The 57,671-nt window shown below is 41.3% G+C and carries 47 protein-coding genes, 6 tRNA genes, 1 pseudogene and 1 riboswitch (1 of these 55 running past the window's edge); of the genes and pseudogenes, 23 read left to right on the forward strand and 31 right to left on the reverse strand.

Annotation, left to right across the window (positions count from 1 at the left end; genetic code table 11):
* The first annotated feature begins 560 nt into the window (after positions 1-560).
* The 3 genes from FTU79_RS10440 to FTU79_RS10450 are packed head-to-tail and all read left to right on the forward strand — an operon-like array spanning position 561 to position 2,763.
* Complete coding sequence (locus FTU79_RS10440; protein ID WP_180049915.1) at positions 561-1,061, forward strand: YfiR family protein; 501 nt, start codon at positions 561-563, stop codon at positions 1,059-1,061.
* Positions 1,058-2,275, forward strand: a complete 1,218-nt coding sequence (locus FTU79_RS10445) for a diguanylate cyclase domain-containing protein (protein ID WP_180049927.1) — start codon at positions 1,058-1,060, stop codon at positions 2,273-2,275. Before FTU79_RS10440 ends, FTU79_RS10445 begins: the two co-directional genes overlap by 4 nt.
* An 8-nt stretch (positions 2,276-2,283) precedes the next feature.
* Positions 2,284-2,763 carry an OmpA family protein gene (locus FTU79_RS10450; protein WP_078191210.1) on the forward strand — a complete coding sequence of 160 codons (480 nt, stop codon included), beginning with the start codon at positions 2,284-2,286 and terminating at the stop codon, positions 2,761-2,763.
* Positions 2,764-2,880: 117 nt separating this feature from the next.
* On the opposite strand, the gene FTU79_RS10455 is transcribed toward FTU79_RS10450, so the two are convergent.
* The 10 genes from FTU79_RS10455 to secA form a co-directional block, all read right to left on the reverse strand.
* Positions 2,881-2,957 (reverse strand) — tRNA-Pro (locus FTU79_RS10455).
* A gap of 17 nt (positions 2,958-2,974) precedes the next feature.
* A tRNA-His gene (locus FTU79_RS10460) sits at positions 2,975-3,050 on the reverse strand.
* A gap of 105 nt (positions 3,051-3,155) precedes the next feature.
* A tRNA-Pro gene (locus FTU79_RS10465) sits at positions 3,156-3,232 on the reverse strand.
* Between the two features lie 3 nt (positions 3,233-3,235).
* A tRNA-His gene (locus FTU79_RS10470) sits at positions 3,236-3,311 on the reverse strand.
* Between the two features lie 44 nt (positions 3,312-3,355).
* Positions 3,356-3,432, reverse strand: a tRNA-Arg gene (locus FTU79_RS10475).
* 45 nt (positions 3,433-3,477) lie between these two features.
* A tRNA-Pro gene (locus tag FTU79_RS10480) sits at positions 3,478-3,554 on the reverse strand.
* A 154-nt stretch (positions 3,555-3,708) separates the two neighbouring features.
* Entirely contained in the window at positions 3,709-4,776 is a 1,068-nt protein-coding gene (gene nadA, locus FTU79_RS10485; protein ID WP_180049929.1) for a quinolinate synthase NadA, read from the reverse strand.
* Between the two features lie 153 nt (positions 4,777-4,929).
* Positions 4,930-6,150, reverse strand: a complete 1,221-nt coding sequence (argJ, locus tag FTU79_RS10490) for a bifunctional glutamate N-acetyltransferase/amino-acid acetyltransferase ArgJ (protein WP_180049931.1) — start codon at positions 6,148-6,150, stop codon at positions 4,930-4,932.
* Between the two features lie 160 nt (positions 6,151-6,310).
* Positions 6,311-6,667: a hypothetical protein gene (locus FTU79_RS10495; RefSeq protein WP_078194125.1), complete on the reverse strand. Its 357-nt coding sequence runs from the start codon at positions 6,665-6,667 to the stop codon at positions 6,311-6,313.
* A gap of 144 nt (positions 6,668-6,811) precedes the next feature.
* Positions 6,812-9,535 carry a preprotein translocase subunit SecA gene (secA, locus tag FTU79_RS10500; RefSeq protein WP_180049942.1) on the reverse strand — a complete coding sequence of 908 codons (2,724 nt, stop codon included), beginning with the start codon at positions 9,533-9,535 and terminating at the stop codon, positions 6,812-6,814.
* A gap of 337 nt (positions 9,536-9,872) precedes the next feature.
* Here secA and FTU79_RS10505 point away from each other — a divergent pair, with 337 nt between their 5' ends.
* From FTU79_RS10505 to FTU79_RS10515, 3 genes are all read left to right on the forward strand, one after another.
* Positions 9,873-10,508, forward strand: a complete 636-nt coding sequence (locus FTU79_RS10505; RefSeq protein ID WP_111885391.1) for a peroxiredoxin — start codon at positions 9,873-9,875, stop codon at positions 10,506-10,508.
* 293 nt (positions 10,509-10,801) lie between these two features.
* Positions 10,802-11,629 carry an MBL fold metallo-hydrolase gene (locus FTU79_RS10510; protein ID WP_180049944.1) on the forward strand — a complete coding sequence of 276 codons (828 nt, stop codon included), beginning with the start codon at positions 10,802-10,804 and terminating at the stop codon, positions 11,627-11,629.
* A gap of 49 nt (positions 11,630-11,678) precedes the next feature.
* Positions 11,679-12,218: a dual specificity protein phosphatase family protein gene (locus FTU79_RS10515; protein ID WP_373683584.1), complete on the forward strand. Its 540-nt coding sequence runs from the start codon at positions 11,679-11,681 to the stop codon at positions 12,216-12,218.
* A 20-nt stretch (positions 12,219-12,238) separates the two neighbouring features.
* Here FTU79_RS10515 and FTU79_RS10520 read toward each other — a convergent pair whose 3' ends face one another.
* The 4 genes from FTU79_RS10520 to trpA are packed head-to-tail and all read right to left on the reverse strand — an operon-like array spanning position 12,239 to position 16,225.
* Positions 12,239-13,258, reverse strand: a complete 1,020-nt coding sequence (locus tag FTU79_RS10520) for an SPOR domain-containing protein (RefSeq protein WP_373683938.1) — start codon at positions 13,256-13,258, stop codon at positions 12,239-12,241.
* Positions 13,249-14,532 (reverse strand): bifunctional tetrahydrofolate synthase/dihydrofolate synthase, encoded by a 1,284-nt coding sequence (gene folC, locus FTU79_RS10525; protein ID WP_180049949.1) that lies wholly within the window; start codon positions 14,530-14,532, stop codon positions 13,249-13,251. The genes FTU79_RS10520 and folC overlap by 10 nt, the downstream gene beginning before the upstream one ends.
* Positions 14,529-15,425 carry an acetyl-CoA carboxylase, carboxyltransferase subunit beta gene (accD, locus tag FTU79_RS10530; protein ID WP_111885388.1) on the reverse strand — a complete coding sequence of 299 codons (897 nt, stop codon included), beginning with the start codon at positions 15,423-15,425 and terminating at the stop codon, positions 14,529-14,531. Before accD ends, folC begins: the two co-directional genes overlap by 4 nt.
* On the reverse strand, positions 15,422-16,225 hold the full coding sequence (gene trpA / locus FTU79_RS10535; protein ID WP_078191221.1) for a tryptophan synthase subunit alpha: 804 nt from the start codon (positions 16,223-16,225) through the stop codon (positions 15,422-15,424). The genes accD and trpA overlap by 4 nt, the downstream gene beginning before the upstream one ends.
* A 363-nt stretch (positions 16,226-16,588) precedes the next feature.
* On the opposite strand from trpA, the gene FTU79_RS10540 reads away from it, so the two are divergent.
* Entirely contained in the window at positions 16,589-17,923 is a 1,335-nt protein-coding gene (locus FTU79_RS10540; RefSeq protein WP_180049951.1) for a Na+/H+ antiporter NhaC family protein, read from the forward strand.
* 84 nt (positions 17,924-18,007) lie between these two features.
* Here FTU79_RS10540 and FTU79_RS10545 read toward each other — a convergent pair whose 3' ends face one another.
* Positions 18,008-19,036: an AraC family transcriptional regulator gene (locus FTU79_RS10545; RefSeq protein ID WP_168378775.1), complete on the reverse strand. Its 1,029-nt coding sequence runs from the start codon at positions 19,034-19,036 to the stop codon at positions 18,008-18,010.
* A gap of 145 nt (positions 19,037-19,181) precedes the next feature.
* On the opposite strand from FTU79_RS10545, the gene FTU79_RS10550 reads away from it, so the two are divergent.
* Positions 19,182-20,057 (forward strand): metal-dependent hydrolase, encoded by an 876-nt coding sequence (locus FTU79_RS10550; protein WP_180009066.1) that lies wholly within the window; start codon positions 19,182-19,184, stop codon positions 20,055-20,057.
* Between the two features lie 51 nt (positions 20,058-20,108).
* On the opposite strand, the gene FTU79_RS10555 is transcribed toward FTU79_RS10550, so the two are convergent.
* The 6 genes and pseudogenes from FTU79_RS10555 to FTU79_RS10580 all read right to left on the reverse strand — a co-directional run bounded on the left by FTU79_RS10555 (position 20,109) and on the right by FTU79_RS10580 (position 26,599).
* The gene (locus FTU79_RS10555; protein WP_180049953.1) at positions 20,109-21,101 is read right to left on the reverse strand and encodes a DUF2804 domain-containing protein; all 993 of its coding nucleotides are present in this window, start codon (positions 21,099-21,101) and stop codon (positions 20,109-20,111) included.
* A gap of 145 nt (positions 21,102-21,246) precedes the next feature.
* Positions 21,247-21,765: a DUF1543 domain-containing protein gene (locus FTU79_RS10560; protein WP_078194137.1), complete on the reverse strand. Its 519-nt coding sequence runs from the start codon at positions 21,763-21,765 to the stop codon at positions 21,247-21,249.
* A gap of 21 nt (positions 21,766-21,786) precedes the next feature.
* Positions 21,787-22,514: pseudogene (locus FTU79_RS16685) on the reverse strand (CPBP family intramembrane glutamic endopeptidase).
* Positions 22,515-22,719: 205 nt separating this feature from the next.
* Positions 22,720-23,946: a tryptophan synthase subunit beta gene (gene trpB / locus FTU79_RS10570; protein ID WP_180049955.1), complete on the reverse strand. Its 1,227-nt coding sequence runs from the start codon at positions 23,944-23,946 to the stop codon at positions 22,720-22,722.
* The gene (locus tag FTU79_RS10575) at positions 23,930-24,571 is read right to left on the reverse strand and encodes a phosphoribosylanthranilate isomerase (RefSeq protein ID WP_180022408.1); all 642 of its coding nucleotides are present in this window, start codon (positions 24,569-24,571) and stop codon (positions 23,930-23,932) included. The genes trpB and FTU79_RS10575 overlap by 17 nt, the downstream gene beginning before the upstream one ends.
* Before the next feature lie 159 nt (positions 24,572-24,730).
* Complete coding sequence (locus FTU79_RS10580) at positions 24,731-26,599, reverse strand: TonB-dependent receptor domain-containing protein (RefSeq protein WP_180049957.1); 1,869 nt, start codon at positions 26,597-26,599, stop codon at positions 24,731-24,733.
* 128 nt (positions 26,600-26,727) lie between these two features.
* A riboswitch (cobalamin riboswitch) is annotated at positions 26,728-26,884 on the reverse strand.
* Between the two features lie 236 nt (positions 26,885-27,120).
* Here FTU79_RS10580 and FTU79_RS10585 point away from each other — a divergent pair.
* The 3 genes from FTU79_RS10585 (at position 27,121) to FTU79_RS10595 (ending at position 30,493) form a co-directional block, all read left to right on the forward strand.
* Positions 27,121-28,974: a TonB-dependent siderophore receptor gene (locus FTU79_RS10585; protein ID WP_180049959.1), complete on the forward strand. Its 1,854-nt coding sequence runs from the start codon at positions 27,121-27,123 to the stop codon at positions 28,972-28,974.
* A 47-nt stretch (positions 28,975-29,021) separates the two neighbouring features.
* Complete coding sequence (locus FTU79_RS10590) at positions 29,022-29,606, forward strand: cob(I)yrinic acid a,c-diamide adenosyltransferase (protein WP_180049961.1); 585 nt, start codon at positions 29,022-29,024, stop codon at positions 29,604-29,606.
* Between the two features lie 173 nt (positions 29,607-29,779).
* Positions 29,780-30,493, forward strand: coding sequence for a glycerophosphodiester phosphodiesterase (locus FTU79_RS10595; protein WP_180049963.1), 714 nt, complete (start codon positions 29,780-29,782; stop codon positions 30,491-30,493).
* A 66-nt stretch (positions 30,494-30,559) separates the two neighbouring features.
* On the opposite strand, the gene FTU79_RS10600 is transcribed toward FTU79_RS10595, so the two are convergent.
* The gene (locus tag FTU79_RS10600; protein WP_180049965.1) at positions 30,560-31,105 is read right to left on the reverse strand and encodes an META domain-containing protein; all 546 of its coding nucleotides are present in this window, start codon (positions 31,103-31,105) and stop codon (positions 30,560-30,562) included.
* Between the two features lie 190 nt (positions 31,106-31,295).
* Here FTU79_RS10600 and FTU79_RS10605 point away from each other — a divergent pair, with 190 nt between their 5' ends.
* The 5 genes from FTU79_RS10605 (at position 31,296) to FTU79_RS10625 (ending at position 37,265) form a co-directional block, all read left to right on the forward strand.
* On the forward strand, positions 31,296-32,456 hold the full coding sequence (locus FTU79_RS10605; protein WP_180049967.1) for an acyl-CoA desaturase: 1,161 nt from the start codon (positions 31,296-31,298) through the stop codon (positions 32,454-32,456).
* A gap of 121 nt (positions 32,457-32,577) precedes the next feature.
* Complete coding sequence (locus FTU79_RS10610; RefSeq protein ID WP_180049970.1) at positions 32,578-34,023, forward strand: YdiU family protein; 1,446 nt, start codon at positions 32,578-32,580, stop codon at positions 34,021-34,023.
* A gap of 112 nt (positions 34,024-34,135) precedes the next feature.
* Entirely contained in the window at positions 34,136-34,741 is a 606-nt protein-coding gene (locus FTU79_RS10615; protein WP_168378764.1) for a murein L,D-transpeptidase family protein, read from the forward strand.
* 36 nt (positions 34,742-34,777) lie between these two features.
* Complete coding sequence (locus FTU79_RS10620) at positions 34,778-35,149, forward strand: MmcQ/YjbR family DNA-binding protein (RefSeq protein ID WP_168378763.1); 372 nt, start codon at positions 34,778-34,780, stop codon at positions 35,147-35,149.
* Between the two features lie 196 nt (positions 35,150-35,345).
* Positions 35,346-37,265 carry an acyltransferase family protein gene (locus FTU79_RS10625; protein ID WP_168378762.1) on the forward strand — a complete coding sequence of 640 codons (1,920 nt, stop codon included), beginning with the start codon at positions 35,346-35,348 and terminating at the stop codon, positions 37,263-37,265.
* A 642-nt stretch (positions 37,266-37,907) separates the two neighbouring features.
* Here FTU79_RS10625 and FTU79_RS10635 read toward each other — a convergent pair.
* The 4 genes from FTU79_RS10635 to baeS form a co-directional block, all read right to left on the reverse strand.
* Positions 37,908-39,263 carry an amino acid permease gene (locus FTU79_RS10635; RefSeq protein ID WP_180049972.1) on the reverse strand — a complete coding sequence of 452 codons (1,356 nt, stop codon included), beginning with the start codon at positions 39,261-39,263 and terminating at the stop codon, positions 37,908-37,910.
* Between the two features lie 648 nt (positions 39,264-39,911).
* Complete coding sequence (locus tag FTU79_RS10640; protein ID WP_180049974.1) at positions 39,912-41,609, reverse strand: carboxypeptidase regulatory-like domain-containing protein; 1,698 nt, start codon at positions 41,607-41,609, stop codon at positions 39,912-39,914.
* A 232-nt stretch (positions 41,610-41,841) separates the two neighbouring features.
* Positions 41,842-42,528 (reverse strand): response regulator, encoded by a 687-nt coding sequence (locus FTU79_RS10645; protein ID WP_078191240.1) that lies wholly within the window; start codon positions 42,526-42,528, stop codon positions 41,842-41,844.
* 12 nt (positions 42,529-42,540) lie between these two features.
* Complete coding sequence (gene baeS / locus FTU79_RS10650; RefSeq protein WP_180049976.1) at positions 42,541-44,217, reverse strand: sensor histidine kinase efflux regulator BaeS; 1,677 nt, start codon at positions 44,215-44,217, stop codon at positions 42,541-42,543.
* A gap of 134 nt (positions 44,218-44,351) precedes the next feature.
* On the opposite strand from baeS, the gene FTU79_RS10655 reads away from it, so the two are divergent.
* From FTU79_RS10655 to FTU79_RS10665, 3 genes are all read left to right on the forward strand, one after another.
* Positions 44,352-44,960, forward strand: coding sequence for a hypothetical protein (locus FTU79_RS10655; RefSeq protein WP_180049978.1), 609 nt, complete (start codon positions 44,352-44,354; stop codon positions 44,958-44,960).
* A 318-nt stretch (positions 44,961-45,278) separates the two neighbouring features.
* Positions 45,279-47,081 (forward strand): acyl-CoA dehydrogenase C-terminal domain-containing protein, encoded by a 1,803-nt coding sequence (locus FTU79_RS10660; protein WP_078194152.1) that lies wholly within the window; start codon positions 45,279-45,281, stop codon positions 47,079-47,081.
* A gap of 193 nt (positions 47,082-47,274) precedes the next feature.
* Positions 47,275-49,056 (forward strand): acyl-CoA dehydrogenase C-terminal domain-containing protein, encoded by a 1,782-nt coding sequence (locus FTU79_RS10665; RefSeq protein ID WP_078194153.1) that lies wholly within the window; start codon positions 47,275-47,277, stop codon positions 49,054-49,056.
* A 111-nt stretch (positions 49,057-49,167) separates the two neighbouring features.
* Here FTU79_RS10665 and FTU79_RS10670 read toward each other — a convergent pair whose 3' ends face one another.
* Both FTU79_RS10670 and FTU79_RS10675 read right to left on the reverse strand, forming a co-directional pair.
* On the reverse strand, positions 49,168-49,713 hold the full coding sequence (locus tag FTU79_RS10670; RefSeq protein WP_218945452.1) for a GNAT family N-acetyltransferase: 546 nt from the start codon (positions 49,711-49,713) through the stop codon (positions 49,168-49,170).
* 14 nt (positions 49,714-49,727) lie between these two features.
* Entirely contained in the window at positions 49,728-50,360 is a 633-nt protein-coding gene (locus tag FTU79_RS10675; protein ID WP_180050050.1) for an FMN-binding negative transcriptional regulator, read from the reverse strand.
* A 170-nt stretch (positions 50,361-50,530) separates the two neighbouring features.
* Between FTU79_RS10675 and FTU79_RS10680 the strand changes: the two genes are divergently transcribed.
* Positions 50,531-51,028 (forward strand): phosphate-starvation-inducible protein PsiE, encoded by a 498-nt coding sequence (locus FTU79_RS10680; protein WP_180049982.1) that lies wholly within the window; start codon positions 50,531-50,533, stop codon positions 51,026-51,028.
* 47 nt (positions 51,029-51,075) lie between these two features.
* Here the strand turns inward: FTU79_RS10680 and FTU79_RS10685 are convergent, their stop codons facing one another.
* The gene (locus FTU79_RS10685; protein WP_078191247.1) at positions 51,076-51,540 is read right to left on the reverse strand and encodes an RcnB family protein; all 465 of its coding nucleotides are present in this window, start codon (positions 51,538-51,540) and stop codon (positions 51,076-51,078) included.
* 183 nt (positions 51,541-51,723) lie between these two features.
* Here FTU79_RS10685 and FTU79_RS10690 point away from each other — a divergent pair, with 183 nt between their 5' ends.
* Positions 51,724-52,182 (forward strand): hypothetical protein, encoded by a 459-nt coding sequence (locus FTU79_RS10690; protein ID WP_180005494.1) that lies wholly within the window; start codon positions 51,724-51,726, stop codon positions 52,180-52,182.
* An 87-nt stretch (positions 52,183-52,269) separates the two neighbouring features.
* Here FTU79_RS10690 and FTU79_RS10695 read toward each other — a convergent pair whose 3' ends face one another.
* Both FTU79_RS10695 and znuD read right to left on the reverse strand, forming a co-directional pair.
* The gene (locus tag FTU79_RS10695; RefSeq protein ID WP_180026738.1) at positions 52,270-53,736 is read right to left on the reverse strand and encodes a phospholipase D family protein; all 1,467 of its coding nucleotides are present in this window, start codon (positions 53,734-53,736) and stop codon (positions 52,270-52,272) included.
* A gap of 109 nt (positions 53,737-53,845) precedes the next feature.
* The gene (gene znuD, locus FTU79_RS10700; protein ID WP_180049984.1) at positions 53,846-55,930 is read right to left on the reverse strand and encodes a zinc piracy TonB-dependent receptor ZnuD; all 2,085 of its coding nucleotides are present in this window, start codon (positions 55,928-55,930) and stop codon (positions 53,846-53,848) included.
* Positions 55,931-56,076: 146 nt separating this feature from the next.
* On the opposite strand from znuD, the gene FTU79_RS10705 reads away from it, so the two are divergent.
* Both FTU79_RS10705 and aspS read left to right on the forward strand, forming a co-directional pair.
* Positions 56,077-56,856, forward strand: coding sequence for a DUF4184 family protein (locus FTU79_RS10705; protein WP_180049986.1), 780 nt, complete (start codon positions 56,077-56,079; stop codon positions 56,854-56,856).
* Positions 56,857-57,016: 160 nt separating this feature from the next.
* A protein-coding gene (gene aspS, locus FTU79_RS10710; RefSeq protein ID WP_180049989.1) for an aspartate--tRNA ligase crosses the window boundary here: on the forward strand, positions 57,017-57,671 show its 5' end (the start). It continues 1,130 nt past the right edge of the window; only the first 655 of its 1,785 coding nucleotides appear in the window; it begins with the start codon at positions 57,017-57,019; the stop codon falls past the right edge of the window.

Genomic DNA, 57,671 nt, shown 5'->3' on the forward strand with positions numbered 1-57,671 from the left:
AGCGTTCAATCTGAGCCATGATCAAACTCTTCAGTTTAAAATCAATAGTACCTTAAAGGGTACCAATCTTGGCTCATCAATTACTGACAAAAATTTGCTCAAATAAACTTCGAGTAATTTCTACCATTAATCAATGAAAATAATTTCGATCGATCAATCAGTAAAAATCCACACAAGTTGTTCTTCATAATCTTTTAATGATCTTCTTGTTGGTTCGTCACCAGCAAGCTAGGTCGGCTATATTACTCTTTATTTCTAAAGAGTCAACCGGTAATTCAAATTATTTTTAAACTTTTTTCTAAAACCCAACTTAATCAATTCAACCAAGTCATTGTTTTATCAGAAGTTTTAATCTTCATCACCGCCGATGGATGTGCATTCTACAGCATTTCACATTCGTTGCAACACCCTTTTTATGATTTATTTTACGCATGTCGCTTTTTTAAACACATAAACATTCTTTTGTATTATTATTGGGCTATATACGCCCTATTTCACATAATAAAACGTATATGCACCCAATTTTCATTCCATTTAATTTAAGACATTTTTGATTTCGTATGGTTGTTTTAAAAAAAACTGCCTATTTAATAATGGCGTGCTCCATTTCACCCTTATTATATGCAGCTCCCACAGCAAATATTTTCACAACCACTTTCTCTATTTTGAGTTATGCCAAGTGGGAAACCACTTCACCCAAATTTTGCGTGATTAATAATTCAAGTTTAGTCAATGATTTTAAAAAACTTGCGCCAACCCACAGCACTTATAAAATTACAGCCATCAATGTGAATGACATCAAATCCAGTCATTGCCAAGTTTTATTTTTTTCCAACCTAACAGCAAAAGAAGAACAAAACATTTTAAACAGCCATGTCAATTTCCCCGCCCTCTCTCTAAGCAGTAACAATAGTGAGTGTGAGTCCGGCAGTGCATTCTGTTTGTATAAAAAAAATCAGAGTTATTCGTTTAAAATTAATATGGAAAGTCTAACGCAGTCACAAATACATATTGATCCACGCGTTTTATTACTGGCGAAGTCATCGGAGTCAGCTGAATGAAACAACTCTATAACCCAATTACATTACACCAATTATTTACGCGTTCGCAGCTCACCATCTTTGCTTTAACATTTACGATTTGTTCTGCGATTTTTTTGGTGATTTCCACCTATACCATGCATACCTATGCAAAAAACAGCTTAACGATTTTATCAAATGCGATTAACGAACGTGTTCAACCGGCTGTGGTGTTTAATGACCAAACAACGATGCGTCAAATTTTAAATGAATACACTCAACTGTATCCCATTCGATCGATAGAAATTACCAACCTTCAAAATGCGTCGCTTGCTCATGCTGAGCAACAAGAAATTTCAACATTTTCTAGCCAAGCGATTTTAGATTATTTCTTTTTTAGCCAACCGATTCGTTTAGATATTCATCATGATCAGAAAAGTTATGGCGAACTGGTCGTATATGGAAACTCGTCAGATTTAGTTAGTTTCTTCCATAAAATTTTGCTGGGTTTATTTTTAGGTTTTATTCTTTTATTGGCTACTGTGTTTTGGTCGGTGAACTCTGTTTATCAATACTTAATGCAATCCGTTCGCTCTATTGTTGAATCAGCTCAAACCATTAGTATTAAGAAAGATTATAAAATGCGGGTTTCAAACTCTGATATTCAAGAATTACACGCACTCAGCACCGCCTTTAATGGTTTACTTAGTGAAATTGATCAGTCAAATAAAAACTTAATTTCAGAAAATGACAAGCTAATTCATCTAGCACGTCATGATGCATTAACCCAATTACCAAATCGCAATTATTTTTATGAAAAGCTGTTTGAGCTATTTGACTTACAAGCGAACGCTGCCGTGTTCTTTGTCGATATTGAAAACTTTAAACATGTGAATGACCAATATGGTCACTTAGCTGGGGATGCAGTACTGCGCGCCTCATCACATTGTTTAAAACAAGCACTGCCAGATGATGCTTTCGTTGCGCGACTCGGTGGTGATGAATTTGCAATTATTATCAATCGTTTAAATTTCCTGACAGAACTCGAAGTCTTTTGTCACAAAATACATGAATGCTATGGTTCCACATTTGTTTATGAGCAACATAATATTGCATTACAAGCTAATATTGGTGTGGCACTGATCCAAAATGCGAAATCGCCAGAAGATCTAATCGCAGATGCGGATCGCGCTATGTATGATGCTAAACTTTCGAATAATCATTGGTGCATTGCACCACAACGCCCCAACTCATAGGATTTGTTATGTTAAAGAACGCATTTAAAGTTTTATTTATACTTGCATTCACGGCCACTATGACAGCCTGCATGAGTTTAGGTAACTTAAGCTACAAACAAGCACGCATGCTTAAAAAAGAAGGTTTTGTCTTGACCAATGATGGTTGGACACTTGCCCTACCAGAACGACTTTTATTTGGCTTTGATGATTATCAAATTCAACCCCACCAACAAGGCAAGTTAAATACACTTGCCACTCAACTGATTAAATATGACCTAAACAAAATTAAGTTTATTGGTCATACGGATAATGTTGGACAAGCCAATTACAACCAACAACTGTCAGAAAAACGTGCGCAAAGCGTCGCAAACGTCTTTTTAAAGCAAGGTTATAACAGTTCAAATATTCAAATTATTGGCCGTGGGGCTGAACAGCCGATGGTCTCTAATGACACCGAAACAAATCGTGCCATAAACCGTCGTGTAAATGTCACGATCATTCCCTAAATAGTGAAATATAAAAAAGCCACCATAAGGTGGCTTTTTTATTGTGTTTATAAATTTTAGGCATAAAAAAACCGCTAAATGCGGCATCTTTTTTTACAGTATTGCTTTTGAGATAAATGGTCGGAGCAGTAGGATTCGAACCTACGACCCCCTGGTCCCAAACCAGGTGCACTACCAGGCTGTGCTATGCTCCGCTTTCAACTTTAAAAATTGGGGTGAATGATGGGATTCGAACCCACGACAACCGGAATCACAATCCGGGGCTCTACCAACTGAGCTACATCCACCATCATGTTCTTGCTTGTGAATAACCAATATAACGCATTTTAAATTACAGGCATAAAAAAACCGCTGTATGCGGTATCTTTTATCGACCGTTTTCTTTAAGAAAATGGTCGGAGCAGTAGGATTCGAACCTACGACCCCCTGGTCCCAAACCAGGTGCACTACCAGGCTGTGCTATGCTCCGAATTGGGGTGAATGATGGGATTCGAACCCACGACAACCGGAATCACAATCCGGGGCTCTACCAACTGAGCTACATCCACCATCACAACAAGTTTCAGATTCTAGTATCAGAACACCATTAAAATGGCGCGCCTGACAGGATTCGAACCTGTGACCATCCGCTTAGAAGGCGGATGCTCTATCCAACTGAGCTACAGGCGCATTACCGATGACATAGACTATCACGCGATTTTTGCCTTGAGAAATTGGTCGGAGCAGTAGGATTCGAACCTACGACCCCCTGGTCCCAAACCAGGTGCACTACCAGGCTGTGCTATGCTCCGTTTCATCTCAGCTTTCGCTGTATCGCATATCATGCGGTACGGTGTGCATTCTAGGCGTGACGTTGATTAACGTCAACACCTATCTTCAAAAAAACATAAAAAATCATTTCAAGCGATTATTTATCAAGCACTTTAATCATTTTTCAAGCAAAAATTAACGTTTTAAACTGGCACTGAAATTCAACATCCGATCTAAAGGCAATTTAGCACGCTCAGCCAATGCCGGATCTACAAAAATTTCCTGATCACCTTTTTGTAAAACTTCCAGAATGCCATCCAATTCATTCATCGCCATCCAAGGGCAATGCGCACATGAACGACATGTCGCTCCCTCACCTGCCGTCGGCGCTTCGATGAGAATTTTATTCGGTACAGCTTGCTGCATTTTATAAAAAATACCGCGATCTGTTGCCACGATTAAACGTTCGTGTGGCAAGCTTTGTGCAGCCTTGATCAATTGTGAAGTGCTACCGACGGCATCTGCAATATCCACTACAGATTCAGGTGATTCCGGATGTACCAAAACTGCTGCATCTGGATACAGCGCTTTCATATTGGCAATACCACGCGCACGGAATTCTTCATGAACAATACATGCCCCATCCCATAGCAACATGTCTGCACCAGTTTTCTTTTGAATATAACGACCGAGATGCTGATCGGGTGCCCAAATAATTTTTTCACCTAAACTATCTAAATGCTCAACAATTTCAACAGCACAGCTCGAGGTTACCACCCAATCTGCACGCGCTTTCACTGCCGCCGAGGTATTGGCATATACCACAACCGTATGGTCCGGATGTGCATCGCAAAATTTGGTAAATTCATCGACCGGACAGCCCAAATCAAGTGAGCATGTTGCTTCTAGGGTTGGCATCAGTACGGTTTTTTCAGGAGATAAAATCTTCGAGGTCTCCCCCATGAATTTCACCCCTGCAACTACCAACGTCGTTGCTTCATGATCCCGACCAAAACGTGCCATTTCAAGTGAATCCGAAACGCATCCACCGGTCAGTTCTGCTAGTTCCTGCACTTCAGGATCGCAGTAATAGTGTGCAACAAGGACAGCGTTACGCTTTTTGAGTTCCGCTTTAATTAATTCAAACTTTTCAAGCTTTGCAGCTTCCGTTAAGTGATGCTCTTTAACATCACCCAAACGATCCAAATGCGCTTGTACAATTGATTTTGCTTCATTTGCAATTAAGTTGTTTGCATTATTCATCACAACGTCTTCTCTATCCTTAATGCCTGCTACTACACAGGTGCTTCACAACTGACCCATAAATATGGCACTTGGCTATTTTTTACCGGTCATTAAAAAGTTCCACTTATAAAAAAGCCTCACAACGGAGGCTTTTCAAAAACATCAAATATCTTATGAACGGTAATCTGCGTTAATCTTGACATAGTCATACGACAGATCACAGGTATACACAGTATCTCGCGCACTGCCACGTCCTAAATCTACACGGATCGTGATCTCAGATTTCTCCATCTCTGCAGCCCCTGCTGCTTCGGTATAATCTGCTGCGGCACCACCGTCTTTACAGATTTGAACATCACCTAACCAGACCTGAATTTTTTCAACATCTAAGTTTGGCACACCTGCATAACCAATCGCTGCCAAAATACGGCCCCAGTTTGGATCTGATGCGAAGATTGCAGTTTTAACCAACGGTGAATGTGCAATGCTATAAGCAATATCACAACATTCTTGAGTATCTGCGCCGCCTTCTACCGCCACAGTAATAAACTTCGTCGCACCTTCACCATCACGGACAATGAGCTGTGCAAGACGTTTCATTACACGTGTTAACACGTCTAAAACAGCAGCATAACGTGAATCTGATTCTGAAGTAATTTCTACGCCACCAGCTTGGCCCGTTGCAATCAAAATACATGAGTCATTCGTTGAGGTATCACCATCCACCGTAATACGGTTAAACGACAGGTTAACTGTAGTTTTCAAAAGCTGTTGCACCAGCTCACGGCTAATGGGTGCATCAGTCGCCACATAACTCAACATGGTCGCCATATTTGGACGAATCATGCCTGCGCCTTTAGAAATACCTGTCATGGTATACAGGACGCCATCTAACTCAAATTGTTCAGATGCACCTTTAGGTGTGGTATCTGTGGTCATAATGCCCGTTGCCGCTTCCAACCAAGCGTCTTCTTGCAAACTGTCTAATGCCGGTTGCAAGCCTTGAACCAAACGATCAATAGGTAATTGCTCGCCAATTACACCCGTTGAAAAAGGAAGGACTTCTGTATTTTGAACACCAGCCAGTTCTGCCAGTTTCACACATGTCGCTTCAGCATTTGCCATGCCGATTTTGCCAGTACCTGCATTGGCATTTCCGGTGTTAATCACCAAATAACGTGGATTACCTGCTAATAAGTGCGCTTTCGAAATATGGACCGGTGCTGCACAAAATGCATTTTGAGTAAAAACGCCTGCAACATTAGAACCTTCAGCAAATTCAAAAATGACAAGGTCACGTCGGTTCTGATAGCGCACATATGCTTCAGCCGAACCGATTTTTACACCTTTCACCACATGCATCTGTGGCATAGATACGTCACCAACTGCCATTTTTCAACGTCCAACTATATGAGTTATAAAAAATACAGCTTAGTGCAAAATCTATAAAAAATCGAGCAGAAGCACGGTTTTGCTGTAATTTTATTGTGGATTTCTTTTGCACATAAAAAAACCAGCCTTTCGACTGGTCTTTATCGCTGTTCGTCGTAAATTAGTTACGCGCCAGCTGAGTTGCTTCATCAAGAAGCACTTGTTTCGCTTTTTGTTGACTCGCAGCTGAAAGTGCTGGGTTTTCAGCCACAATACGGTCAGCATTCGCCGCATTGGCTGCTGCAATTTTCGCAGTTTGCAATACGATCGGACGATTTGGATTGGCAAAGGTATAACGAATACCCGTACGCGGGCTTGCTACAGTCACTTGACCGTCAGTACCAACCTGTACTTGAGTTGTTGTTGGACCAACTGCTTGTTGAACTTTCTCTAAAGAAGTCGTCTGAGGAGCGTTTGCAAAGGCAAAAGTTGGCAAAGCCAAAGCAGCAATCATGAACGGTTTTAGTACTTTTTTCATTGTCTTTTCCGTCTTACGGTTATTGATAGAAACTAAATAACATTTAATCCGCTGCACTGCAAATACTATTCAGGTCAGATCAGCTGAGTAAATAAAAAATCAGAGCGCGATGGCTCTGATTTATTTGAAATTAAACAATGCTGTTTAAATTTTACCGTGACATTGTTTATATTTTAGACCTGAACCACATGGGCACGGTGAGTTACGACTTTCTGGCGGAACAATCACTTGCTCTGCAGGTGTGTATTGCGCATCGATAACATCATTACCATTGGCTTCAGCCAACAAATTATCAAAGTCGTTGTGTGACAATTGAAGATTCATTGATTCAGCTTGAGCCTGTTTTTGAGCTTCCATTTCTGCAAGTTCTTCAGCTGTAGGCACATGAATACGAGATAAATCTGTCACGACATCGGACTTAATCACAGCAAGCATGTTTACAAATAAGTTAAAGGCTTCTTTTTTGTATTCTTGCTCAGGATTTTTCTGCGCATAACCACGTAAATGAATCCCCTGACGTAAGTAATCCATTGCTGCCAAATGCTCTTTCCAATGGCGGTCCAATGAATTCAACATAAAGTGACGTTCGAGCATTGCAGCCGTTTCGTCACCCATTTGCGTACGACGTGAACGGTAGTGCTGAAGAACTTCATCAGTAATACGTTCAACCAAAGCTTCTTCATCCAAACGACGATCTTGCTCTAACCACTGCGAAATTGGCAGTTCAATCGATAGATCTTCACGTAGCGCCTTTTCAAGACCTTCTATATCCCACTGATCGTGAATAGACTCAGGTGGAATATATACTTCGATCATGCCTTTAGTCACATCGTGAATCATTGTTTCGATGTAATCTTGCAATGATGCTTCTTCAAGAATTTCATCACGTTGAGAATAAATAATCTTACGTTGCTCGTTGTTTACGTCATCGTATTTCAATAGATTTTTACGAATATCGAAGTTACGTGCTTCAACTTTACGTTGTGCATTTTCAATCGAGCGTGACACCATTTTATGTTCAATGGCTTCATCTTCTTTCAGACCCATGGCACGCATCATCGCAACCACGCGATCACCAGCAAAGATACGCATCAAGTCATCTTCAAGCGACAAGTAGAAACGTGATACACCTGGGTCACCTTGACGACCCGCACGACCACGTAACTGGTTATCAATACGACGAGATTCATGACGTTCTGAACCAATGATGTGTAAACCACCAGAGTTCAACACCATGTCATGATTTTGTTCCCACTCAGCTTTTAAACGCGCTTCATCTGCTGCCGTTGGCTCTTCAATCTTCGCCAGTAAGGCTTTCCAGTTACCACCCAACAGAATATCGGTACCACGACCGGCCATGTTGGTAGCAATCGTCACTGCACGCGGTGAACCCGCTTGCGCAATAATATCCGCTTCACGCTCATGTTGTTTCGCATTGAGCACTTCATGTTGAATGCCAGCTTCTTTCAGCTTATCTGATAAAATTTCAGAGGCTTCAATGGTTGCTGTACCAATCAGAATCGGTGCAACACCTGCTTCATGAACACGTTGAATTTCTTGAATGATGGCGTTGTATTTACCTTCACGGTTTAAATAGATTAAATCATTTTGGTCATTACGAATCATCGGGCGATGGGTTGGAATCAGTACAACATCCAAGCCATAAATTTCTTTCATTTCTGCAGCTTCAGTATCTGCAGTACCCGTCATCCCTGATAATTTCTTATAAAGACGGAAATAGTTCTGGAATGTGGTGGTTGCCAAAGTTTGGTTTTCAGGTTGAATTTCCAAACCTTCTTTTGCTTCTACTGCTTGATGCAAACCTTCAGACCAACGACGACCCGGCATGGTACGACCGGTGTTTTCATCGACAATAATCACTTCACCATCATTGATGATGTAATGCACGTTGCGTTGGTATAGGTAATGCGCACGAATGGCCGCAGAAACATGGTGTACCAAGTTCAAGTTTGCAGATGAATATAGACTTTCACCTTCAGCAAGCAAGCCCATTTGAATCAATTCAGCTTCAACGGTTTCATAACCGACTTCGGTCATTTCTACAGAACGCTGTTTTTCATCAATCCAGAAGTGACCGCCATCTGGCACCTTCTCTTCTTTTTGCGCATGAAGTTTTGGTGGGATGCTGTTAATTGCGGCATACAACTGAGAAGAGTCTTCTGATTGACCAGAAATGATCAACGGTGTACGTGCTTCATCAATCAGGATCGAATCGACCTCATCGATGATGGCATAGGTTAAGCTGCGCTGTTTTTTCTCAGCCGCAGAAAACACCATGTTGTCACGCAAGTAGTCGAAACCGAATTCGTTGTTGGTACCGTAAGTAATGTCAGCACGATACGCTTGAGCTTTTTCAGTTGGGTCTTGCATTGAGTAAATGATCCCAATGCTTAAACCTAAAAATTCGAATAATGGGCGATTTAACTCGGCATCACGCTGCGCCAGATAGTCGTTCACCGTAATCACGTGAACACCTTCACCACTAATCGCATTGAGGTAACAAGCAAGCGTTCCCATGAGGGTTTTACCTTCACCGGTACGCATCTCTGCGATCTTACCTTCATGTAAGGTAATACCACCAATCAGCTGTACGTCATAATGACGCATGCCCATGACACGCTTTGCAGCTTCACGACAAACAGCAAATGCTTCAGGTAATAATTTATCAAGGCTGTCGCCTTTGTTATAACGTTCTTTGAATTCTTCAGTTTTTGCAGATAAGTCTGCATCGCTTAGAACAGATATCGTCGGCTCGAGCGCATTTATCTTCTCTACGATTTTACGCATGCGTTTGAGTTCGCGCTCATTTTTGGTACCGAAGATTCCTCCGATCAGACTTGCCAACATGAATAGACTCTCTAAATCTTGCTTGTCAAATGAATATATTTTCTTAGTCGTTATTATGGTGCTAGAAATTCGAAGTACAAGGGTTTTGCACAAAAATCCCCTTAAATATTCTGCGCTCGGGTTCTAGCCCCGGAGACTTAAGGCAAGCTAATGTAACAAATTTTCTGCAGACAACATAGTGACTCTGTCGTGAGATATTTCGCATTTATCCCCCAATAAAACTGTTTTATATGAAATATATTCATAAAGAAATGAAAAAACACTATTTTTAATCATAAAAAAAATCCTTCATATTTATTTTCAAGTTAAACAAATTCAATAAATACGGGGACATTCCATGACGATTCGTTTAGGTGACACTGCACCAGACTTTACTCAAGACTCAAGCGAAGGCAGCATTCATTTTTATGACTTTTTAGGTGACAGTTGGGGCATTTTATTTTCGCATCCTGCCGATTACACCCCAGTTTGCACCACAGAACTTGGATTTACCGCAAAACTAAAAGATGAATTTAGCAAACGTGGTGTCAAGGCCATTGCCCTATCTGTTGATGATGTTGAATCGCATCATGGCTGGATTAACGACATTAATAATACTCAAAATACCACGGTGAACTTCCCGATCATTGCAGACAAAGACCGTAAAGTGTCTACCCTTTATGATTTCATTCACCCCAATGCCAGCGAAACATTAACTGTTCGCTCTTTGGTGATCATCGATCCAAATAAAAAAGTCCGTTTAATCATTACTTATCCTGCATCTACAGGGCGTAATTTCCATGAAATTTTACGTGTCATTGACTCTTTACAACTGACAGACAACCATAAAGTTGCAACACCGGCCAACTGGCAACAAGGTGAAGATGTGGTGATTGTGCCGTCATTAAAAGATGAAGCGGAAATCAAACAACGCTTTCCTCAAGGGTATAACGCAGTTACGCCTTACCTTCGTTTAACGCCTCAACCTAAGTGAGGATAAAACGGAGCATTGCGCTGTCCGAGCGCAAGATAAGAAGCTCTGCGGCGAGTGACTAACGAAGGTACAACTTTAACTATTTTTAAGCGCATCACCTGAGCCAACGATGGATCATAACCATAGTTAGTTTAGTTTTCCCATCAGAACGAATTACGAGCCCGTTCTGGCATTCTCCAACCTGCTCATCTTCGGATGAGCTTTTTTTTTTGATTACAAATTCCTCTCAGGGATTAGATTGGTTAAACCTATCAAATCCGTTATAACTAAGAAAAACTTGAAAATAACAAACCGTGATTCATCAAATTCATCATTTACATTGTGGTAGTTTTTGTCCAACGTGTGCCCCTTTATTTGGACAGAAAGGCTTTCGCGCACATTTGGTTTGTCATTGCCTGCTCATTGAAACTGATAAAGGGCTCGTCTTAGTCGATACAGGACTGGGCTTACAAGATTATTTGCATCCACAAAATCGTTTAGGTCGGTTTATTTCACGCACAGCGCATATCAAATTTAATCCGCAACTAAGTGCGATTCATCAAATTCAAAAATTAGGCTATAGGGCTCAAGATGTTCAACACATTTTGTTGTCACACCTAGATTTTGATCATGCTGGCGGGATATCAGATTTTCCGCAGGCGACCGTGCATGTCTTAGCCAGTGAATATAACGCCACTCAAAATCTTCACAACCTTAAATCACGACTGCGCTATCGACCACAGCAGTTCCAACAGCATCGTTATTGGAACTTTATCGAAAACATCGGGACGCAAGCATGGTTTAACTTAGAGCACACTGCCGGTCTATCTATTTTTCAAGAGGATATTTTAATGCTCCCACTTTTGGGACATACCGCGGGTCATGCCGGTATTGCGATTAAAAACAACCATCGCTGGTTGTTATATTGCGGCGATGCTTATTACTCACAGCATCAATTAAATCCAAATTTTCATTCGCGGGCCTTAAATCAGCTTGAGCGTTTATTTGCCACCGACAATACACAGCGACTGCACACACTTCATAAGATTCAGCAGTTAGCACAGCATCCGGACATCGATCTCATCTGCGCACATGACCCATTCGAACTCGCTCGCTATCAGAACACAAGCAATGACCGCTAAAATCCTGCCAATGATCCTCCTTAGTGTTAGCTTCAGCTTCACGGGTTGCATGACATCAAATCCATTACCGTTAAATGAACGTCCTAAGCATTGGGGAAAAGTCGTTCATCAACAGCATAATTTTTATCAAATCAGCCCAACAGTATTTCGCAGTGAACAACCTGATGTAGATCTCGCCCCTGTTCTACGAGAACAGCACATCGATGTGATCATAAATTTACGTTCACGGCACCATGACCCAGAACGCTTAAACAATGTCATTGATACGCAAAAGGTTAAATTTGTACATATTCCGATACACACGTGGCAAATCGATCGTGAAGATTTACTGACGGTGATGAAAACCATAAAAGAAGCTGAACAACAGCAGCAAAAAGTGTTAATCCATTGCTACCACGGCTCAGACCGTACAGGTGCGAGTGTGGCAATGTACCGAATTATTTTTCAGCATTGGTCCATTGAGGAAGCAAAGCGTGAAATGAAACAAGGTGGCTATGGCTTCCACCCTATTTGGAAAAATATTGACCGTTTATTCAGCCCTGAAAATATAAAATGGATTCAGCAACAACTACTGAATCCATCTTATTAAAGGTCATTCCTCAAATAAACTTAGCGTTTATCGAGAGGTACCCAATCAATCACCCAAGCCGATTTCATATTCAAACTTGCATCTGAATTGATCTTTTTACGTGTTGCGTCCGCAGCATCACGGTCCTTCGAAGGGCCAACCATAATACGAATGCCTTTAGATGTAGGACTCTTCGTCACTTTATAGCCTTTTGCACGTAATTTTGCAGCGACGGCATCTGCATTGGCTTCATTGGCAGCCAGTGCAACTTGTACCATCCATTGCTTATCGCCATTTTCCAACAGATCACGTGCTTTTTCAGCTTCAGCTTTTTTCTTGGCTTCGGCTTTACGCTTTTCTTCTGCCTTGTGTTTTTCTTCGGCTTTACGCTTTTCTTCTGCCTTGTGTTTTTCTTCGGCTTTACGCTTTTCTTCAGCTTGTTGCTTCGCTTCGGCTGCTTTCTTATCTGCTGCTTTTTTCTCAGCTTCAGCATGTGCTTTACGTTCAGCTTCTTTTTGAGCATCCGCTTTACGTTTTGCTTCGGCTTTTTGTTTATCTGCTGCGATACGTGCCTGATCAGCCTTTTGCTGCGCCGACTGAGTCTCTAACTTTTTTTGAGCCGCCAACTTATCCTCAGCTAAACGCTTTTGCTTGGCTTTTTCATCTTCAACCAATTCGGGAGGAATATTATCCGAACTTTGTTGAGCTGAACGATGTGCGTTTAAAGCTGCATATTCTTCTGCTGCTTTACGTGCTGCATCCGCTTCCGCTTGTTGTTGCATCGCTAAAAATTCTGCTGCACGTGCTTCTTGCTCCGCAACCGATTTTTCACGGGTACGTCGTTGTTCTTCGAGCAAACGCTTTTCAGTTTCAACATCAACAGTCAATGATGACATTTTACCCGCACCCTGACCTTGTTGCTCAACTTGAGCCATTTCAGGGGTTTGGCTTTGATTTTGATGTATTTCTTCTTTGCCTTTAAGTAAAAGTGCGGCCAGCAGTACACCACCACCTAATAAAACAACACCACCCATCCAGCGTTGTTTGTTATTCATTGACATTCTTCCAGATACTCCCATACCGCTTCTAAGGTATGAAATGAACCACATACCAGAATCAGCTGATTATTCTTTGTTTCTTCCAGCGCGGACTTAAAAGCTAATTGCACATTGTCATAATGTTCTACGACTTGATGCTGCAGTGCGCTATCCAATTGTGTGATAGATGCCGCACGTGGCACATTTAATTGTGCAATTTTCCACATTCTTACCGTATCTTTCAATAAGTTAACGACAGAATTTATGTCTTTATCAGTCAGCATGGAGAAAACGCTGATCACTTCTGTGTATTGTTTATTGTACTGGAGGAAATTTCGCAATTGCTTTAACAAAAATTCAACACCATGCGGGTTATGTCCCGCATCGAAAATCACCGTTTTACCTGCAATTTCTCTAACTTCAAAACGGCCTTGTAACTTGGCATTGATAATCCCCTGAGCGATCGACTGCTGAGAGACCACTAAACCACTGGCCAATATTGCTGCTACAGCCGTAGAGATATTTTCGAGCGCCAAAGAACCCACGGGCAGTTTTAAAGTTGTACCTGATGAAGCAAACATCCAAGATTGTCCGTCATCACTGTACTGATAAAAATAATCACGATTGAGTACATGTAAAGCAGCTTGGCAATCTTCTGCTTTTTGACGAATGGCTTCAGGCAAAACTTGCTGCCCGCCAAAAATTACGGGAATATTTGGACGAATAATTCCTGCTTTCTCAAAAGCAATTTTTTCAATGGTATCGCCCAACCAATCGGTATGGTCTAAACCAATATTGGTAATCACTGCAACATCTGGATCGACGACATTGACCACATCAAGTCGACCACCTAGGCCTACTTCAAGTACCCATACATCGCAATGTTGCTGTTTAAAAATAACAAAAGCGGCCAAAGTGGTCGCTTCAAAAAAAGATAAACTTAATTCACATTCACGACGCGCCTGATCAACGGCTACAAAAGCATCAATCAGGATTTGGTCGGCCACTTCAACACCTTGAAGCTTTACACGTTCATTGAATCGATAGATATGCGGTGATTGGTATAGCCCCACGTTATACCCTTGGGCATTTAAAATCGCAGCCAAAGTGGTCGTGGTTGAACCTTTACCGTTTGTTCCCGCGACCGTCAGCACTTTCGCATCAGGCTGGGTTACACCGAGTCGTTCCGCAACAGGAATCACCCGTTCCAGACCCAAATCAATACCCGTAACATGAACATGGCTCCAATAATCGAGCCATGTACTTAAAGAATCAGATGCAAATGGTGCTGTGTTCAAGGCAAGTTCATCAATTTCGCTACAATACGATAAACTGTATCACGTAATGCATGACGGTGGACAATTTGATCGACTACACCATGATCAAGCAAGTATTCTGCACGTTGGAACGGTTCTTCCAATTTTTCACGTACAGTTTGCTCAATCACACGCTTACCAGCAAAACCAATCATGGCTTTCGGCTCAGCCAGATGAACATCGCCTAACATTGCCAATGATGCAGTCACACCACCATAAACTGGATGTGTCAATACCACTAGATAAGGCAAGCCTGCATCTTTCATTTTTTGGATGGCAGCTGAAGTACGCGCCATTTGCATGAGTGACAACATGCCTTCTTGCATACGCGCACCACCAGAGGCAGCGAAGCAAATAAGTGGTTGTTTGGATTTAATTGCAAGTTCAGCCGCTTGAACAAAGCGGTCACCAACTACAGTGCCCATTGAACCGCCCATGAAATCAAATTCGAAAGCAGTCGCAATCATTGGAATGCCTTTCAGCGTTCCTTGCATCACCACTAAAGCTTCTGTTTCACCGGTTTTCTTCTGCGCCTCAGACATACGGTCTGGATACGCTTTGCTATCAACAAATTTCAGTGGATCTTTGGCTTTAAATTCTTGACCCAATTCTTTTTGTACTTGGTCAAAGAACCAGTTCAAGCGATCACGCGCTTTCATTCGCAAGTGTTCATCACACTGCGGACAAACGTAGGCATTAAATGACATTGCAGTACGAGTCACAAGTGCATGACACTCAGGACATTCAATCGTCGGCTCAGTAAATGTCGCCTTTAATGCTTGCTGTTCATCAGGTACATGAATACCTGGTACCGCACGCTCTGTCCATGGCGTAGATGCACTCAGAATTTTGCCTGTTTTTGCGTCTTGACTCATACTAACTCATCGAGCGCAGCTCGAAGCTCCTTCACTTTATTCACTGTTTCGATTACAGCTTGTTCTGGCGCTAAGTTTGCAAATTGTTTAACAAAAGCACTACCTACAATCACCGCATCCGCAGCAACACCCATGGCTTTCGCCGATGCTGCATCACTGATACCAAAGCCAACGCCGACAGGTACCTGAGTATACGATTTGATTTTTTGAATACGTGCCGCAGCTTCAGCAACGTCTAAAGTCGCTGCACCTGTCACACCTTTCAAAGAAACATAGTAGATAAATCCACTAGCTTGTTTCACCACATGCTGAATACGTTCGTCAGTGGATGTTGGCGCAAGTAAGAAGATTTGATCCATGTCGTATTTTTTCAATACTGCATCTAGATCTTTTGCTTCTTCTGGTGGAAGGTCCACCAAGAGCACGCCATCTACACCGCATTCATGTGCATAGGCAACAAACTTTTCATAGCCGATTACTTCAACAGGGTTTAAATAGCCCATCAGTACTACTGGTGTTTCTGTATCGTTTTTACGGAACTCTTTCACCATGTTCAAGGCATCTAGAGTATTGGTTCCTGCAGCAAGCGCACGCTCAGCAGCAAGTGCAATAACAGGACCATCCGCCATTGGGTCTGAAAATGGAAGACCCAATTCGATCACATCTACACCTGCCTCAACCATTTGATGTAACAAAGGTACCGTTACTTGTGGATGAGGGTCACCAGCCATAACATAAGAAACCAAGGCCTTACGCTGTTGAGATTTAAGCGTTCCAAATCGAGTGGCTAAACGTGACATAGGGTTATACTTTCCTTGAATGAATCAAAACTATGATGTGGGTTTTGTCGAAATACAAGACATCGCATTGTAACGCTATTTTTTACCCATTGAACAGGGTATACAATCCTCAGTCGGCATTTCTCATGCAAACATAATTTTCCAGAACAACCCGAAAGCATCATTTACCGATATTTCAGTTTTTTTCACAATGATCAAAGATGCCTAATTTTAGGATCTGGCAAAATTATAAGGTTTTAGATTAACTTAATTTTATCATCAAAAAAATGTTAAAAATAACAGGCTTAGCATTTACATTTTAATTTTCCTTAAATTGCAAAACCTGCTTTATACTAGCCGCATACTTTTATTTTTTTATCTCCTATGTCCTCCGATTCACAAGTGAAAGTGCCTGCTCGGGCATTTGCACTGCTCCCGCTTATTGTTTTTCTGACCATTTTTTTGGGCAGTGGTATTTACCATTCCATCATTGGAACTGAGTTTGCGTTCTATCAAGTGAAAGCGCCAGTCGCTGCTCTTCCTGCGATTGTATTGGCAATTTTGCTCTATCGCGGCAAGATAAATGACGCGATTGATACCTTTATGAAAGGTGCCAGCCACCCGAATTTGATCTTAATGTTCATGGTCTTTATGCTCGCTGGTGCTTTTGCCAGTGTCAGCAGTGCCATCGGTAGTGTCGATGCAACAGTGCAATTGGGACTATCGGTAATTGCGCCTGAGTTCGTGCTGCCTATGCTGTTTATTATTGCGGCCTTTATTGCCACGGCGATGGGAACCTCCATGGGCACTATTGCAGCCTGTGCGCCAATTGCCTTTGGATTTACTCAAGTCACCGAAATTGAAGTGGTGTATGCCATTGGTGCTGTGGTCGGTGGTGCTATGTTTGGTGATAATCTGTCGATGATTTCAGATACCACCATTGCTGCAACGAACAGTCAAAAAGTTCAACTTCGCGATAAATTTAAGGTCAATGTCTGGATTGCTGTTCCTGCATCGATCGTCAGCATCTGTATCTATTTAATTATGAGTCAAGGTTCACAAGCGATTGAATACAAAACTTATAATGCGTGGCTGATCTTGCCGTATTTAGCCGTATTTATTTTGGCCTTTTCACGTTTGCACGTGCTTGCTGTACTGACCATTGGTGTCTTACTGTCTGGCTTGATTGGTTTGGTCATTCAACCTGAATTTAATTTTTTAAGCTTAAATAATTCTATTTATGAGGGCTTTACCGGCATGTTTGAAGTTGCCCTGCTTTCTATTTTCTTAGGTGGTATTTCTGCCATTATGCAAAAAGAAGGCGGTTTAGAATGGCTGATTCAACGTATTTACAGCATGACACGCTGCTTTAAAGTTGGTGCTGAATGCGCAGGTGAAATTGGTATCAGTTTCTTGGTAATTTTCTCCAACCTATTTGTGGCAAACAACACTGTCGCAATTATTTTATCTGGTGACATGGCACGTGAAGTCGCCAAAGAATATGGTGTAGACCCTAAACGTGCTGCTGCGCTCTTGGATATTTTCTCTTGCGTAGTCCAAGGTCTCATTCCTTATGGTGCACAGCTGTTACTGGCTTGTTCGATCGCAAAACTTTCGCCTGTGGAACTGATTGGTAGTGTGTATTACTGTTGGGTCTTGGCAATCTTTGCCATCCTTGCCATTTTACTTCGGTATCCAAAATTAAAAGCTGCGGCATAAGTTTGGCTTTAAAGAAAAGCGGTCGTTTGACCGCTTTTTTTAATGTTGTTTGAAAGGCTTTTCTTAACGAGCAATCTGCACGTTTTATTCTAATCTCAAGGCTTTTTTTCGCGCTAATAATGTCTCTCCGCTATATGCCTTAAAAGCACGTGCCAAAGCCGACTGATCTGAATAACCTAGCTGTAAAGCGATATCCGTCAAATGGGTTTGTTGTGAAAGTAGATATTCACAGCGTTTCATCCGTTCCAGCTCCAAAAGCCGCTTAAATGAGGTGTCTTTCTCCTTTAACTGTCGTTGCAGGGTTCTGACTGACAGATGTAACTCCTCTGCTAACCATTCTATTTTAGGGGCTTGCTGCTGTAATTTGAGATAATCTGCTATGCATTGTTGCATCTGTTGAATTGGATCTGAATGTTGCGAACGAGCAGCTATCGCCTCTTCGGCTTGACGTAATAACAATTGCATCAGCGATGGATCTGCAAGTTCTGACTTTAAATCCAAACTATCGGCATGAATCACAAATGAATATTTAAGGGTCGAAAATTCCATTTGGCAACCATAAAACTTTTCATAGTGATAACGTGCCATCCGCGGCACATGTGCAAAATGAATGCGGAGTAACTTTAAAGAATCTGGAAAAATTTGCTTGGCCAAATGTGCCATACAGGCCATGGTCAATTCATTCACCAACGCATATTCATCATCATGCTGTGGCCAAGACAGTATAATTTGATGATCTTGATGGCTCATATTCATCGGCACAATTTGCGCGCCATCAATCACCAAACGACTAAACCGCATCACATATTGCAAAGCATCTGCTACGCTATTACTCAGTGTCGCCATATAGCCTAACACCCCAAAATGCTCCGCACGAATATACTTGGCCATTTCAAAAACCAATTGCGGGCAATCCAGATGCTGCTGAGTCAGTTGCATGATGCTGTTAAAAAAAGAATTCGGCGATTGAGAGTCGATCGGCAAAGACAGCACATGCTGAATTTGCGCAGCATACGGCGCAATCCATTCAAGCTGTGTATAGTTTAATTCACGCTCAATTAAGACCATATTCCATAGTTGGAAGTAACCATTTGGGATCTGAATTTCAGCCATCTCGCCCCTCTTTCTGACCTGCCAATTCTGACATTTTATATTTTCATCATGGCGTAAAATGTATAAAAATTGGCAATATCTGTCAAAACAAAGTGCAATTTCTCCGACATACTGCAATCAACACGACTCGCACAGAAAAAATATCATGAATGCTATCGTCAAATATCAAGTCGAACCCATTGTTCGCACAAAGCTAAATTTTAAGTTAGAAGAAATCCCGCGCTATTGGTTTGGCGGAGACCCCTTTTTAACACGTATGTTTGATGCCTTGAGCCTGACCTTTCCTGATGGCGAGCGCTATTTTATTGAATCTGTACGTCTGTTCCGCAGTCAAATTCAAGACCCTGATTTACAACAACGTGTCGCTGACTTTATTCGTCAAGAAGCGCAGCACGGTATGGCGCATGACAAAATGAATATGTTGATGAAACAACAAGGCATGCCTGTCGATGCGTTCATTAAACGTCTGAATAAAATTTTTAAATTTGAACTGAGCCAGCGCTCTGCCGAATACAACATTGCCATGACGGCTTCCGCCGAGCATTTAACTGCGCTGATGGCTGAAACGTTCTGTAGCCAAAAGTCCGTCTTAGAATCTGCGCATCCTTATGTCCGTGCATTATTTATTTGGCATGCGATAGAAGAAATGGAACATCGCGATGTGGCTTTTGATGTGATGAAAGATGTGGCGAAGGTCGATGAAAATTTAAAGAAATTCACTCTGGTCTGGACCAGTGGATTGATGCTCGGCTTTACCTTATACCGTGCCAATGTGATGCTGAAACATGACGGCTTCAGTTTCACTGAACGTTTAAAATTAAATATGAAAGGCTTACCGTGGTTCTTTGGTAAAAATGGCACCCTCACCCGTATGAGCAAACCATATCGAGATTGGTTTAAAAAAGACTTCCATCCGAGTCAGCATCCCATTGTGCAAAATTATGATCTCTGGTTAAAAACTTATGAAGAAACCAATGATCCGATACAAGCAGCTGAAGTGTTTTGGCAAGCTGCAAAATAAAAATTGAATAAAAAAAGCCGCATCGATTGCGGCTTTTTTATAGGCTTAGACTTACCATTTGGCATAGTGCTGCTCAAGTAAACCATATTCATTTAAGAATACAATTTCTTCGTCATCACGTTGAATTGTACCGCTAATTTTTGCCTGCCATTGACTGAACTGACTACCGACCAATCTTAAATTCAGGTTTTCATAGCGCCGCCAACCTGTGGTGACGATCAAATTTAAGCTGTTGTCTAATGAACTAATATTCCATTGATTATCGCCTTGTTGCTGAAACAGCACATCAGACATGGCATATAGATGTCCATTGACCCAAAGGCAATTTTCATTGCCAAAGCTTTCATTTACCCCTGAGGCAAGATTGATCCCAACGCGTCGATTTTGACTATCCCAAAAGTTACACGACAGCCAAAACCATGCGGTTTCAGGACGAAGAAAACCACAGGTATCATCTAAAGACACCAATGTCCGGTCATGAAATTGAATGGTCTTGCCTTGTTTATTGATAAAGAAACCTTCACAGCCTAACGTCGTTAGTTTTTGAGTATAGGTCCAACCATTAATCCCTGTAGGGCTACACATACTCAGCGGATCAGTCCCCGCACAAAACACTCGGGCACTCAGTTTGAGTTCACCATGTTTCGACATTTGAATGTATCGCACACCATTGGCATGCTGAATGTCTAGTTGAATCCCAGACTTAATAAAATGACTTTGATTAAATAAAGGTTGTTCATCTAAAACGGTATTACGTGACAGGAAATTAATCGAATTCCATTCCAACACTTCATTCGTAATATGGTCATACACATAGACAAAACCGTGCCCCGCCCACGCGATATCGGCAATCGCTAGACCAATCGTATAATGATCATGCTGAATACAACAAAATTTAAATTTTTTATATTTTAAACGCTTACGCCAACCTTGAAGTCGTTTTCCATACGGTGTCTTATATTCATACTTACTTAAATCGATGCGATTGGGAAGTTCACTAAAACGCCCATAATGCGGCTGTCCATTCGGCCGTATTAAATCCATATACGCCATTCCATTGAGGTTTAAGGTCTAAATCCTGAATGTTATTATGCCTATTATTTAACGCCTGAAAAGACAATCCATCTGATTTCAGGCGAATATCACAAAAAAATATAAAAGCTGACATTTCAGCTCTTAATCATCACAATTATTCATTTATTAAGATGTAATCATTTTTCCATGAATTTTGCTGGCTATGCGGCGTTTCAACCAATTCGATATAGCGCCCATAGACATGATCAATCGCAATACAATCATCAACATCTAGGGTTCGGTCGGTATGTTGTTTTTGCCAATGTGACTCAAAAAAAGCCTTGCCCCGTTGTTTTGCAACGCTGGCATTTTGTCCCGTCACCAAAACATAACGATGTAATTCACCAAATTCGCGGGCATCATATCCCCCGAGATTAATCAGCCATAATTTTTCATCTTCAGCTCGGGGCGCGGCATCACAAAATTGGATACGATAATGCCGATTTTCAGTGCTGACTGTATGTACCTGTGCCCAAGCATCAATATGTAAGCCTTTTTGCTCACCAAACCATGCCGTTCTCAGTTGTGGATAAACCTCTTCTAATGCGTTACCCACTGCAAGAATGACATCATGCACTTCGATATTTGCTCTTGGATGGCGTCCGCCGAGCATCACCATAAATAAACTGGACACAATCTCCCCCTATTTTTGACTTCAACTGCCCACATAGGGCTGAAGTAATTTCAACAAAATCACGCCGCCTAAAGAGAGTACTGCATTGTTGACGAAATGAATGAGTAAGACATGCCAAATATTTCTCGTCCACAAATAGATGAGGTTGAGAAATAGACCTGCAACCATAAAACTGATGGTCGCAATCAAATCGCCATCAAAATTATGATAATGAATCAAGCCAAATAAGATTGAGTTCAGTAAGACCAAAATCACTCGCCATAGCCACGGCTGTACAAACAGCTTTTGCAGCAAGGTATAGCGGAAAATAATATCTTCAAGCAAAGCGGTAAATAAAGGCCCAAGGCTGATGATCAGCAAGCTAAAAAACGCAATCGTATTAGGATCAATGGTCGATTCTTTTTCAATGCTCTCACCAACGGGCAACAGACTGCGTGTATAAAAGAAATCACCACTTGTAAAGCGACTGCACCAACAACCACCAACAGGCTTGAACGCCAAAAGGCCTGTTTATACTTTTGCCAGTGCGTATATAGCATCGTTTTATAGAGCCAGCACACGGCAATAAATAAAATGCCGCGAAAGATCGAATCACCCAAAGCAACCTGAGCTGAAACACCAAAAAATTGGTCTAAGACATAACTGTTGAGCAAGATCAGCGGAAGAATACACAGCGCAAAAGTATCACGCCATTGCCAAGAAATATGGGTTGGAAAGGATTCTGCACGAACCAATTGGGTAAACGTCATTGTTATAAAGTCTTTCTAAAGCAATAAAATTTCCGCAGTATTGTGATTTATTTCACAGTTTTATTCTGCATCTGTTTTGTAGTGATTTGCCTCAATAAAATTTTCAGCCAAAAAAATCGCGCGGAATGACTTCTGCGCGATTTGATATTTCAGAATATATAACCTCTCCCAAACCCTCTCCTTAAAGGAGAGGGCTTAAAGGAATTTACATCTCAACCATTTCCACACCATCAATGCGGGCAACGGTCATTAAGTCTTTATCACCACGGCCTGAAACCGTCGCAATAATGATTTGGTCTTTATCCATCGTCGGCGCAAGTTTCGTCACATAAGCCATTGCATGTGAGCTTTCTAGCGCAGGGATAATACCTTCAACTTGGGTTAAATCACGGAAACCTTGCAGCGCTTCAGTGTCATTGATTGGCACATAGTTCACACGGTGCATATCTTTGAGGAAGCTATGCTCAGGGCCTACACCTGGGTAGTCCAGACCTGCAGAAATTGAGTGGGTTTCAATGATTTGACCTTGATCATCCGACATCAGGTAAGTACGGTTACCGTGAAGTACACCCACATGACCTGCATTGAGTGGTGCAGAGTGTTTGCCTGTTTCAATGCCATAGCCTGCAGCTTCGACACCGTACATTTTCACATCTTCATCATTTAAGAATGGATAGAACAAGCCCATCGCATTTGAACCGCCGCCCACACATGCAACCAAGGCATCTGGTAAACGGCCTGCTTGTTCTTGAATTTGTTTACGCGCTTCACGGCCAATGATCGATTGGAAATCACGAACCAATTGCGGATATGGATGCGGACCTGCAACGGTACCAATCACATAATAAGTTGAATCAACATTGGTTACCCAGTCACGCATCGCTTCGTTCATAGCATCCTTCAATGTTTTTGAACCGCTTTCTACAGGTACAACTGTCGCGCCAAGCAAACGCATACGGTACACGTTCATGGCTTGACGTTTTACGTCTTCTGCACCCATGAATACGACACATTCAAGGCCTAAACGCGCAGCAATCGTTGCCGTTGCTACACCGTGCTGACCTGCGCCTGTTTCCGCAATAATACGTTTCTTACCTGAAAGTTTAGCCAGCAAAGCCTGACCAATGGTGTTATTCACTTTGTGAGAACCAGTATGGTTCAGGTCTTCACGTTTTAAATAAATTTGCGCACCACCCAACTCTTTCGACCATCGTTCAGCATAATACAAAGGACTTGGACGACCGACGTAATACGCCAAGTCACGGTCGAATTCTGCCAAAAACTGTGCATCATCTTTCATGCGGAAATAGAGTTTTTCTAAGTCCTCAAGTGCTGCCATTAGAGTTTCTGACACAAAACGCCCGCCATGAATACCGAAATGCCCTTGTGCGTCAGGGAATTGGGTATAGTCAATCTTATTTTGCTGATCCACGATGGACTCCTTGCATAAAGCGTTCTATGAGTTGTTGGTCTTTAATACCTTTTGCCGATTCTACACCACCGCTCACATCTACGGCGTAAGCGCCAGTGGTTTGAATCGCTTCTTCAATATTGTCAGGCTTTAAACCGCCCGCCAAAATTAAAGGAATATCGAGTTTTGGGAACTGTGCCCAGTCAAAGCTATGCCCTGTACCGCCTTTCAGCTCAGGATGCCATGCATCTAACAGTACGGCGCTTGCCCCTGCCTGCTGAAAAGCTTGGATTTCTGCAATCACATCCAATTCAGGTTTCATTTGAATGGCTTTATACCAACGGCGTCCAACGGACTTCGCAATCGTTTGGCACTGTTCAGGGCTTTCATCGCCATGAAACTGCAGTATGTCTACAGGTGAAATTTTTAAAATAGCCTGTATGTCCACAGCCGACGCATTCACAAATAAACCCACGGTCTGCACATACGGCGGCACATGCTGAATCAGTTCAGCGGCCTGCACTGCCGTTACACTGCGCGGGCTGGGCGCAAAGAATACAAATCCTATCGCATCTGCACCAGCTTGGACGACAGACTGAATATCTTGAGTACGTGTAATTCCGCAGATTTTGGCACGGGTTCGCATGTTGTTTTGGCTCTGACTCCGCCCTATTCATAGCCTATCTATGAATATAAAGGCGAATCATTGTAATGCAATTTTCATGCATTGCGTGGATTTTCAGCATGATTACTGCGCAAAAATAAAAAGCCCTGAATGATCAGGGCCTTTTGAAATTTTAATGAATTATTTCATCGCATAACGTAAGGTTATCCAAGCTGTGCGGCCGTCTTGATTAAATAAAGTGCTATTGCTGTAGTTGGTCGAATATTCTTTATCAAACATATTGGCAAGCTTGGCTTGAACACTGAATTCAGGCGTTGCTTGATAAGTTACTCGCGTATCTACTGTGGCAAAAGAACCCAACTCATCAGTATTTGCAGCATTGGTATAACGCTTATCTTCGGCATGAACTGAAGCGCCGACAGTCCATTTATCCATCGTATAATCAGCTGATGCATTAAAGATTTGCTTTGGCTTTAAGACCAACTGCTTGCCATGGGACCCTGCTGTCTCATTTTCAGGCTCTTGATAGGTATAATTGATATTCCAAAGAAAATTATTCAACTGCTGAGTAAGTGATAGTTCAGCGCCTTTAATTTTGGCTTTATCTATATTGCTTGGAACATAGTTCCCCGATGCATTTGGTGCCCATGCGATCATGTTTTCAATTTCATTATGGAAAGCGTTTAGCTCCCATTGAACATTGCTGACCACGCCCTTGAAACCAACTTCATAGTTTTCAGATTCCTCTGGAACCAATGTCGGGCTTTCACTTCCTGGCCAATACAAATCGTTGAATGTTGGGGCTTTGAATGCGGTGCCATAGCTGACATAAGTTTGTATGGCATCATTGAAGCGATATCCTAAAGTTGCGCTTCCAGTCGTATGATTACCAAACTGCTCGTTATCTTCCTGACGGACTGCACCTTGCACATCGAAGTTACCAAATGAACCTAGATATTGCGCAAAATAAGCTTTGTTATCACGCTCTTTAACAGCATAAGCTTTAGTACCTGAGACTTCATCATTCTGATAATCAAAGCCAAGCATCAATGTATTTTGCTGATTAAAGTTCAATGTATTCAGCCAAGATAAGCTGTCCCGCTGAGTGTTGATCACTGATGGATAGCCATCTCGGCTATCTAACTTGTCTTCAGAGCGACCTAACTTTAATCCTGTAGTCCACACATCAAATGGCTTGTAGGTAGCACCAATGCTGTAAACATTTTGCTCGATTTTACTATGCACATTTTTTGCATCAATATAAGGAGAACCCCAGTCATCCCTATTATCATATTCATTTTCACCATCAACAACTAAAACACTTGCATCAATATCAAACTGATCATTGAATTTATGCCCCATACGTAAAGATGCTGACTTGTTTTCATAGCCATCTTTATCAAGGTCATAAGGCTCCGCAATATTTGTCGCATCAATGCCTTGGGTTTTGGTGCCAGCTAAACTCAAGGTTGCCCAAGTATTGTCATGTTTAACATTTAAACCAACATTGCTCTGATATGTTTCATGAGAACCATAGGTAAAAGATGCAAAAGGCTTCACCCCATTTTGCGTCCCTTTACGGGTAAAGATTTGAATCACACCACTAATGGCTTCTGAACCATATAAGCTTGAACGCGGACCGCGCAGAACTTCGACACGCTCAATCTGATCAATTGGGAGGTGTTCAAAAGCCGTTTCACCAAGCGTTGCTGAACCTACCTTTTGACCATCCACCAAGACTAATGCATGGCGATTGCCTGTACCCCGAATTGAAACACTCGTAACTTTACCTAAACCGCCAGTATTGCTATACGTTACGCCCGGCACAGTACGTAATAAGTCTTGTAATGAATTAAATTGCTTGCGCTCAATTTCTTCACGGCTAATCACGGTCACTGCCGCCAAAGTTTTTTGTGAGTCTTGCTCAACAATATTGGCAACGGTGTTGGTAATGACTGGAAGTTGATGAACTTGGTCTTCTGCCATGGCCGCAGAAAGTGGAGATAAAACAAAAAGCGACCCGATAAGAGTCTTAGAGAAAGAATGCATGCTGTATTCCCCGATCGCACCGCCCGTGCGAAATAAAAGTTGGATAACGCGAGGCGGTTTTGGGGTAAGACAAGGCTTGCCATTTTTCAGACAAAAGCATGCAATCCCGCTATAACGCCCGCCGCATTATGAATAGGTCTGCATCAGGCCGGTCTCCGGACTTACGTTATGAATAACGATTCACCGTTGCGGGGGCAGTGTCAGATAACAACAGCTCTATACTGCTGGACTGACTTCCCAGTTTCACTTCTCAATTAAGAAAGCACCTGAAGCGCAGGCAGATTAATTTCTGCTCCACAGCAAGTCAAGCTGTATATGTACCTATCTTCAAATACCCCATAGTTTCGATTGTTCGAATAATCGGAGTTCACTATACTTAAGCCATTCACAACAGTTGGCATGGGAAGTTTCCACAACACTGCCCCCGCAACGGTGTGCAAGCAATGCTTTGCCAGTCCGATACCTGCTCACTGTGTTCTATCACTCAATCATTTACGTGGGGTAAATGCATGGAGCATTGTATGCCTTTTCCTTTTCAGCCGACTGCGCTTGCAGCTGGCATATCTGCCCTTTGTATTTTTAGCTCCCAAATATCTGTTGCAGCAGATTCCATTGCACAACCTAAATTGGACACCATTGTCGTCACGGCAACACGCTCACAAGAAAAATTAGAAAATGTGCCAGCACGTATTTCCATTATTGATGAGTCGCTCATAGATCAATCACCAATTGCATCATTTCCACATTTATTAATGAGTGATGCTTCTATCAATATGGTGCAGCTGGGTGGCTATGGACAACAAGCTTCATTTTTTTTACGTGGCACAGAGTCAGACCACACTTTGGTATTGCGTGACGGTGTCCGTTTAAATAATGATGCCAGCGGTTTAGCGCCAAATAATTTTATAGATACCACAGACATTAAGCAGATTGAGGCTTTAAAAGGCCCAGCATCTGTCCTTTATGGCACCAATGCCATTGGTGGTGTGGTACAAATCATTAGCAAAACCCCTGAAAAAAATGCAGCTTTTATCAGCGCTGAAATAGGTGAAAATCAAACCTATAAAAGTACTATCGGGGTAGACCTAGCCAAGCAAGGTTTTTATGCGCAAATTCGTGGACAGCGTTTAGAAACCGACGGCACATTGATTCATGAACATGAAAATGCCAGAGCTTCTAGCTTTAATCAAAAAGGCGTGTCTGCCAAATTTGGCTATGAAGAAACACGCTTTGGCACTTCATTGGATTATTCTGAAAACCAAGGTAATGCTCAATATGAGCAATACAGCTGGAATTCACTGCAATATGAGCAAAAGTCGCAAGATTTTAAAAATCAAATTGCAACCCTGAAGTCACGCTTCAACCCCACAGATCAGCTGACCCTGAATGCTCGCGTATCTTATTTTAAAGATGAGTTGGAACAGCTCAAAATCTTTGAACAGACCCATTATGAATCCACTGAATATGAACTGACCGCAAAACAGCAAATGACGCCGTCTCAGAACATCATTGCAGGCATCACCCATCGGCAGCTAGAAACATCAACGCTAAAAACTGCAGAGTCTTTTCATCAAGACTTAAACACTACGGGTTATTATCTACAGCACCAATATCAAACTGATAAATTAAAAACTCAAGCGGGTATTCGTCGTGAAGACCATGAAAAATATGGTCAACACACGGTCGGACAAGTTGCTGCGCGTTATTTTTTCACGCCGTTGTTTAGTAGCTATGCCAATATTGGTACAGCATTTAAAGCGCCAACCATGAACGACTTATATTATGGCGACTATGCAAACCCTGACTTAAAACCCGAAGAAAGTCAATCCTATGAAATTGGGCTAGACCTACAAATGACACCACAACTAAAAACTGGTATGTCTATCTACAGAACTGAAATTGATAACCTTATTGATTCTGATCCCAACAATAACTGGAAGTTTGCCAATATTGATGCAGTGACCATTCAAGGTTCAGAAGTCTATGTGAATTGGAGCAATGAGGCATTTTTTACAAAGGCCAGTTATAGCTACAATCAAGCAAAAAATGATAAAACAGGTTTGGATTTGAGCCGCCGCCCACGTCAAAAACTGGCATTGTCAGCTGGTTGGGCTGATGAACATTATGGGCTGTCAACAACGCTGAGTGCGAACAGCCATTCAGACAGCAGTAATTATGATGAGGATGTGATCCCTGGACATGCTCAGATTGATTTCAATAGTTATTACCAACCCAACGAGCAACTGCGCTTCTTTGCCAATATTCAAAATGTCGGCGATGTTCAATATAAAACGGCTTCTGCTGGCAATTTCGACGGCAAATTCTATTTAAATGGCGGCCGTTTGGCTTCCTTTGGCATCACAGTTAGATATTAATTTCACACTGATTTATTCAACTTTTAATCAAAAAATGGACAATTAAAATGGGCCACCGCTTAAGTAAAATTTATACCCGCACAGGCGATTCAGGTACGACAGGTCTTGGCGACGGATCACGCGTAGCCAAAGATGATTTACGTATTGAAGCCTTAGGAGATGTCGATGAACTCAATTCAAGCATTGGTATTCTGCGTTCGCACATCGCACTTAGCAGTATTGAAGACAAAGCGGCTTGGGATAAATCGCTCAGCCTGATTCAGCATTGGTTATTCGACCTTGGCGGTGAAGTCTGCATTCCAAACTTCAACTTGGTACAACCTGTGTCAATTGAGTTTTTGGAAAATGACATTGACCGCATGAATGAAGCACTGCCGATGCTGAAAGACTTTATCCTGCCTTCAGGCACTTTAGTATGCAGCTTTGCCCACCAAGCCCGTGCAGTTTGCCGACGTGCAGAACGCCGTTTAATGGCAGTACATAATCGGGACCAAAACATTCAAGCGCCGTCATTGCAACTACTTAACCGTCTGTCTGACTGGTTATTTGTCGCATCAAGAACTTTACAGCGCGCCGAAGGCGGTTCTGAAGTACTCTGGCAAAAGAATATTAACGACACGATTAATCAATAAGTTTTGGTTCAAATCCTTTGACCAATTAAAAGTCTATTTTACATTGAAATAAATCGAAACATTTCGTCCGATCATTCTTGTATTTCAGGATGATCGGATCAAAATAACAGTGTCATCTCCCTGTCATTCTTACAGGACACTATGTTTTTATCTTTCAATTTTGCAGGCCCTTTATGCGCATAATCGGTCACCGTGGCGCTCGTGGTGAAGCACCTGAAAATACCCTAGGTGGTTTCCAATATATTCAAGATTTAGGCATACGCTCAGTTGAATTTGATGTGCGACAACTAAAAGATCGCGCCTTAATTGTGATGCATGACGATCAATTCATCCGTACCACCGGCCAAGATAAGTATCTTTATGAATGCGAAAGTTCTGAACTAGAACCGTATAACCATGCAGTGACATGGTCAGAATGGAATAAAGTTGAGCCGACGCCACTGCTCGAACAAACGCTCAAAATTATTCATAACTTCGATCATATTGAAGTCGAAGTGAAAGCGGTGAAGACACAAGCTGAAGCTGAAGCGCTGACTGAAACCTTGGAACAACAGCTCCAAGGTTTCGAACATTCCGCGGTGATCACCAGTTTTGACCCTAAAATTCATCTTGCTTTGCAACAAAAAAAATCCGGCTTCAAACGCGGGCTTTTGGTTGAAACAGACGTAAAATTTAAAGCGATTGAACAAGCACTTGAATTAGGTTGTATCCAAATCGGTTGGATGAACCAACTCGCCAATTCAGACATTATTCAGGCCACGCAGCAGGCAAAATTAAATGTGAGCGTATGGACTGTCAACGACGTTGATCGTGCTAAACAGCTTAAAGATTGGGGCATTAACGGCTTAATTACCGACTATCCTAAATTAATGATGCAGCATTTTTAATGCTGCTTTATTCACCTAGATTTGTGTAATTCACTTCTCGATCAACACGTCGATATTTCAATCGGTCTATTTTCTTTCCAAAACCAATACAGTTTGTCCCCGACTGTTTTGCATCGTCATGTGTTTCCCTTTTATTTGGAATTGTGTTGCGGCTTGCAAGGCATCTGAAAGTTCAGCCTCTTGAGCCAAAGCCGAATCACAGCTGAAATAACCTGCTCGGGCATTCAGATCAATGCTGTGTTTTAAGGTATCAATCACATAAGTGCCACTGATAGTGTTACATCCCGTATTTCCCTGAATTTGTCGAAATTGCGAATTGAACTGAAGATAAGGTTGATGATGAAAGAACTTGGCTTTTTGCCCTGCAATTTGCACAATCGTCCATGGAATATCTTGTATCCCATCATTTACGCGAATGACTTTTAATGGCTGCTCAACGCTGTTGCCATGTGACTTTTCCTGTGATTTCCCTTGTGACTTTGTAGTCACCTTCTGCGTCGGAGAACTTTGACAGGCCATGAGTCCCAGACAACTGATCAGAAAGCCGCCCCAGATACAGTGTTTGACCAAAAGCTGCGGATTATTTTGACGATTTTGCTGTTTTTTTAGCATCTTTTTTACCCCACAAAAAGTCAAATAACTTCAGTCGTATTATGTTACTGTTTAGTACAATACAACTGTACAATAACAGTGGTGAAAACGGGTTTTCCCGTGCTACTATTCTGTACGTTTAAAATCCCTTAAAAAATTAATGGGATTAGTCCTATCTATACCTCCCAAGGTTTCAGGAGTGCTGTTGGAGATGAATGCTCCCCTACCCAAAGCCCCAATGAACTGGATTGCTATTTTTGCATTGGTGTTTTTACCTATTGTCGCAGTTATTGCAATTCCGTTATATGCCATTAATCATGATTTTAGTGCCGCTGCTTGGATCAGTATGTTTGTTTTACTGGGTGTCAGCAGTTTAGGTATTACCGCAGGTTATCACCGCTTATGGGCACACCGTGCTTATGAAGCAACCTTGCCTTTAAAAATCATTTTAATGCTCATGGGTACTTTTGCTGTTCAGAACAGTATTTTGTTCTGGGCTTCTGGTCACCGTACACATCACCGTCATGTAGACGATATTGACCAAGATCCATACTCGATTAATCGTGGTTTCTGGTATGCCCATATCGGGTGGATGCTTCGTGATTATCCAGCAGCAGAACCGAACTACAAAAACGCACCTGATCTGTTAAAAGATAAAGTCGTTTTGTTCCAAGATAAATACTACATTCCACTGGTAATTGCTGTTCATGCGGCGATTTTAGTGCCAATTGGTTGGGCTGTTGGCGACATGTGGGGCGTTCTATTATTGGGCGGTTTAATGCGTCTAATCTTGAGCCATCATGTGACGTTCTTTATTAACTCACTGTGTCACATGTGGGGTAAACGTCCGTATACTGACGAAAATACCGCTCGTGATAACTTCTGGCTAGCTATTGCTACTTGGGGTGAGGGTTATCATAACTATCACCACATTTTCCAATACGACTACCGTAATGGTGTGAAATGGTGGCAATACGATCCAACAAAATGGTTGATTTGGAGCTGCTCTAAATTAGGTCTTGCTAAAAATTTACGCCGTATCCCTAGCTTTAATATTAAAAAAGCTGAGTTGGCTATGAAGTTCAAGTATGCGGAACAAGACCTTGCCATCTATGGTCTAAACATGACTGATGATATTACGACAGCCAAACAACGTATTTCTCAAGAATATGATGCGTTTTCACAAACCTTGAATGACTGGGCAAAACTCAAAGAACAGGAAATTCAAGCGAAGAAAACTGCGGTTGCTGAAAAATTTCATCAAATGGATGACAAGCTAAAACTTGAATTCCAACAAGTTGAAAAACGTCTTTCACAGCACCGTGAAACACTAAATCAATTGATGCGTAATTTGAAAAAGAAAACAGCTTAATTCTATAAGCCCTTCTGATGATAGAGCCTCCCTTGTGGAGGTTTTATTGTTTTTAAGCTACAGTTTTTCCATCCAGTCTTTGCTATAGTTTCAACATAATTTGAATTTTTTAAAGATCATTATGCAGTTCAATGCCCGCTATAACACCCTGCCGCCTCGCCTGTACCACCATCAACAGCCTGTACCCTTAAAAGGCACAAAAGCTGGGCATTTTAATGCGGCTCTTGCAGATGAGCTGCAATGGTCTGAGACAGATAAACAGGCTTGGGTTGAAATCTGCAGCGGTCAAAAAACCTTTGCTGAATTTGAACCTTTGGCCATGGTCTATGCAGGTCACCAGTTTGGACAATGGGCCGGCCAATTGGGCGATGGACGCGGCTTATTGATTGGGCAAATCATCGATAAACATGGGCAAACCATTGACCTGCACCTTAAAGGTGCCGGCTCTACGCCTTATTCACGCATGGGCGATGGACGTGCAGTGCTGCGCTCGACCATTCGTGAATATTTGGCAGGACATGCGCTGAACAACCTAGGCGTGGCATCCAGCAATGCGGTGGGTTTTACCAGTTCTGAGCAAGGTGTACAGCGCGAAAAACTCGAGCTCGGCGCGATGATGCTGCGTACATCTGACTGTCATATCCGATTGGGACATTTTGAATGGATCAATCAATATCAGGGTGATTTACTACCTGAATTCACGCAAAAATGTATTGAGTGGCACTACCCTGAATGCTTGAATGCCGAACAGCCCATTTTGGCTTTTGCCACTCAAGTTATTCAGCGTACCGCAGTGATGATTGCCAAATGGCAGCTGATTGGTTTTGCACATGGCGTGATGAATACCGACAACCTGAATATTACAGGTTCAACTTTGGACTTCGGCCCTTATGGCTTTATGGAACGTTTCCGTCCAAATTGGATTAACAACCATTCGGATTACCAAGGCCGCTATACCTATCAGCAGCAGCCAAGTATCGGACATTGGAATCTATGGCAATGGCTGAATAACTTAGTGCCGCTCTGCCCTGCAGATTATGACAAAGAGCAATGGAAAGAAGATCTAGCCAAATGCTTAGAGCATTTTGAACTGACCTTCTTGGAACATTATAAATTGGGCTTAAGCCAAAAAATGGGGCTGCCGAGTTTTCATAAAGACAGCTTCGACTGCGCCATGGCCTTTTTACGCATTCTGCAAAGTGAGCAACTGGATTACACGCAAAGCTTTATCCATCTGCAAAATCATGAATATGAAGCCATTAAAGATGATTGCCTTGACCGATATGCATTTGAGAGCTTCTTAGCGCACTATGAAAGCATCCGTGCGCATCAGGACACCGATGCTTTAGATGCTGAAATGGCAAAGGCCAATCCGCAATATATTTTGCGCAACCATATGGCGCAAAAGGCGATTGAGCTAGCTGAACGCAATGATTTTTCAGAGGTAGAACGTTTATTTACATTGCTCAGTCAGCCATTTACTAAACAGCCTGACCTAGAAAAAACTGAAGATTTAGGCCCCTTGCCAAGTGATGTGCCTGAAGTAATGGTCAGCTGTTCTTCATAAACATTTATCCACAAATCCACATTTCACTCGGATCAAAATTGTGGATAATTTAGACATTATCCACAATGCCGAAATGGATGAGCTGTGAAGGCAGCTCATTCTCTACATTACAATGACAAGAAAAAATATCACGATCTTTAGTTTCGCTATCCTCGTCTGCATTGTTGCTGCCTGCTTTGCCTATCAAAAATTTGAAAAATATCTACCTACACCTACCAATGCACTGGCCTTTCCACCTGAATTAAGCGATTTACAAATTCAAAAAATTCGCACAGAAACGCCGATCGACAATATTCAGGTACATAAGGCTCAGCGTTATTTGGAATTAAAACATCAGGATCAAGTCATTCGGCGTTACCCGATGCGTCTGGGTTTTCAACCGCTTGGACATAAAGTTCAAGAAGGTGATGGCAAAACGCCTGAAGGCAGCTATATGATTGATTGGCGCAATCCGCAAAGTTCATTTTATAAGTCTTTGCATATCTCTTACCCCAATGCGACCGATAAACAAAAGGCTAAAGATTTAGGTGTTTCTGCAGGTGGCGACATTATGATTCATGGTTCGGCAACCAGTTTACAAATGAAAGCTGCACCACAACTGATGACTTATTTCCCACAAAAAGATTGGACTTGGGGCTGCATTGCTGTGCGTAATATTGATATGGATGAAATTTGGCAATTGGTGAATAATGATACCGTTATACATATTCGTCCCTAGGCTTTAAAACTCAGGCTTATTTTTAGGTTATCCCCTATGATTGCATTACACACTGTAGCTGCTAAGTCGGCCTTAGCCCTGCCTGAAACCACCTGTAGCCAGCCTTTTGGTGAAGGCTGTGATGTGTTTAAAGTGATGGAGAAGGTCTTTATGCTGAGTTTTCATTTGGAAGGCAAAGCGGCCATCAACTTAAAGGTGCTGCCAGACAATGGCTCAATGCTCAGAGATATTTATCCCTTTATTCGTGCGGGCTGGCATATGAATAAGCAGCATTGGATTTCTGTTTTTACAGATGAAGAATTAGAAGAAGAACTTCTGCAAGATTTGGTGCTGAACTCTTATGAATTGGTGGTATCGAAGTTAAACAAAGGACAGCGGCAGAGGATTGAGCTCCTCCAACGTCTATAGCTTAATTTTTAACTATTATTTTCTAATTCAAAACTCAAAATAAAAACAGCACCTCACTGATCTAAAATCATTTCAAATCAAATTGGAAAACAGTCTGCCTGTTTTGAACAAAAAATTAAAAAAATGGAAATTTTAATCGATCACTCTCCAATTAAAGTTAGAATCATCCAAAATTAAATGATTAGCTATTTTATTTATGCAATTCAGACACGATATCAATGGATTACGGGCCATAGCCGTATTGGCCGTTGTACTATTTCACTTTAATCCACAATGGCTAACCGGCGGCTTCGCAGGCGTCGATGTTTTCTTTGTCATCTCAGGCTTCTTGATGACCGCCATTATTTTTAATGGCATAGAAAAAAACACATTTAATCTATTTAAATTTTATACAGCGCGTGCAAACCGAATTATTCCTGTTTTAGCCACAATGTCTATCATTTTAGTCATATTTGGCTGGTTCTATTTAGCACCAGTTGATTACAAGGATTTAGGACGACAAGTCGAAAAAAGCTCTTTCTTTATTTCCAATATTCTTTTTTCAAAAGGCAGTGGCTATTTTGATACTGCTGAACACACAAAATGGTTATTACACACATGGTCTTTGTCTGTTGAATGGCAATTTTATATTGTTTTTCCACTTATCATTTTGTTTTTAAAAAAATATTTAAACCTTCATAATTTAAAACGCGTGGTGTTTTTGCTCTTTTTAGTCAGCTTTATTTATTGTATTTTTGCAACCTATAAAGACAGCAAAACTGCCTATTTTCTACTAACAAGTCGCGCATGGGAAATGCTCATAGGTGGTTTAGCATTCCTCTATCCTTGGTCACTAAAAAACAAAAAATCACAGCTCATGACACAATGCTTAGGACTCGTTCTGATTCTAGCATCGTATATCTTTATATCTAGTGAAACACTTTGGCCGGGTTATATGGCCCTTATTCCTGTATTTGGTGCTTATTTAATTATTGTGAGTAATCATCAGCAAAATATATTGATTAATAATCCAATTTTTAACCACGTTGGAAAATGGTCATATTCAATTTATGTCTGGCATTGGCCCTTGGTTGTTTTGGGTTTCTATCTTGGCCTCGAAAATTGGTGGATATACGGAATCCCTCTGTCAATTTTATGTGGCGTCTTAAGTTATCACGCTATTGAAAAGATTCATTTCCCACGCTATTCATCTTGGAAAAAGCTTTATAAAGTGAAAGCAATTTATCTCGCTTTATTCCTTTTAGGCGTCGGCCATTTCATCAAATCTAATGATGGTGTCGATTCTCGACTTCCAGAAGTAGCTAAAATCGCAAATGAAGAAATCAATAATACCAATCCTTATGATTGTGACCAACAAGAGTTGCATGAATGTATTATAGGAAACCCAACTAAAATTAAAGCCATTGTTATTGGAGATAGCCATGCTGATGCAATGACCACCTCTGTGGCAACCACTTTTAATTTGAAAGCTGACGGTATCATTTCATTTACAACTTCTGCCTGCCCATTTATTCCCAATCTACAGTTTTACAAAGATAAAAGTCCTTGCCCAGAAATTAATCAGAAACGCTTAAACTTAATTGCATCCAAAAAATATGAAAATATTCCAATGGTTTTCATTGCAAGGTACCCAAGCTATTTAATTGGAGAAAATGACCCTGATATCATGGATGCTAAGAGTTCTAAACCTATTGTTTATTTTGATGATAATCCAAACATCACTCAAAAGAATCGAATGATTTCATTTCAAAAGAATCTAACTGAAGTTTTGTGTCAGACCTCTAAGACCAATCCTGTTTATATCGTGCAACCCATTCCAGAAGTTGGTTTCAATTTACCGCAAAGAATCATTAAGAATGTATTCTACAAGCGTAATGAAAAAATATTTATTTCACACGACACATATTTAAAAAGATCAGGAGAGATTCGCAAAATTATTCAAGAAAGTGCAGAGCAATGTCAGGCCAAAGTCTTAGACCCTGCATTACATCTATGTAAAGGAAATGAATGTATTTCTGAGTATAAAGGACGCCCGATTTATCGTGATGGTAATCACTTAAGTGAATATGGAAATAAGCTTTTAGTTCCAATGTTTAAAGAAGCCCTCAATCCATAAAAAGTGAAAGTACGCCTAAATGACTTTAATTTTTTGAAGTCATTTAGGTGAATTTAAAACTAAAATTTAAAATCTTTTCTGCTTCCATTATTAAATATTTTAATATAATTCAAATAAATAAATAGACTTAATGTAGTATGCTTCATTTTTATTACCATCCATTAGGTAATAAATCGATCATCATGAAATTCATGAGTAGCAATGAGTGTTAAATAGGTATAAGACTTACTCGCCACTTGATCATCCACTTTAAAAAATTCTTGATAGATTCCCCCCGTCATTTGACTCCACAGACACCAAAAACATAAGAATCCTAAAGTACTTGAAACTCCTGCTAAAGCAAGCTCCTTTGATAGCCCAAAGAAACTTAAAGCAACCAAAGTAAAACTAAGATTTAACCCAGCGAGAATTAGGAGAGTTAATTGATAAATTATTCATTTTACTTATCATTCAAGAAAATAAATGAAATTTATTGATTCTAAAATCAACACAAATCACATATTTTAACTTACATTTTAATTACTTAAATAAACCAAATTATTAATTCAAGCAATTTAATAAAACTCTTTCAAAATCGTTGTTAAACAACTTTAAACCAAGAATTTAAAACTTCAAAAGGCTCTTCCCTAAGCCTTCATGGTATTAAACCTTCTTTGCTTGCATCACTTTAAACAGCACATACAGCAGTAAAATCCATAGCGGCTGCATCAACACCGATAGCATAAAGCCCTGATTCCACATGATGTACAAAATCATCAGCATGAACACTAAGACAAAGTAGTTGGTAAACGGTGCAAATAAAGCAGGAAACTTGGTCTGTATACCCTGCTGCTGCATCGCTTTTCTAAACTTCAAATGAATCAAGCTGATTAACATCCAATTCAGCACCGCAGCACTCACCACGATATAAATCAGGTAACTTAAGGCTTTTTCAGGCAAGAAATAATTCAGCAGCACGCAACCAAAAATCAGCAAAGCAGAAAATAAAACCGCGGCAATCGGCGTGCCGTGTTTATTTACCTGTTTAAACGTTTTTGGCGCATTGCCCTGTTCTGCCAAACCGAGCAGCATGCGGCTATTGGCATACATGCCGCTATTACAGACCGAAACGGATGCAGTCAAAATAATAAAGTTCAATAAATGCGCCGCCCAATCAATCCCCATCTGATTAAAAATCATCACAAAAGGACTATGATCCAAACCGCCAAGTTTCAACTGATTCCACGGCACCAGCGACAGCAGTACTGCCAAGGAACAGATATAAAATAAAAACACGCGGATTACAGTCTGATTCACTGCTTTGGGAATGTTTTGATCTGGATTTTCAGTTTCAGCTGCCGCCATGCTGATCAGTTCAATGCCGCCAAAAGCAAACATCATAAAGGCCAGCATATAGAATAAGCCTTCAAAACCATGCGGGAAAAAGCCGCCATGTACCCATAAATTGCTAATCGAAGCGGTAGAATCTGCGCCTGTTGTAAGTAGCAGATACACACCAAAAATAATCATGGCAACAATCGCCACAACCTTAATCATCGACAGCCAAAATTCAGATTCTGCATACAGTTTTACATTGGCTAAATTGGCTAGCGTAATCACTGCAAAAAATACTAAAACCGAAACCCAAGTAGGCACATGCGGCCACCAGTAATTGACATATTTACCTATCGCTGTCAGTTCGGTCATCACCACTAAAATATACAGAATCCAGTAGTTCCAGCCCGTTAAAAAGCCCGCAAACTTGCCCCAATATTTAAAAGCAAAATGACTGAATGAACCTGTGACTGGCTCTTGTACAATCATCTCGCCCAGCTGGCGCATAATGAGAAAGGCAATTAACCCGCCAATCAAATAACCCAAAATGATCGAAGGCCCTGCAGACTCAATAATATGCGCAGAACCTAAAAATAGCCCTGTACCAATCGCCCCGCCCATAGCAATCAGCTGAATATGGCGGTTCTTTAATCGGCGCTGTAGTTGAGGCATTTCGCTGCTCACAACATGTTCTCATCTTATAAAAAAGTGGATTGTAGCCTGTGCATCCGCTAAGAACTACATCTTGATATCCAACAATTTTAACTTAAAGGTATTTTTACAGATCAGATGAGCATCAAATGTAAAGTTTTATTGATTGGTTTAAATAACTTAGGTCAAGACAATCTTTTGCCTATTTTTTTCAAATTTATACTTTTATTGAATATTTTTGAGGCTTCATCACACAGCAATATGCCCTACATCATAAAAACAGCGCCCAATTGAGCGCTGTTTTAAAAGCGAATCCGCAGTGATTGATCACTTATATGTAACTTACTGATGTTACGCAGTAACACCAGAAGTGCAATTTGATTCAAATAAAACAGCGATACGCGGTAACGTCATCCGCAAGTGTTTGAGACAGGACTACTTCTAATCAAAAATGTTTTTGCGATGCTTTGAATAATTTGACGGTAGTGAACGAGTTTTGCGGATGACAATGGTTTTGGGTACTTTTGCCGAAACAAAAGTACCTCCAACCGAAGGCTAATCCCTTTATTCAATCCTTAGATGTAAGACTCCGTCGAATAGACTTAAAAATCATTTTAAAAGTGCATAAGTACTTTTACGTGCGTAACATCAGTAACTTAGATAATTAACATCTATAAGTGCTTATTTACGCTGTGGCTCGTCAGCCCACCGTGCATAACTCTTCGTGCTTTTCAACAAAACGCCCGCTTGTTTTGCAGCGACGCCACTATAGTCCTGAGAGAAACTATCTGAATTTTCATCAAAACTCGCACCATCAAATAATGGGAAAGTTCCGGCTTTTTTCTGTATCACCACATCATCAATCATCCAACCGCGGAAACCGTTATAAAGTTGATCGACTGTTCTGAATTGGAATTTCAGCTGAACATTGGCCTTGCCTGCATATTCATCTAATGAAATTGCTTCTTGCTGAACAGCAGCCGGTGCGAGGTTAAAGCCTAAATTACTGTATGGAATCGGCGCGCGCTCATATGCCGAGGATGGATCTGCCAGCGGGTTTAATCGAGCCAAGGTCTTAAAGCTGTTGCCACCGTCGGTAGAAACTAAAATATTCATCAAATCGAATCCCTGATTATTTGGATTGACCGACTCAATTTCCCACCATGTTTTAAAGCTTAAACTCAAAGGCGCTTGATACTGACTTAGATTAATCACAGGTGAGATTAACTCACCCATATTGTGGGTATTAGATGTTCCGCCATCAAACTCTAGAGCCGTGGATGAATCACTTAAAGCACCAATAAAGTTGCCATTTACTTTGTCACCATACCAATATGCCGTATTGCCTTGCAGTGGCTCAGGTACCTTGCCTTGACTTTGGTCATTCGGCGCTAAGCGCACACGCTGATTCACTTGGTTATTACGAATATTGTGACCTTTGTTTAGCAGCTGCCAATCGACATTAGCCACACTAGGCTGTGACCTTGTCCATGCACTGCGAGTAGTAGAGTCCGCTTCAAAAGTTTCACGCCATACCGCATCTGTAGATGTTGTTTCGGGCAGCACTTCAAATTGATAGCCCGATGCAGAAGAAGCAATGACCGTAACTTTTTTCGTAATGGTATTAGTTCCTGCACTGCTAATAGTGAGCGTGGCATTTTTCAATGCTTCAAGCAGCGTATTAGACACGTTAAATGAAAGCGTGAAATAACCATTAGCATCGGTAATTGCACTGACAAATGCACCATTGGTCGCAGCACCGCCAGATAATGCGACTTGCGCATTCGCTAAAGGCTTTCCTTTATAAATGACCTGACCAGACAACGTACCGACTACTGCATCATTGACAGGTGCATCGCTTAAGGTCTGACAGTCTTGGTCTAAACAGTTGAGTATCACATTCAGCACAATGCTCTTATTGGTATTTTTAGGATGGATCAAGAATGCTGAAACTGCAGACTGTCCATTTTTAGTGACCAAAACATAATATGTGCCTGCAGCCAATTTAGGCAGCTTAACGATGCCTTGAGCATTAGCAAGGTAACTTTGACCTTTAAAATGAGTCGCTGTCGGTAAACTGTTGATCGGTGGAAATAACTGTTCAGAATCATCTGCTGTGATTTCATTTATTGTCGCTTTCAAACTACCTGCTTGTACCTTCTGCCACTCTTCATCACTTAAAATCTGAATCGACGCAGCATTTAATGCAAGATTATTTACATCCAACAGCGTCAGCTCTTCTACACTTTTTTGTACCATGGCATCGGCAACTGGCTCTGACGGTACGCTTCCTGTCTCATCACGATCACTACCACCACATGCCGTTAAACCCAAGACACCCGTGACCATTATTATTTTTGCAAATGCTATATTTTTCATCTGTTCTGCCCTCTAATTTTCCATTTTTAAAATTGTTATCTCTACATTGAACTCTGCCAGCCCAAACATACTGGTCAATATTCAAGCAAAATAATACCCAATTTCCACTAAATGCGCAAATTTCACATTTTATGTTTTTATTGCTTTGTTTTTCTTGTTTTTAAAATTAATTTAGCTAGGTATGTACAAAAAAACAGGCCGAAGCCTGTCCTTATAGTATTTACAATCTATTTTAATCTTCTGGATATTCAAAACGATAACCAACGCCATACACGGCTTGAATCCACTCATGGCGGTTGCCAGTTTCAGCAGCATCTGAAATCTTACGACGTAAATTTTTAATATGACTATCAATCACACGGTCAGCCACCTCAAAACTGTCTGGGTTGATATGATCTAGCAATTGCGCACGTGAATATACCTGCCCCACATGCTCCAAGAACAACTCTAGTAAACGGAACTCCGTTGGCGTTAAGCTCAGCGCTTTTTGTTGATACCAAATGCGCTGCTGTGCTTTGTCCATACGGAATAAATCATTGACTTCGGGTTCTGCTTTTCGTTCTAAACGGCGTAATACCGCTTGCACACGTGCCACCAACTCTTTCGGACTAAACGGTTTGCAGACATAATCGTCAGCACCCATATTGAGCCCCAATACACGGTCAATTTCTTCAGTACGTGCAGTCACCATAATAATTGGCAAATCAGACTGCTCACGCACCTTGCGGCAAATGGTTAAGCCATCCATACGGGGCACCATCAGGTCTAAAATCATCAGACTCGGTTTACGTTGTGTGAAGCTGTCATAGGCTTCTTGCCCATCATGAAACATGCTGACTTCAAAGCCTGCAGCCTCTAGATAATCACGCACTAGCTGTGCAAGTTCCACTTCATCTTCAACCAACATGATATGTTTCATGCATGCTTCCTTTTAATATTTCATCTGTTTGGGAAATGTCAATTTGCAACGCAAACCGCCCAATGGAGAATGATCAAAACTCAATTCTCCGCCCAATGCTCTAGCTATTTTTACGGATAACGCCAATCCTAATCCTGTACCACCGGTTGCACGCGTGCGCGAATCATCCACGCGATAGAAACGCTCACCTAAACGTGCCAACTGTTCATCAGTTAAACCAAATGGGCTGTCATCGACATACACGGTCCACTGGGTTTCATCCTGCTCAGTATGTACATGCACTTCACCACCAGCTTCCGTATAACGAATACTGTTGCCCAATAAGTTGACCATAATCTGTTTAAAACGGTCTATATCTAATTGTAATGAAGTCCCTTCGCCCGTTGCGGTAATTTTCAAATCGGCTTGTTCAAACTTCGGTTTAAAGCTTTCAACTTCTTGCATCACTACATCCCACGGATTAATCGTAGTGAGATAACAATTTAATTGCTGTGCATCAGCTTGCGCCAAATCCGCCAAATCTTTGGTCAATTTTTTCAAACTACTCACTTGATTGAGCATTGAGGCAAAATGCTCTGGCGTTGGCTTACGAATACCGTCCTGCATCGCCTCAATTTGAGCCTGCAACACCGCCAATGGGGTTTTTAATTCATGTGAAGTATCGGCCACCCATTGACGACGTGACGTTTCATGCTGATCAAGAATCACAGCCAACTGGTTCAATTCATTCGATAAATCACCAAGCTCATCATTACGGTTCACCGCGACTTGATGTTGATAATTGCCCTTTGTTAACTCACGTGTTCCCATTAACAAACGCTGAATCGGTTTTTTAAAGTAGGTCGCCAATAACAGTGCAGCAATTAAACTTGCAATAAATGTCAGCACATAAACCAATAACAAATAACGTTTTTGCTTACTAAAGAAGTTAATACTGATCGCATCATCTTGCTCGAGGACAGGTTTGAGCCCCAAATACCCCACGATTTGATTATTTACCATAATCGGACGATAAGAAATCTGTTCATCTGTCGGCTCACCCACCACAAATTGGCGCTGTGCATCATATAAAGATAAACGTGAACTCAAGCCCAAGCGGTCAGGCATTTGAATAAACTGTTTTTTACCACCATTGTTGGTATTGTTTTGAGAGGATTGACCGGCATCTTTATCTTTTTCATCCGCATTCGACTCTTTGGGGCGGAACACATTTTGATTCGCGCTTAAAGGAAATTTTAAACCTTCAAAGGGTTGAAACTCAGACGGTAAGTTTTGTTCAAGCCATTTTAGCTCTTCAGTTTTTTGTTCTGCCGTTTGCTGTGGCGTTGCCAACATCGATGCTGCATTCAAACTATGATCTTGGAAATAGCGCTGCTGCAATGCAATGTCATATTGACGACGCAGCCACCACCGAGAGAGACGATCATAGTCATCTGGCGCAGCCTGCCCTTCAATTTGCAGAATCTGTGCCTGAATCGCATTGCCCCAATCATGATAGACCGTATACACATCGGCTAAATTTTCAATGACATGGTCAAGCTTTTGCATCTCGACATCGGCCACATATTTGGTGAAATTACGCTGCATATTCCAATGCAAAACGCCAAGACTTACCGTTGTGATGACGAGCGTCGTCAACAGCACAGTCAGAAACAAGCGTAAGGCAATCGGGATACGACGTATTTTCAAAAGAGAACTCTCATTTTTCTTCTATATTCATTATTGTAGCGAACACGCAACTAAAAAACTCTCCATTGTTTCTACATCTTTATTATTTAATCTTTAACCATCGGAAAAATATCTAATCTGGTGGGGTAAAGACTATGAAACAAATGACCAAAATGGCTTTAATCGGTGCAAGCGTATTGAGCATGGGTGCATTGACGGCTTGTCAATCGACAACCGCACCAAAAGATAACGATCATGGCCGTATGATGAAACAACATCATGGTGATCACGATCGTCGTATGTCACCTGAGCAACGTGAACATTTTAAACAAATGCGTGCAGAGCAACGTCAAGTGTTTGCTGATATGCAAAAAGCTTGTAATGGCAAGACTACAGGTTCAACAGTTCAAGTAAAAGCTGGCGATAAAAGCATTGATGGTACCTGTACCATGGTGTTCAAAGCAGACCGTCAAGACATGAAAAAAGCACGTGGTGAACATCGTCCAATGCGTGGCGACATGCGTGGTCAGATGCAACGCGGTGAACCACTGACTGATGCAAAACGTGCAGAACTGACAAAACAGTTTGATCAACGTTTAGCAGAACGCCAAGCGAAGCAACAAGCGATTATGAAAGCATGCCAAGGCAAGACTGATGGCAGTGCGGTTGCCATTAAAGTTGGCGAACAGCAAATCAATGGTAAATGTGAAGTGCGCTTCCAACCTAAAGCCCCTGTTGCCCCAACGCCAGCACCAGTAAAATAATCCAAACTTAGATCGCAATATCATTGCGTAAAAAAAGGCACTCCCATGAGTGCCTTTTTTATTGGACATATCTTTTTACGCTTTTTGACTATTTGTGTCATTCATTTTCAGCCAAAAGTGTTTACACTCAATGCACTTAGCATTTTCAAGGGATATTTCTTTGACTTTACAGTCACCAACAAATCGCCCTGAAATGCTTGTACCCAATAAGAAGATGTTGCACGATTAGAACCATTCCAATACGTGTCATTGAAGACACGTTCAAATGTTTATTTAGGATTACTAACGCTGGTAGAAACCAGTATTGAGGAAAACGATATGCCACAATACAAAGCGCCCTTACGTGATATGCAATTTGTTCTGCATGAACTATTAAAAGCAGAAGATCACTATGCACAACTGCCTGCATTTTCTGACACCGTAAGCCGTGAGTTGGTTGACCAATATCTAGAAGCTGCTGCTGACTTCTGTGAAAATGAACTTTCTCCTCTTAACCAAGTCGGCGACCGTGAAGGTTGTACTTGGAATGATGGCGTTGTAACAACACCAACTGGTTTTAAAGAAGCGTATCAAAAATATATCGAACTTGGTTTCCCGTCTTTGTCTGCTGAAGAACAATACGGCGGTCAAGGCTTACCGGTTTCTTTAGGCAACATCATTTCAGAAATGGTGGGTACGTCGAACTGGGCATGGGGTATGTACCCTGGTCTATCTCATGGTGCTGTCCGTACATTAGAACATCACGGTTCTCAAGAGCAAAAAGACACTTACCTTCCTAAACTTGTTTCAGGTGAATGGACTGGTACGATGTGCTTAACAGAATCTCATGCAGGTTCTGACTTAGGTATTATCCGCTCTAAAGCTGAACCACAAGCAGACGGTAGCTATGCAATTTCTGGCGAGAAAATCTTTATCTCTGCTGGTGAACACGACATGGCTGAAAATATCATCCATATCGTCCTTGCTCGTCTTCCAGGTGCACCAAAAGGCACGAAAGGTATTTCATTATTCATCGTACCTAAATTCAATGTAAATGCTGATGGCTCAATTGGTGAGCGCAATGCGGTACGTTGTGGTTCGATTGAACACAAAATGGGTATCCATGGTAACGCGACTTGTGTCATCAACTTTGATAACGCAAAAGGCTTCTTGATTGGCCCTGAAAACCGCGGTCTAAACTGCATGTTCACATTCATGAACACTGCACGTATCGGTACTGCTGTACAAGGTCTTTCAGCTTCTGAAGGCGCTTTCCAAGGTGCACTTGCTTACGCAAAAGACCGTTTGGCAATGCGTTCACTTTCAGGCCCTAAAGCACCTGAAAAAGAAGCAGATCCAATTATCGTTCACCCTGCAGTACGCAACATGCTGCTTACGCAAAAATCATTTGCTGAAGCTGGTCGTGCTCTGGTTTACTTATTGTCTTTCCATGCCGATATCGTGGAACAAGGTGCAACTGAAGAAGAACGTAAGTTCTCTGACAATATCTTGTCATTATTAACTCCAATTGCTAAAGCATTCTTGACTGAAACAGGTTCTGAATCTGCAAAACACGGTGTTCAAGTATTTGGTGGCCACGGCTTCATTTCTGAACATGGTATGGAACAAATTGTACGTGATACACGTATTTCATGCTTGTACGAAGGTACGACTGAAATTCAAGCAATTGACTTGTTAGGCCGTAAAGTATTGGGTACTCAAGGTGCAATGTTGAAAGACTTCACCAAGATCATCCATAAATTTGTTGAAGCTAACAAAGACAACGCTGCCATGAAAGAATTTGTTGAGCCGCTTGCTGCGCTAAACAAAGAATGGGGCGACTTAACCATGCAGATTGGTATGAAAGCAATGCAAAACCCTGAAGAAGTAGGTGCTGCTGCAGTCGATTACCTCTACTTCTCTGGTTATGTAACGCTTGCTTATTTATGGGCTCGCATGGCACTAGTTGCACAAGAAACTTTAGCTGCAGGAACAACAGATGTTGATTTCTACAATGCAAAAGTAACGACTGCTCGCTTCTACTTCAAGAAAATCTTACCACGCGTTCGCTCTCATGTAGAAGTGATTGCAGGTGGCCTAGATCCTCTTATGGCATTGGATGCAGAACACTTTGCATTCTAATGTGAATATCTAAAACATATTCAAAAAATTGTACTCGTGAGTGCAGAAATAGAGAAAGGACGGTCATAGCATTGGCAGTCCTTTTTCTTTATAAATAGTCCCATAATTTTACTTTGGTCAATTTTCTCCACGCTTTGTGTCGATACAAATTGCCCCAAGTCCATAGATTCAAACAATAAACAGGTGAACGAACATGCCAATTTATAATGCGCCGCTTGCAGATATGAAATTCATCTTAAATGATGTTTTTAAAGCAGAACAATTCTGGCAAAACAACGAAAATCTTGCTCACGTTGATGCTGCTACTGCAGAAGCCATTCTTGAAGAAATGGCAAAATTTGCGCAAAACGTCACTCATCCATTAAACCGCACAGGTGATGAAGAAGGCGCAACCTATAGCAATGGCAATGTCACGACTCCTGCTGGTTTCAAAGAAGCATTTAAACAATATGCTGAAGGCGGCTGGATTGGTCTAGGCGCAGATGAAGAATGGGGCGGTCAAGGCATGCCAAAAATGCTGACTGTTCTGTCTGACGAAATGCTGTTTGCAACCAACCCATCATTCATGCTCTACCCGCTTCTTTCTGTAGGTGCAGGCATGGCATTAAACAGCTATGCATCACAAGAGCAAAAAGAAACTTATTTACCAAAAATGTATACAGGCGAATGGTCAGGCACCATGTGCTTAACTGAACCGCATGCAGGTACAGATTTAGGTATTATCAAAACTAAAGCCGAACGTAATGAAGACGGTACTTATAACATTACAGGTACGAAGATTTTCATCACTGGCGGTGACCACGACCTTTCTGAAAATATCATCCACTTAGTTTTAGCGAAAACGCCTGATGCGCCTGCGGGCTCACGCGGAATTTCACTATTCATCGTACCTAAATTCTTGGTGAATGCAGATGGTTCATTGGGAGAGCGTAATGCTGTAGGCCCTGGTTCTATTGAACATAAAATGGGGATCAAAGCGTCTGCAACATGTGTAATGAACTTTGATGGCGCGAAAGGCTACCTGGTTGGTAAAGAAAATGAAGGCCTTGCAGCGATGTTCGTCATGATGAATTACGAACGTCTGTCTATGGGTATTCAAGGCCTAGGTGCTTCTGAATTTGCTTATCAAAATGCAGCGCAATATGCGACTGATCGTTTACAAGGCCGTAGCGCTTCTGGCGTTCAATCGCCTGCAAAACCTGCAGACAGCATCTTAGTTCATGGTGATGTACGTCGTATGTTGCTGAACGCACGTGCCAACAATGAAGCGTCTCGTGCATTTGCGGTTTATGTTGGTCAACAACTGGACATTACCAAGTTCTCTACGGATCCAGAAGCAGTCAAAGCAGCCAATAACCGTGTTGCGCTGTTAACACCAATTGCGAAAGCGTACTTAACAGATACAGCTTTTCAAGCAACACTGGATGCGCAAATGGTATTTGGTGGTCATGGCTTTATTCGTGAATGGGGTATGGAACAATGTATTCGTGACCTGCGTATCGCACAGATTTACGAAGGGACCAATGGCGTTCAATCTCAAGACTTAATTGGTCGTAAAACCATTAAGTGCAATGGTGAATTCATTGCTGAATATATCCAAGAAATCCGCGATTTTGCCAATAACTTAGATGCCAGCTTGAACTACATCAAAGATGCAACATTAGATGCAGCAGCTGAAGTTGAAGCGGTGACTCAATATGTACTTGAAGCTGCTCGTGAAAACATTGAGTTCCCGAACTCAGCAGCAGTTGATTACCTACATGCTGTAGGCCTACTCAGCTTTGCCTATATGTTTGCCCGCATTGCAGATGCAGCAAAAGACAAAGATGGCGAGTTTTACCAAAACAAACTTGCACTGACTCTTTACTTCACGCAGCGTATTTTACCTGAATTGGCATTACGCATTGCTAAAGTAAAAGCAGGTTCTGAAGTGATCATGAACTTCTCTGAAGATTACTTTACCAACCAAGCTTAATTAAATACACAAAATCAAAAATGCCCGATTTATCGGGCATTTTTTACTTATTACTCTTCATACATAACCAATGAATAGGATTCTTTAAGCAAAAATAATAAACGTACCAACTTATTCATAATCTTCCAATTCCATTCGATATGTAAAACAAGGATGGAGCTGATCGTCTAGCATTGGAAATGTAGCCCAATGCGTTTTCTCTTTATCTTGTTTAAATCCTGCCTTCATTAAGACATTTTGTGATGCTAGATGTTCCTCAGCACAAAAAGATGAAACAACATTCGTGACTTGATTCTGCTTTAAATACTTAATTCCCCCATTTAAAGCCTCAGTCATATAACCACAACCATGAAAATTCACCCCTAACCCAAAATGTATTTCTCCATGGTTTTCTTGATTGAAGAAATACAGTAAGCCCATCGCTAAATGCGTATTCTTATCACTAATCACCCATGCAAAATCAGGATTATGTGTCGACCAACAATGATCTGCCCACTTTTCTAAAACACTCTTGGTCTGTTGAATCGTTAAATGTGGTAACCGCTGCAGATAACGAGTTGCTTCTATATTCGAAAAATATGTATCAAATAATGAAATTTCATCTCCTAACTGATACTTTCTCAGGCATAAACGTTCAGTTTCAATCATATTGGGCATGATTCTTTAGCCTGTTATTTCATGGGATAAAATTTTTTGATCGACTCAACCATTTCAGCATTCGACATTTCCAAAGCTTTTGCCACATTCATTGCATCTACAACGCTGCGATTTTGACTCACTTTAAACTTACCCAAAATTGAGTCTATTTCGATTTCAATCGCTATAATTTTTTCCAGTTGTTCCGCGATAAAATCATGAGGCGCGTCGCCCATTTTCCATGGCACGGGTTGGCTAGCTTCATGTTGACGCGTCAAACGAGCCAGAATTCCTCGTAAATATTTTTCATCTGCAATTTTACGTATCTTGCCTTTGACATGTACCACGCGGTAATTCCATGTCGGTACAACGCGATGATGCTCCTGTTTTCCTTCATACCAGCTTGGCGAAATATAAGCATCTTCAGCCTGAAAAATAACATAGACATGTGCTGACTGATTCAATATTTCAAACATTGGATTGGCCTTAGCAATATGACCGCGTAATACACCTAATTCGCCTGACTCAGCGTCATATTCTAGTGGTAAATGATTCACTTCCAACTCACCATTGGGTGCAGTCAGTATTACTGTCGCCAAAGCATACTTACGCATAAGATCAATCAGATCAGGGAGTTCATCATGTTTAAAATGCGTTGGTTGATACATCGTCGCTTCATTCTTATAGGACAAAATTTAAGCTCAAACTTAACATTAAAAACTTTATTAAACCTAAAAAATATTTTTGTCATATGCGCTTCATGTGCATGAAATTTGCTTGGTATTTAATGACTAGTTCATCATTGAATATTCACGCAATTTACACAGGAGGAAGATATATGAAACACCGTGATCCCAAAGTAGAAAAAGTTGAAGCCCTCCTTGACCGTTTTGGCAATATTGCTGTAGAAGGTTTTCATTATCTTGCACTGTTTGTCATCGGCTGTATGATTTTATGGTCTGCGGGTCATACCATTTTTGAAATTATTACAGTTAAACAATTCGCCACGATTGACGATATTTTATTATTGTTTATTTTCCTCGAACTCGGTGCCATGGTCGGTATTTATTTTAAAACTAACCACATGCCGGTACGCTTCCTGATTTATATTGCTATTACTGCCCTGACCCGTTTACTGATTTCGGACATTCAACATGACCATAAAGCGGATATGGGCTTGGTCATTACTACAGGTTCGATCCTCATCCTTGCTGTGGCCATTTTGATTGTGCGCTATGCCTCTTGGACATATCCTTCGGTTATTCGAGATAAGCATTCCGAGAAGCCACTGCCTGAAGGAAAAACCCCACGTCCGCAAGATGATGAGTTAGCTTAGTCTTATTAAAGCCCCTCTTTTTTAAGGAGGGGTTTGGGGAGATTAAATTACCGATTCGGCACTAATACATAGCGACCATTTTCAAAGATCCAATACATGCCACTTGGGGGTGCTGGTAAACCAATCCGTTTCCAATCGCTGATAAAGGTATAGGTCGAACTGGAAATACTGGCACTCGCAGGATCGCCATTGACCCAACTATAGCTTTGTGAATTTTGAGTAATCGTGGTCGGTGCATTGTATTGAATGCTAATGCCACTCTGAGGATACTGCGGATAAGGTCGATTTGGATATTGCGGATAAACCGGCGGACGACTTGGATACTGAGGATAATGTTGAGGATAATTCGGCGCATGCTGCGGATAGCCAGGCCGATTCATCGACGGTGGACGGTGTTGTGGTTTTGATGTATCTACACCTTGGTAATTTGCCCATTTGTTTTCCGCAAAAGTACTGGCTGAAGCACTGATCAGCATCACACCTGCAATCGCATAGAATAATGTGGTTTTCACTTAAGCTCTCCTCGACGGTTTATACGCTCAGTATAAATTCCATTGTAGGAGAAAAAATGGATAAAAATCCATCAAGTGCAAGAATTTGTTAATTTTCCGACCAAGCTGATCGCACCTTCAGGCTAGCCTGTTTTTCATTGGATTATGCTAAGATTGATTTTATTTCGTAGTGGATCAAATGCTGTGTCTGAATTAAGTTTTGACCGACTTCATCAATTTTTTTCTAAAGTTCCAAGTATTCAAGAACAACTGATTGACTCGTACGGAACCGATGGTAAAACTGCTTGGTGGTTTAAATTTCAAATTAATGTAGATCACCCTTTAGCATGGCAAACTGTTCAAGAATTGGGCCATGTATTGAACTATATTTCTAAAAATGAACGCTTACCGACTCAATTTTTACCGGTTTCTCCGCCACCATATATGAATGGCGAAGCAAGACAATTCTTGTCTTGGGTGATTCAATGTAACCATGCCGATTTTCCACCAGATGTCATCTGTGACTGGTTAGAAGCTCGTTTGCCACAACCGGTAGATGATGCAGATAAATGGAAAATCAAAACCGATATTAAAGAATTGGATCAAATGACGGATAAAGATTTAGATCAAATCGTTCCGCCGAATCCTGTACCGAAGAATTAAAACTGATTTAGTTCCTCCTAACCTCCCTTTAAAAAAGGGAGGAAAGCCCCTCTTTAAAAAAGAGGGATTTGGGAGATTAAGACAATTCTAAAAAGTAGATATTCCGCTCCATTCCATAAAGCGATACAACACATATTTCAAGGTCGATTCATCCGCATATTTACTATAATCGACACTCATTTGTTTACCATCCAGATTTGACCAAGCCGTATTAAAGTACTGCGATGCATCTTTAAAAACTTGCGCATTTTTCAGACCAATCACGCGTAAATCCGTTTCTAAATTATAGTTTTTTAAGTTACGCGCGGTGAAATTTGCCGAACCTAAAATCATATCGGCTTGATAAGCAGTTCGTTTTAAAATCATCTTGCTATGGCACTGCTCACCTTGGGTATTACACCAACGTACATCAATACCCGCATCATGTAATTCGGATGCTACAGGTCGATTTGGAATGCCATTTTTAGTCCGCCCAAAAGCATCCTTATTCGGATCGAGTAATACACGCACTTTCACGCCACGTTCATGCGCAGCAATGAGTGCCTTGGTAATTTTACGTTCTGACAAGTAGAACATAGCAATATCAATTTCAGTTCCAGCTTTCTTCGCACTATCAATTAAGTCGAGTGTGGCATCATAAATGGCTTTTTCAGTCAGCACTTGAACCTGTGGCTGAGTTTTCGCGGCTTCAACATCTTTAATCACTACAAATGGAATATTAGCTTTAGACATCATGCCTACGGCTTGCTCGGTTTTTAATAGGTCAATTGCAGTCATTTCCTTCACAGTCAGAGCAACATTAGAATGTCGTGAGCTACCATCATGTGGATTCATAGAGGTGACTAAACCTTTCCAGCCATCGATGGTATCTACCACCAAAGTTTTTCGGTGATTCGCTTTAAAGTTAAACAGATCCATATAGCTGCGAATCGTCACTTTTTCCGTACCTAATGGATTCGGTAACCAGCCTTGTTCAGGATTATTGCCAATATCTTGACAGCAGATATACCAAAAGCCTGACCATGCAGGATTGGATGCACGAAGCGGTACCAAATTGGTTTCGATTAACTCAATTCCACCTTGACGCAATTGACGATAATGTTCAGGTTGAATGCCGCCATATACCGAATTGACCGGGTCAGTAATCACAAAAATTTCCACTTGAGGAGATAGACGACGCTTCAAAATCAGTGCATCGGTCAGTTCCTGTGTTAATGGTTCATGTTTTAATTGAGAGTCGCCAACTTGAGGATTAAAGAGAAACATATCCAACACAATGGTCGACTGCGCTTCTTCGATCATTTTCAGCATTTCTTTAAAAATGCGATGTTCCTGTTGCTGCTTTCCTTGCGCATCGATATAGGTTTCATCTACTAAAAAGTTCACTTCAGCATGGCGAAGTTTTCCCGTGTAGTTCAGCCCTTCAGGGAGTGGTTTTAGCGTGTGATAGGTTGCCGATGCCAAATAACCTAAAACCAATAAACCAATGACCACACCCACATAGCGACGACGTGACCAATTAAGCTTGTGATGTATTCGTTGAATGATGCGCATAAGAAAAAACCTAGTCTAATGCGCTCAGACTAGGTTTTATTCATTGATTTTTCAAGAGGATTTCTGTGACTTTACCTAGACTTACTTAGAAAAGTCTGTGCAAATTCAATTAGAAACCAAATTCAAGACCAACCGTAAAATTACGACCGACTTGAGGAATATTGGCAAGGAATGACGTGTGAGAGTAAACATCTTCATCCAATAAATTATTGGCTTTGAAATAGACTCGATAATCATTTTGATCTTTCAATTGACCACTATAGGCCACACCCAAATTCACCATATTGTAGCCATCTGTTTCACGCTCAAATGCAGTGATTTTGTCTTGTTTGAATACATGTGAATATTCTGCAAGACCTGACCAACCATCGGCAAAGTCAACATCGACCTTGGTTCCTAAACGCCCTGCAGGCACACGTGGCGCATTTTCACCATCAATTTTGCCGCGAACATAATCACCAAAGACACTGAGTTTATACATATCATTGATGGCATAGCCTACTTGAGCTTCCGCGCCATAAAACTTAGCTTTGTCTTGGGTGTAATCAACTAAGCGGAAGTTTTCAAAATTATCTTTGGTTGCGGCATAAATGTAGTTGTCATACCAGTTGTGGTACACATGAACGTGATAATCCAACTGATCTTTTTCATAATGGAAACCTAATTCTAGATTATTGGATTTTTCAACATCTAGATTTTCATTCCCACGTTCATAGGTATTGGTCGCAAAATGCTTGCCATCTGCATACAGCTCTTGCGCCAATGGCAACCGCTCTTGATGAGAACCCACCCAGGACAATTTATAATTGGGTGCAAACGCCCAATTCACAGCACCTGAATAAGAGATGCCATAATCATCATAGTCTTTTTGTGCAGAATCGATTTGAATTTTCTGCTGATCTACACGGGCGCCCAGCTCGACATGAAAATCACCAAATTGTTTATGCTCTAAACCAAACACACTCCATTTTTGGGTTTTATTTGGATTCATCAGTGACTCTTCACCACTAATATTGAGCTTTTGCTGATTGTATTGTGCTCCTATCACACCTTCCCAATCCGCAATCGGGTTATGCACCAACTCTAAACGACCATCGTAACCTTTACTTTTAAAGGTTGTTGCCGCTGTATCGCCTTCAATTTCATCATGTTGATAATCGGTATAACTTGCATGTGCACGGATTTTTTGGAAGCCCGCAAACGGATTCGCAAGTTCGGTACGGAAATCATAGCGTTCTGACTTTAAGTCGACCCATGGGCCTGCGGCATCATGATCGTGATCATGTTCGTCATGGGCTGAATGATCATGCTCATCGGTATGCCCATGGTTGTCATGACCATCACAATGTAAATGGTCATCATGTGGATGACAGCTTTCATATTCATGACTATGCCCCGGTAAGCCATATTGGTCTTGACGGTTGCTATAAGACAGTCCAGCAAAACCGCGCTCATGAATCCATGAAGCACCAATCGTTACATTTTCGCCTTCAGCAAAAGTATTACCCACACGACGTTCTTTTTCTAACTCACCCTCATGGTCATGGAAATAATCGGGTGCAATATAGTCATTGGCTTTACGCTTTGATCCCTCAACTCGCAGTGCAAAATTTTCTCCTAGCGCAGCAGTGACACCTGCACTCGCTAATTTTTCGTCACTACCTGAGTTATAACGTAGCCCAACCTGCCCCTCTAAACCATTTTCAGGCATCTGCGTTGGAATTTTTTGATCGGTAACATTCACCAACCCACCAACCGTCCCAGCTGCATACAATAAAGTGGATGGCCCACGAATCACTTCAACTTGTTTCGCTAAAATTGGATCAACCGTCACTGCATGGTCAGGGGATAAAGTTGAAACATCTGCTGTTTCAGATGCATGCTCCAAAACTTTGACACGTGGCCCATCTTGCCCACGCAGCACAGGTCGACTTGAGCCTGCACCAAACTGATTTGAATATACACCCGGTTGTCCGGCTAACGCATCACCAATAGTGACTCCACCTTGTGCCAAATCTTTATGCTTAATAATGTTATCTGCAACCGCAAAATCTGCGGCACTTTGATTTAAAGGATGAACCTGAACATTAATGGCTTCGAGCTTTTGTACCTGTTGTTGCTGATCATCAGCATAAATATTGGGTGCAATCACTGCAAAAATTGAGATTGTGATTAAATTCTTATGAAAAGACATTTGGAGAGACTCAAATCAGGCTATTTTTGAATAATGTTATAATATAACATTTCATTTATTTTGCAATAAAAAACATTCTAATCTGCCCAAATCATATACACTCACCTATACCACATTGTATTTATTCATATATTTATTTTAGTTCAATGCCTTTTACCATATCCCATGCTGTACTCGCACCGCCTATTTCCAAATTAAGCGGAAATCGCCTGCCTATTGCAGCACTCGCAATTGGTAGCATGGTGCCAGATTTATTCCGTTTATTTACCAATGCTGACTATGCAGGTTCACATCAATGGTCGGGGTTAATTGTTCCAAACTTAATCCTTGGTTTGCTGTTTTGTATGCTGTGGTATGTGCTCTATCGCCCGATGTTATTTGCTTTTTTTGGTTTAAATAAGCCGCTGAATCTACAGAATTTCAATCAATGCTGTGGGTTTATGCTCAGTCTCATCCTCGCACTCATCATTGGAACTTCGACGCATATTGTTTGGGATGGCTTGACCCATGTTGACTTTCGTACCTTTGCATTTAAGGATCTATTGAGTCTACCGATTCAATTTTTCGGTCATTCATATCCCTTACATCGTGTGTTGCAAATTGGATTATCTGGCTTGGCACTCCCCGTTTTGGCATGGATGATTTATCGTCATCATCTTCATTATCGAAGTACAGTAAGCATCCCCACATCCATCAAAGTCTATGTATATGGTTTAGCGGCCCTGTCTTTAGCTGCGGGCATCGCAAGTTATTTTTATTTTGCTGACAGTATTTATTCTGATGCCTTTGTACACGACTTGTATGCCTATGTCGGCAAAGCCATTAATTATTTTTTCCGTGCATTTTTAGCCACGTTTAGCTTCGGTAGTCTGATATTTCTGATCTTAAACAAGAGCACCAATATTTTTTCAACGTCATCGGCTTAAGCCCATCATTGACCGAAAATTTGCTGTAAATTTGGCAGTTTTAGCAATAAGTCCTTGTGACAAAACAGCCAAAAAGAGGCATAATCCCCTATTCGAATAAAAGCGGTGCGCTGTTTACGCATTCGCTGACCTTAACCCATATAGTTGGATTTCTAACGCTATGATGCGAACTCATTACTGCGGCTCACTTACTGAAGCCCAAATCGACCAAACCGTTACATTATGCGGTTGGGTTCACCGTCGCCGTGACCACGGTGGTGTAATCTTCCTTGACATGCGCGACCGTGATGGCCTTGTTCAAGTAGTGATTGACCCTGATACTCCTGAAGCTTTCGCGACTGCTGATAAATCACGTTCAGAATTCGTATTAAAAATTACAGGCCGTGTACGTCGTCGTTACGAAGGTACTGAAAACGCGAATATGACTAGCGGTCAAATCGAAGTTCTTGGTAAAGAAATCGAAGTTCTTGCTGGTTCAGAAACTCCGCCATTCCCATTGAATGACGACAATACAAATATTTCTGAAGAAGTACGTTTGAAATATCGTTTCTTGGATATCCGTCGTCCAGAAATGTTAGATCGTCTTCGTTTCCGTTCTAAATTGACTAACCTAATTCGTAACTACTTCGAAGAAAATGGTTTCTTGGACGTTGAAACACCAATTTTAACGCGTGCGACTCCTGAAGGTGCACGTGACTATTTAGTACCAAGCCGTGTTTCTAACGGTAGCTTCTATGCGCTTCCACAATCTCCACAACTATTCAAACAGTTGTTAATGGTTGGCGGTATCGATCGTTACTACCAAATTGCTAAAT

It is taken from the genome of Acinetobacter sp. YH12144 (assembly GCF_013418345.1).
Lineage (GTDB): Bacteria > Pseudomonadota > Gammaproteobacteria > Pseudomonadales > Moraxellaceae > Acinetobacter > Acinetobacter amyesii.

Bases quoted from the DNA above. Each gene is read 5' to 3' on its own strand.
- FTU79_RS10520 (WP_373683938.1), bottom strand. From the start codon at position 13,258: ATGTCAATGAATAACAAACAACGCTGGATGGGTGGTGTTGTTTTATTA.
- FTU79_RS10655 (WP_180049978.1), top strand. From the start codon at position 44,352: ATGAAACAAATGACCAAAATGGCTTTAATCGGTGCAAGCGTATTGAGC.
- FTU79_RS10575 (WP_180022408.1), bottom strand. From the start codon at position 24,571: ATGCGAACCCGTGCCAAAATCTGCGGAATTACACGTACTCAAGATATT.
- FTU79_RS10695 (WP_180026738.1), bottom strand. From the start codon at position 53,736: ATGCGCATCATTCAACGAATACATCACAAGCTTAATTGGTCACGTCGT.
- FTU79_RS10665 (WP_078194153.1), top strand. From the start codon at position 47,275: ATGCCAATTTATAATGCGCCGCTTGCAGATATGAAATTCATCTTAAAT.
- FTU79_RS10580 (WP_180049957.1), bottom strand. From the start codon at position 26,599: ATGCATTCTTTCTCTAAGACTCTTATCGGGTCGCTTTTTGTTTTATCT.
- secA (WP_180049942.1), bottom strand. From the start codon at position 9,535: ATGTTGGCAAGTCTGATCGGAGGAATCTTCGGTACCAAAAATGAGCGC.
- FTU79_RS10515 (WP_373683584.1), top strand. From the start codon at position 11,679: ATGACATCAAATCCATTACCGTTAAATGAACGTCCTAAGCATTGGGGA.
- FTU79_RS10645 (WP_078191240.1), bottom strand. From the start codon at position 42,528: ATGAAACATATCATGTTGGTTGAAGATGAAGTGGAACTTGCACAGCTA.
- FTU79_RS10660 (WP_078194152.1), top strand. From the start codon at position 45,279: ATGCCACAATACAAAGCGCCCTTACGTGATATGCAATTTGTTCTGCAT.
- znuD (WP_180049984.1), bottom strand. From the start codon at position 55,930: ATGTCTTTTCATAAGAATTTAATCACAATCTCAATTTTTGCAGTGATT.
- FTU79_RS10615 (WP_168378764.1), top strand. From the start codon at position 34,136: ATGACAAGAAAAAATATCACGATCTTTAGTTTCGCTATCCTCGTCTGC.
- FTU79_RS10600 (WP_180049965.1), bottom strand. From the start codon at position 31,105: ATGCTAAAAAAACAGCAAAATCGTCAAAATAATCCGCAGCTTTTGGTC.
- FTU79_RS10450 (WP_078191210.1), top strand. From the start codon at position 2,284: ATGTTAAAGAACGCATTTAAAGTTTTATTTATACTTGCATTCACGGCC.
- FTU79_RS10550 (WP_180009066.1), top strand. From the start codon at position 19,182: ATGAATGCTATCGTCAAATATCAAGTCGAACCCATTGTTCGCACAAAG.
- FTU79_RS10445 (WP_180049927.1), top strand. From the start codon at position 1,058: ATGAAACAACTCTATAACCCAATTACATTACACCAATTATTTACGCGT.
- FTU79_RS10705 (WP_180049986.1), top strand. From the start codon at position 56,077: ATGCCTTTTACCATATCCCATGCTGTACTCGCACCGCCTATTTCCAAA.
- FTU79_RS10590 (WP_180049961.1), top strand. From the start codon at position 29,022: ATGGGCCACCGCTTAAGTAAAATTTATACCCGCACAGGCGATTCAGGT.
- FTU79_RS10595 (WP_180049963.1), top strand. From the start codon at position 29,780: ATGCGCATAATCGGTCACCGTGGCGCTCGTGGTGAAGCACCTGAAAAT.
- FTU79_RS10680 (WP_180049982.1), top strand. From the start codon at position 50,531: ATGAAACACCGTGATCCCAAAGTAGAAAAAGTTGAAGCCCTCCTTGAC.
- FTU79_RS10625 (WP_168378762.1), top strand. From the start codon at position 35,346: ATGCAATTCAGACACGATATCAATGGATTACGGGCCATAGCCGTATTG.
- FTU79_RS10610 (WP_180049970.1), top strand. From the start codon at position 32,578: ATGCAGTTCAATGCCCGCTATAACACCCTGCCGCCTCGCCTGTACCAC.
- accD (WP_111885388.1), bottom strand. From the start codon at position 15,425: ATGAGTCAAGACGCAAAAACAGGCAAAATTCTGAGTGCATCTACGCCA.
- FTU79_RS10640 (WP_180049974.1), bottom strand. From the start codon at position 41,609: ATGAAAAATATAGCATTTGCAAAAATAATAATGGTCACGGGTGTCTTG.
- FTU79_RS10605 (WP_180049967.1), top strand. From the start codon at position 31,296: ATGAATGCTCCCCTACCCAAAGCCCCAATGAACTGGATTGCTATTTTT.
- trpA (WP_078191221.1), bottom strand. From the start codon at position 16,225: ATGTCACGTTTAGCCACTCGATTTGGAACGCTTAAATCTCAACAGCGT.
- FTU79_RS10545 (WP_168378775.1), bottom strand. From the start codon at position 19,036: ATGGCTGAAATTCAGATCCCAAATGGTTACTTCCAACTATGGAATATG.
- nadA (WP_180049929.1), bottom strand. From the start codon at position 4,776: ATGAATAATGCAAACAACTTAATTGCAAATGAAGCAAAATCAATTGTA.
- FTU79_RS10555 (WP_180049953.1), bottom strand. From the start codon at position 21,101: ATGGATTTAATACGGCCGAATGGACAGCCGCATTATGGGCGTTTTAGT.
- FTU79_RS10620 (WP_168378763.1), top strand. From the start codon at position 34,778: ATGATTGCATTACACACTGTAGCTGCTAAGTCGGCCTTAGCCCTGCCT.
- FTU79_RS10675 (WP_180050050.1), bottom strand. From the start codon at position 50,360: ATGTATCAACCAACGCATTTTAAACATGATGAACTCCCTGATCTGATT.
- FTU79_RS10440 (WP_180049915.1), top strand. From the start codon at position 561: ATGGTTGTTTTAAAAAAAACTGCCTATTTAATAATGGCGTGCTCCATT.
- argJ (WP_180049931.1), bottom strand. From the start codon at position 6,150: ATGGCAGTTGGTGACGTATCTATGCCACAGATGCATGTGGTGAAAGGT.
- FTU79_RS10585 (WP_180049959.1), top strand. From the start codon at position 27,121: ATGCCTTTTCCTTTTCAGCCGACTGCGCTTGCAGCTGGCATATCTGCC.
- FTU79_RS10540 (WP_180049951.1), top strand. From the start codon at position 16,589: ATGTCCTCCGATTCACAAGTGAAAGTGCCTGCTCGGGCATTTGCACTG.
- FTU79_RS10495 (WP_078194125.1), bottom strand. From the start codon at position 6,667: ATGAAAAAAGTACTAAAACCGTTCATGATTGCTGCTTTGGCTTTGCCA.
- FTU79_RS10670 (WP_218945452.1), bottom strand. From the start codon at position 49,713: ATGCCCAATATGATTGAAACTGAACGTTTATGCCTGAGAAAGTATCAG.
- FTU79_RS10505 (WP_111885391.1), top strand. From the start codon at position 9,873: ATGACGATTCGTTTAGGTGACACTGCACCAGACTTTACTCAAGACTCA.